52 protein-coding genes (1 of these 52 only partly in view) are annotated in these 55,956 nt (G+C 74.2%); 33 read left to right on the top strand and 19 right to left on the bottom strand.

Features of this window, described 5'->3' with window-relative positions:
* On the top strand, positions 1-1,171 hold the 3' end of the coding sequence (locus DOO78_RS17780; RefSeq protein ID WP_165838961.1) for a beta strand repeat-containing protein. It extends 2,387 nt beyond the left edge of the window; the window shows 1,171 of its 3,558 coding nt (coding positions 2,388-3,558); its start codon lies off the left edge, out of view; the stop codon is at positions 1,169-1,171.
* Between the two features lie 154 nt (positions 1,172-1,325).
* Here the strand turns inward: DOO78_RS17780 and DOO78_RS17775 are convergent, their stop codons facing one another.
* On the bottom strand, positions 1,326-1,859 hold the full coding sequence (locus tag DOO78_RS17775) for a zinc-ribbon domain-containing protein (protein ID WP_165838960.1): 534 nt from the start codon (positions 1,857-1,859) through the stop codon (positions 1,326-1,328).
* 89 nt (positions 1,860-1,948) lie between these two features.
* On the opposite strand from DOO78_RS17775, the gene DOO78_RS17770 reads away from it, so the two are divergent.
* The 4 genes from DOO78_RS17770 to DOO78_RS17755 all read left to right on the top strand — a co-directional run bounded on the left by DOO78_RS17770 (position 1,949) and on the right by DOO78_RS17755 (position 4,985).
* On the top strand, positions 1,949-2,611 hold the full coding sequence (locus DOO78_RS17770) for a cell division ATP-binding protein FtsE (protein ID WP_111471268.1): 663 nt from the start codon (positions 1,949-1,951) through the stop codon (positions 2,609-2,611).
* A gap of 66 nt (positions 2,612-2,677) precedes the next feature.
* On the top strand, positions 2,678-3,553 hold the full coding sequence (locus DOO78_RS17765) for a cell division protein FtsX (RefSeq protein WP_165838959.1): 876 nt from the start codon (positions 2,678-2,680) through the stop codon (positions 3,551-3,553).
* Positions 3,554-3,588: 35 nt separating this feature from the next.
* Positions 3,589-4,230 carry a YdcF family protein gene (locus tag DOO78_RS17760; RefSeq protein WP_111471266.1) on the top strand — a complete coding sequence of 214 codons (642 nt, stop codon included), beginning with the start codon at positions 3,589-3,591 and terminating at the stop codon, positions 4,228-4,230.
* On the top strand, positions 4,227-4,985 hold the full coding sequence (locus DOO78_RS17755) for a lysophospholipid acyltransferase family protein (RefSeq protein WP_111471207.1): 759 nt from the start codon (positions 4,227-4,229) through the stop codon (positions 4,983-4,985). Before DOO78_RS17760 ends, DOO78_RS17755 begins: the two co-directional genes overlap by 4 nt.
* 251 nt (positions 4,986-5,236) lie before the next feature.
* Here DOO78_RS17755 and DOO78_RS17750 read toward each other — a convergent pair whose 3' ends face one another.
* Entirely contained in the window at positions 5,237-5,812 is a 576-nt protein-coding gene (locus tag DOO78_RS17750; RefSeq protein ID WP_111471206.1) for a gamma-glutamylcyclotransferase, read from the bottom strand.
* Positions 5,813-5,897: 85 nt separating this feature from the next.
* Between DOO78_RS17750 and DOO78_RS17745 the strand changes: the two genes are divergently transcribed.
* Positions 5,898-6,992: a DUF2125 domain-containing protein gene (locus DOO78_RS17745; RefSeq protein ID WP_111471205.1), complete on the top strand. Its 1,095-nt coding sequence runs from the start codon at positions 5,898-5,900 to the stop codon at positions 6,990-6,992.
* 18 nt (positions 6,993-7,010) lie between these two features.
* On the opposite strand, the gene DOO78_RS17740 is transcribed toward DOO78_RS17745, so the two are convergent.
* Together DOO78_RS17740 and DOO78_RS17735 are read right to left on the bottom strand one after the other, a co-directional pair.
* Entirely contained in the window at positions 7,011-7,298 is a 288-nt protein-coding gene (locus DOO78_RS17740) for a hypothetical protein (RefSeq protein WP_111471204.1), read from the bottom strand.
* A gap of 213 nt (positions 7,299-7,511) precedes the next feature.
* Entirely contained in the window at positions 7,512-7,994 is a 483-nt protein-coding gene (locus DOO78_RS17735) for a peroxiredoxin (RefSeq protein WP_111471203.1), read from the bottom strand.
* Between the two features lie 142 nt (positions 7,995-8,136).
* Here DOO78_RS17735 and DOO78_RS17730 point away from each other — a divergent pair, with 142 nt between their 5' ends.
* On the top strand, positions 8,137-8,739 hold the full coding sequence (locus tag DOO78_RS17730) for a YqgE/AlgH family protein (RefSeq protein ID WP_111471202.1): 603 nt from the start codon (positions 8,137-8,139) through the stop codon (positions 8,737-8,739).
* A 73-nt stretch (positions 8,740-8,812) separates the two neighbouring features.
* Here DOO78_RS17730 and phaZ read toward each other — a convergent pair whose 3' ends face one another.
* Positions 8,813-10,018, bottom strand: coding sequence for a polyhydroxyalkanoate depolymerase (phaZ, locus tag DOO78_RS17725; protein ID WP_111471201.1), 1,206 nt, complete (start codon positions 10,016-10,018; stop codon positions 8,813-8,815).
* 280 nt (positions 10,019-10,298) lie between these two features.
* On the opposite strand from phaZ, the gene DOO78_RS27605 reads away from it, so the two are divergent.
* Together DOO78_RS27605 and DOO78_RS17715 are read left to right on the top strand one after the other, a co-directional pair.
* On the top strand, positions 10,299-10,799 hold the full coding sequence (locus DOO78_RS27605) for a hypothetical protein (RefSeq protein ID WP_165838954.1): 501 nt from the start codon (positions 10,299-10,301) through the stop codon (positions 10,797-10,799).
* Positions 10,800-10,908: 109 nt separating this feature from the next.
* On the top strand, positions 10,909-11,724 hold the full coding sequence (locus tag DOO78_RS17715; protein WP_111471199.1) for a DUF305 domain-containing protein: 816 nt from the start codon (positions 10,909-10,911) through the stop codon (positions 11,722-11,724).
* A gap of 52 nt (positions 11,725-11,776) precedes the next feature.
* On the opposite strand, the gene DOO78_RS17710 is transcribed toward DOO78_RS17715, so the two are convergent.
* The 6 genes from DOO78_RS17710 to DOO78_RS17685 form a co-directional block, all read right to left on the bottom strand.
* Positions 11,777-12,409, bottom strand: a complete 633-nt coding sequence (locus DOO78_RS17710) for a hypothetical protein (RefSeq protein WP_128080081.1) — start codon at positions 12,407-12,409, stop codon at positions 11,777-11,779.
* Positions 12,410-12,694: 285 nt separating this feature from the next.
* On the bottom strand, positions 12,695-13,672 hold the full coding sequence (hslO, locus tag DOO78_RS17705; RefSeq protein WP_111471197.1) for an Hsp33 family molecular chaperone HslO: 978 nt from the start codon (positions 13,670-13,672) through the stop codon (positions 12,695-12,697).
* Positions 13,673-13,886: 214 nt separating this feature from the next.
* On the bottom strand, positions 13,887-14,822 hold the full coding sequence (gene argF, locus DOO78_RS17700; protein WP_111471265.1) for an ornithine carbamoyltransferase: 936 nt from the start codon (positions 14,820-14,822) through the stop codon (positions 13,887-13,889).
* Positions 14,823-14,839: 17 nt separating this feature from the next.
* On the bottom strand, positions 14,840-16,042 hold the full coding sequence (locus DOO78_RS17695) for an aspartate aminotransferase family protein (protein ID WP_111471196.1): 1,203 nt from the start codon (positions 16,040-16,042) through the stop codon (positions 14,840-14,842).
* Between the two features lie 150 nt (positions 16,043-16,192).
* Complete coding sequence (locus DOO78_RS17690; RefSeq protein WP_111471195.1) at positions 16,193-16,774, bottom strand: PRC-barrel domain-containing protein; 582 nt, start codon at positions 16,772-16,774, stop codon at positions 16,193-16,195.
* 190 nt (positions 16,775-16,964) lie between these two features.
* Positions 16,965-17,417, bottom strand: coding sequence for a GlcG/HbpS family heme-binding protein (locus DOO78_RS17685; protein ID WP_111471264.1), 453 nt, complete (start codon positions 17,415-17,417; stop codon positions 16,965-16,967).
* Positions 17,418-17,528: 111 nt separating this feature from the next.
* Between DOO78_RS17685 and DOO78_RS17680 the strand changes: the two genes are divergently transcribed.
* A complete protein-coding gene (locus tag DOO78_RS17680) occupies positions 17,529-18,167 on the top strand; it encodes a RecX family transcriptional regulator (protein WP_111471194.1) in 639 nt (212 codons plus the stop codon).
* 76 nt (positions 18,168-18,243) lie between these two features.
* On the opposite strand, the gene DOO78_RS17675 is transcribed toward DOO78_RS17680, so the two are convergent.
* The 3 genes from DOO78_RS17675 to rsmI are packed head-to-tail and all read right to left on the bottom strand — an operon-like array spanning position 18,244 to position 20,445.
* Positions 18,244-18,615, bottom strand: a complete 372-nt coding sequence (locus tag DOO78_RS17675; RefSeq protein ID WP_111471193.1) for a hypothetical protein — start codon at positions 18,613-18,615, stop codon at positions 18,244-18,246.
* Positions 18,612-19,481: a hypothetical protein gene (locus tag DOO78_RS27600; protein WP_111471192.1), complete on the bottom strand. Its 870-nt coding sequence runs from the start codon at positions 19,479-19,481 to the stop codon at positions 18,612-18,614. The genes DOO78_RS17675 and DOO78_RS27600 overlap by 4 nt, the downstream gene beginning before the upstream one ends.
* 34 nt (positions 19,482-19,515) lie before the next feature.
* Positions 19,516-20,445 carry a 16S rRNA (cytidine(1402)-2'-O)-methyltransferase gene (gene rsmI / locus DOO78_RS17665; protein WP_111471263.1) on the bottom strand — a complete coding sequence of 310 codons (930 nt, stop codon included), beginning with the start codon at positions 20,443-20,445 and terminating at the stop codon, positions 19,516-19,518.
* Between the two features lie 23 nt (positions 20,446-20,468).
* On the opposite strand from rsmI, the gene DOO78_RS17660 reads away from it, so the two are divergent.
* The 12 genes from DOO78_RS17660 to trmB all read left to right on the top strand — a co-directional run bounded on the left by DOO78_RS17660 (position 20,469) and on the right by trmB (position 36,343).
* On the top strand, positions 20,469-21,665 hold the full coding sequence (locus DOO78_RS17660; protein ID WP_165838958.1) for a penicillin-binding protein activator: 1,197 nt from the start codon (positions 20,469-20,471) through the stop codon (positions 21,663-21,665).
* Between the two features lie 267 nt (positions 21,666-21,932).
* On the top strand, positions 21,933-23,375 hold the full coding sequence (locus DOO78_RS17655) for an ATP-binding protein (protein WP_111471190.1): 1,443 nt from the start codon (positions 21,933-21,935) through the stop codon (positions 23,373-23,375).
* 359 nt (positions 23,376-23,734) lie between these two features.
* Positions 23,735-26,257 carry a PAS domain-containing protein gene (locus DOO78_RS17650; RefSeq protein WP_128080080.1) on the top strand — a complete coding sequence of 841 codons (2,523 nt, stop codon included), beginning with the start codon at positions 23,735-23,737 and terminating at the stop codon, positions 26,255-26,257.
* Between the two features lie 148 nt (positions 26,258-26,405).
* A complete protein-coding gene (locus tag DOO78_RS17645; RefSeq protein ID WP_165838957.1) occupies positions 26,406-27,293 on the top strand; it encodes a S1C family serine protease in 888 nt (295 codons plus the stop codon).
* A gap of 11 nt (positions 27,294-27,304) precedes the next feature.
* Positions 27,305-27,994, top strand: coding sequence for a helix-turn-helix transcriptional regulator (locus DOO78_RS17640; RefSeq protein WP_165838956.1), 690 nt, complete (start codon positions 27,305-27,307; stop codon positions 27,992-27,994).
* A gap of 283 nt (positions 27,995-28,277) precedes the next feature.
* Positions 28,278-28,847, top strand: coding sequence for a nucleotide exchange factor GrpE (locus DOO78_RS17635; RefSeq protein ID WP_111471186.1), 570 nt, complete (start codon positions 28,278-28,280; stop codon positions 28,845-28,847).
* Between the two features lie 214 nt (positions 28,848-29,061).
* The gene (dnaK, locus tag DOO78_RS17630; RefSeq protein ID WP_111471185.1) at positions 29,062-30,987 is read left to right on the top strand and encodes a molecular chaperone DnaK; all 1,926 of its coding nucleotides are present in this window, start codon (positions 29,062-29,064) and stop codon (positions 30,985-30,987) included.
* Positions 30,988-31,286: 299 nt separating this feature from the next.
* Positions 31,287-32,441 carry a molecular chaperone DnaJ gene (gene dnaJ / locus DOO78_RS17620; RefSeq protein WP_111471184.1) on the top strand — a complete coding sequence of 385 codons (1,155 nt, stop codon included), beginning with the start codon at positions 31,287-31,289 and terminating at the stop codon, positions 32,439-32,441.
* Positions 32,442-32,727: 286 nt separating this feature from the next.
* A complete protein-coding gene (locus DOO78_RS17615) occupies positions 32,728-33,147 on the top strand; it encodes a PRC-barrel domain-containing protein (protein ID WP_111471183.1) in 420 nt (139 codons plus the stop codon).
* Positions 33,148-33,261: 114 nt separating this feature from the next.
* Positions 33,262-34,038 carry a 4-hydroxy-tetrahydrodipicolinate reductase gene (dapB, locus tag DOO78_RS17610; RefSeq protein WP_111471182.1) on the top strand — a complete coding sequence of 259 codons (777 nt, stop codon included), beginning with the start codon at positions 33,262-33,264 and terminating at the stop codon, positions 34,036-34,038.
* 213 nt (positions 34,039-34,251) lie between these two features.
* Positions 34,252-35,442: a methionine adenosyltransferase gene (gene metK, locus DOO78_RS17605; protein ID WP_111471181.1), complete on the top strand. Its 1,191-nt coding sequence runs from the start codon at positions 34,252-34,254 to the stop codon at positions 35,440-35,442.
* 181 nt (positions 35,443-35,623) lie between these two features.
* Positions 35,624-36,343: a tRNA (guanine(46)-N(7))-methyltransferase TrmB gene (gene trmB, locus DOO78_RS17600; protein WP_111471180.1), complete on the top strand. Its 720-nt coding sequence runs from the start codon at positions 35,624-35,626 to the stop codon at positions 36,341-36,343.
* 102 nt (positions 36,344-36,445) lie between these two features.
* On the opposite strand, the gene DOO78_RS27110 is transcribed toward trmB, so the two are convergent.
* Complete coding sequence (locus DOO78_RS27110; RefSeq protein ID WP_128080079.1) at positions 36,446-37,225, bottom strand: hypothetical protein; 780 nt, start codon at positions 37,223-37,225, stop codon at positions 36,446-36,448.
* Here DOO78_RS27110 and DOO78_RS17595 point away from each other — a divergent pair.
* A complete protein-coding gene (locus DOO78_RS17595) occupies positions 37,224-37,472 on the top strand; it encodes a hypothetical protein (protein ID WP_111471179.1) in 249 nt (82 codons plus the stop codon). The genes DOO78_RS27110 and DOO78_RS17595 overlap by 2 nt on opposite strands.
* Positions 37,473-37,613: 141 nt before the next feature.
* On the opposite strand, the gene DOO78_RS27105 is transcribed toward DOO78_RS17595, so the two are convergent.
* Complete coding sequence (locus DOO78_RS27105) at positions 37,614-37,916, bottom strand: hypothetical protein (RefSeq protein ID WP_128080078.1); 303 nt, start codon at positions 37,914-37,916, stop codon at positions 37,614-37,616.
* Positions 37,917-38,211: 295 nt separating this feature from the next.
* Between DOO78_RS27105 and DOO78_RS17580 the strand changes: the two genes are divergently transcribed.
* Entirely contained in the window at positions 38,212-39,678 is a 1,467-nt protein-coding gene (locus DOO78_RS17580; protein ID WP_111471177.1) for a metal-dependent hydrolase family protein, read from the top strand.
* A gap of 150 nt (positions 39,679-39,828) precedes the next feature.
* Here DOO78_RS17580 and DOO78_RS27595 read toward each other — a convergent pair whose 3' ends face one another.
* Positions 39,829-40,101, bottom strand: a complete 273-nt coding sequence (locus DOO78_RS27595; protein WP_165838955.1) for a hypothetical protein — start codon at positions 40,099-40,101, stop codon at positions 39,829-39,831.
* Between the two features lie 184 nt (positions 40,102-40,285).
* On the opposite strand from DOO78_RS27595, the gene rimP reads away from it, so the two are divergent.
* The 9 genes from rimP (at position 40,286) to DOO78_RS17535 (ending at position 52,589) form a co-directional block, all read left to right on the top strand.
* Positions 40,286-40,858, top strand: a complete 573-nt coding sequence (gene rimP / locus DOO78_RS17575; protein ID WP_243634585.1) for a ribosome maturation factor RimP — start codon at positions 40,286-40,288, stop codon at positions 40,856-40,858.
* A gap of 12 nt (positions 40,859-40,870) precedes the next feature.
* Positions 40,871-42,499: a transcription termination factor NusA gene (nusA, locus tag DOO78_RS17570; RefSeq protein WP_111471175.1), complete on the top strand. Its 1,629-nt coding sequence runs from the start codon at positions 40,871-40,873 to the stop codon at positions 42,497-42,499.
* Positions 42,483-43,196 (top strand): RNA-binding protein, encoded by a 714-nt coding sequence (locus DOO78_RS17565; protein WP_111471174.1) that lies wholly within the window; start codon positions 42,483-42,485, stop codon positions 43,194-43,196. Before nusA ends, DOO78_RS17565 begins: the two co-directional genes overlap by 17 nt.
* Positions 43,197-43,337: 141 nt before the next feature.
* A complete protein-coding gene (gene infB, locus DOO78_RS17560; RefSeq protein ID WP_111471173.1) occupies positions 43,338-46,166 on the top strand; it encodes a translation initiation factor IF-2 in 2,829 nt (942 codons plus the stop codon).
* An 88-nt stretch (positions 46,167-46,254) separates the two neighbouring features.
* Complete coding sequence (gene rbfA, locus DOO78_RS17555; RefSeq protein WP_111471172.1) at positions 46,255-46,704, top strand: 30S ribosome-binding factor RbfA; 450 nt, start codon at positions 46,255-46,257, stop codon at positions 46,702-46,704.
* A 215-nt stretch (positions 46,705-46,919) separates the two neighbouring features.
* The gene (gene truB / locus DOO78_RS17550; protein ID WP_111471171.1) at positions 46,920-47,882 is read left to right on the top strand and encodes a tRNA pseudouridine(55) synthase TruB; all 963 of its coding nucleotides are present in this window, start codon (positions 46,920-46,922) and stop codon (positions 47,880-47,882) included.
* Between the two features lie 47 nt (positions 47,883-47,929).
* The gene (rpsO, locus tag DOO78_RS17545; RefSeq protein ID WP_111471170.1) at positions 47,930-48,202 is read left to right on the top strand and encodes a 30S ribosomal protein S15; all 273 of its coding nucleotides are present in this window, start codon (positions 47,930-47,932) and stop codon (positions 48,200-48,202) included.
* A gap of 675 nt (positions 48,203-48,877) precedes the next feature.
* Positions 48,878-51,103 (top strand): polyribonucleotide nucleotidyltransferase, encoded by a 2,226-nt coding sequence (gene pnp / locus DOO78_RS17540; protein ID WP_111471169.1) that lies wholly within the window; start codon positions 48,878-48,880, stop codon positions 51,101-51,103.
* An 85-nt stretch (positions 51,104-51,188) separates the two neighbouring features.
* Positions 51,189-52,589 (top strand): NAD(P)H-dependent flavin oxidoreductase, encoded by a 1,401-nt coding sequence (locus tag DOO78_RS17535; RefSeq protein ID WP_111471168.1) that lies wholly within the window; start codon positions 51,189-51,191, stop codon positions 52,587-52,589.
* A 94-nt stretch (positions 52,590-52,683) separates the two neighbouring features.
* Here DOO78_RS17535 and DOO78_RS17530 read toward each other — a convergent pair whose 3' ends face one another.
* Both DOO78_RS17530 and DOO78_RS17525 read right to left on the bottom strand, forming a co-directional pair.
* Positions 52,684-53,625: an NAD(P)-dependent oxidoreductase gene (locus tag DOO78_RS17530; protein ID WP_111471167.1), complete on the bottom strand. Its 942-nt coding sequence runs from the start codon at positions 53,623-53,625 to the stop codon at positions 52,684-52,686.
* 75 nt (positions 53,626-53,700) lie between these two features.
* Positions 53,701-55,860 carry a TonB-dependent siderophore receptor gene (locus tag DOO78_RS17525; RefSeq protein ID WP_111471166.1) on the bottom strand — a complete coding sequence of 720 codons (2,160 nt, stop codon included), beginning with the start codon at positions 55,858-55,860 and terminating at the stop codon, positions 53,701-53,703.
* Between the last annotated feature and the right edge of the window lie 96 nt (positions 55,861-55,956).

Below are 55,956 nucleotides of genomic sequence, written 5' to 3'. Positions count from 1 at the left end.
CGGCGCCGACAGCCTCGATGGCGGCGCCGGCAACGACCGCATCCTCCCCGGCGCGGGCAACGCGACCATCGCGGGCGGCGCCGGGCACGACACCCTGGTCCTCGACATCCGCGCCGCGGAGGCCAGCCTGGCGCGCACCGCGGATGGCGGCTGGACCGTGACCGGCCCGCAGGGCACCGTGCTGCTGCACGATGTCGAGGCGGTGCAGTTCAGCGACGGCCTGGCGCAGCTGCGCAGCGTGGCGCAGGATTTCGATGGCGACGGCAAGAGCGAGATCCTCTTCGAAGCCAACGACCTGCCCGGTTCGGCCGGCTACTACGCCCTGTCGCAATGGCAGGTGAACGGCGCCGCCTTCGCCGCCGGCGCGACCTTCACCTTCGTCGATCCCGCCTGGTCCGTCGCCCGCACCGGCGATTTCAACGGCGACGGCAAGGCCGACCTGCTCTGGCACCAGGCGGACGGCACGGCCGCCATCTGGCTGATGAGCGGCACCGCCTATGTCGACGGCGCCACCGTCTACGCTCCCGCCGCCGGCACCGCCTATGACATCGCCGGGGTCGACGACTTCAACGGCGATGGCCGGTCCGACATCCTGTTCAGCCGGCAGGTGAGCTGGGGCGGGCATGATTACGTCACCCTGTCGCTCTGGGAGATGGATGGCCTCGGCGGCATCGGCGGCGGGGTCGTCGGCACGGTCGATGCGAGCTGGTCGGTGGCCGGCTCGGGCGACTTCGACGGCGACGGCCGCGCCGACATCCTCTGGCAGAACGCCAACAGCGCGGTCTCGGTCTGGCGGATGGACGGGACGCAGTATCTGGGCGGCGACACGATTGCGACCCCGGGGGCCGGCTGGTCGGTGGTCGGCACCGGCGATTTCGACGGCGACGGCCGCTCGGACATCCTGCTGCAGAGCAGCGCCGGCAAGGTCCAGGCCTGGCGCATGGACGGCACCACCATCCTCTCCAAGACGGTCCTCGACAGCCAGAGCGCCGGCTGGACGGTGGCGGCCATCGGCGACTACGACGGCAATGGCCGCGCCGAGGTGCTGTGGCGGCAGGACCCCGTCGCCGGCCAGGGCCATAGCGAGCTGCGGCTCTGGACGACGAACGGCCAGGTCGTCACCAGCGACGACCTGATCTCCTACGTCGACAACGCCTGGATGGTGGTCTGATGCCAACGGCCGTTGCTGGTGACCCAGCGACGGCCCCCATCAGCGGCCCCCTTGGCGCCGGGCGCAACCCTCCGGTTCGCCTGGGGCTTCGCGGCATACGCCGCGGCGCCCATCCGGGCGCTCGGCCCCGCGGGCCGCATCGGGTGAAGGCGCCCTAATCCGGCGTCGCGCCGAACATCAGGTACAGGCGCGCCGCGGGCGGCCAGGCCGCGGCGACCTCGGCGCGGAACAGCCAGAGGGCCAGCCCGAACAGCAGCAGCACCAGCAGCGAGCCGGCCCAGGCCAGTCGCAGCGCCAGATCGGCCCGGGCCGCCGGTGGCGTGGCGAGGGGCGGCTCGATCGGCCGCGCCGGGCGCCGCAGCGCGGCGAGAAAGCGCGGCCGCGCCGCCGGCGGCGCCGCGTCCGATGGGTCCGGCACCGGGTCCGGCGGCGGAGCCTCGCGCGGCGGGTCCGGGGGCAGAGGTGGGGGTGAGGCCAGGGCCGCTGGCGGGGGCGGCGCCGGCAGCGGCCGCGGCCTCGCCGCCACCGGCGCCGCGGGCTCCGGCAGCGCCGGTTCCGGCTCCCACTCCCGCTCTGGCGCCACGCGCCAGGCATGGCCGCAGCTGCGGCACCGCAGGCTGCGGCCGGGGCCGATCAGGTGATCGGGAACCTCATAGGTGGCCTGGCAGGCCGGACAATGGATCCGCATCGCCAGCGCAATGTGCGGTTGCGTGTCGCGCGCCGCAAGCATGGTAACGGTACTTGGCGCTGCGGCCCGCCATCGGCATTGTCCGCCGCATGGTGCGCTTCGCGGAAGTCGGGCTGCGGTATGGCGGGGCGGGGCCGGAGGTGCTGCACGACCTGTCCTTCGCGCTGGAGGGCGGCAGCTTCCACTGGCTGCTCGGCCCCTCGGGGGCGGGCAAGTCCTCCCTGCTGCGGCTGATGCAGCTCGCCGCGCGGCCGAGTCGCGGCGAGGTCGAGATCCTCGGCGTCGCCCTCTCGAGGGCGCGGCGCGGCGCGCTGCCGGCGTTGCGGCGGCGCATCGGCGTGGTCTACCAGGATTTCCGCCTGCTTCCCTACCTGCCGGTCTTCGACAACGTTGCCCTGCCGCTGCGCGTCGCCGGCCGGGCGGAGCCGCAGGTGCAGGCGGATGTGACGGAGATGCTGCGCTGGGTCGGGCTGGCGGCGAAGGCCGGCGCGCATCCGGCCGCGCTCTCGGGCGGCGAGCAGCAGCGGGTGGCGATCGCCCGCGCCGTGGTGATGCGCCCGGCCCTGCTGGTGGCCGACGAGCCGACCGGCAATCTCGACGTGCCGCAGGCGCGCCGCGTGCTCTCGTTGCTGCACGAGATGCACCGGCTCGGCACGACGGTGGTGGTGGCGACGCATGCCGAGGCGCTGGTCGCCGAATATGCGGCGCCGGCGCTGCGCCTGGCGGAGGGACGGCTCGTCACCCATGGCTGACGGATGCGATGACCGGGGGGCGGGCGGGCCAGGCCCGGCCGGGCGGCGCCGGGCCGGGGGCGCGCCATGGTGAGGCTGCGCCGGACCCGGGGGCGCGACCCGCTCGGCCTGCGCCGCGTCCTCTCCGACCGGCTGCTGCCGGCCCTGGTCGCGGCGATGGCGCTGCTCGCCGCCCTCACCCTCGCCGGGGCCCGCGGCGCCGGCGGGCTGGTGGCGCGCTGGGAGGGGGGCGCGGCCACGGCGCTCACCCTGCAGCTGCCGCACGGCGCCGGCACCGACCGGGCGCTGGCCGCCCTCGATGCCCTGCCGGAGGTCGCCGAGGCGCGGCTCGCCGACCCGGCGCGGCTGAAGGCCCTGCTGCGGCCCTGGCTCGGCGAGGTGCCGACCATCCCGCTGCCGCAGATCATCGAGCTCCGCCTCGCCCGGCTGCCGTCCGACGCCGCGGCGCTCACCGCCCGCATCGCCGCCGCGGTGCCCGGCGCGACGGTGGAGGCGCATGGCGTCTGGGTGGCGCGGCTGCTGGCGCTCGCCCGCAGCCTGGAGGCGATCGCGCTCGCCGTCCTGCTGCTCGTCGCCGGCATCGCCACCGCCGTGGTCGCCGTCGCGGTCCGCGCCGGCATCGCGGCGCGGCGGGAGGCGATCGCCATCCTGCACGCCCTCGGCGCGACGGATGGCGACATCGCCGCCCGCTTCGCCCGCCGCGTCGCCCTGCTGGTCGGCATCGGCGCGCTCGGCGGCACCCTGGTCGCGGCGCCGGTGCTGGCCGCCTTCGCCGACCTGGCGGCGCCGCTGCTCGGCGGCCGCGCCGGCGCCGGGCCGCTCGACCTGCCCTGGGCCGTGCTGCCCTGGGCGGATCTTGCCCTGCTGCCGCCGGCGGCGGCGCTGATCGGCTGGGTGACGGCGCAGCTCACCCTGCGCCGCTGGCTGCGGCGCCTGCCATGAGCCTGCCGGCGAGCGGCCCGGCGCGGCCGGCGGCCATGGCCCCCGCCGCGCGGCGGCCCGAGGGGCGGCCCGGGCGGCGCCGCTGGCTGCTGCTGCTCGTCCCGGTCTTGCCGCTGCTGCTGCTCGGCGCTGGCTTCCTCCGTTTCCTCGCCCTCGCCGCCGCCGGGCCGGAGGCGCCGGAGCGGCTGGCCGATGGGATCGCGGTGCTGACCGGCGGGGCGGAGCGGGTGGAGACCGGGTTGCGGCTGCTGCGTGACGGGCGGGGGCGGCTTCTCCTGGTCTCCGGCGTGCATCCGCAGGTGACGCTCGGCGACCTGGCGCGGCTCGCCGCCCTGCCGCCCGAGGCGGTGTCGGGCCGCGTCACCCTCGGGCGCGCGGCGACCACCACGCGGGGCAACGCGACGGAGATCGCCGCCTGGGCGCGGGCCGAGCATCTCGCCTCGCTTCGCATCGTCACCGCCGGCTATCACATGCCGCGCGCGCTGCTCGAGCTGCGCCGCGCCCTCCCCGAGGTGGCGCTCCTGCCCTATCCGCTGCTGCCGGCGCCGCTGCGCGAGGCCGGGGCGGCGGGGCGGCTGCACACCTGGTCGCTGCTCGGGCGCGAATACCTGAAATACCTCGCCGTCCGGGCCGGCCTCACCGGGCCGGCGGCGGGGGCCCTGGATGCACGATCATGATCTGGCTGCGGTCCCTGCTGTTCAACATCGCCTTCTGGAGCGTGACCGTGGCCATGGGGCTGCTCGCCCTCCCGCTGCTGCTGGCGCCGCGGCGCTGGCTGGTGCCGCCGATGCGCTGGCACGCCCTGGCGGTGCTGGCGCTGCTGCGCTGGCTCTGCGGCATCCATCTGCGGGTGGAGGGGCGGGACCACCTGCCGGCCGGCGGCCCGGCCCTCATCGCCGCCAAGCACCAGTCGGCCTTCGACACCTTCGTCTGGTTCGCCCTGCTGCCGGACGCGGTCTATGTGCTGAAGAAGGAGCTGCTCTGGCTGCCGGTCTATGGCTGGTATTCCTGGAAGACGCGGCAGATCGCGGTGGACCGGACGGCCGGGGCGAGCGCGCTGCGCCACCTGGTGAAGGCGGCGCGGGAGGCGGTGGCGGCCGGGCGGCAGGTGGTGATCTTCCCCGAGGGCACCCGCGCCGCGCCGGGCGAGCGGCGCCCGATCCAGCCGGGGATCGCGGCGCTGGCCGCGGCGACGGGGCTGCCCGTGGTGCCGGTGGCGACCGATAGCGGCCGGCACTGGGGCCGGCGCGCCTTCCGCAAGATGCCGGGGACCATCACCGTCGCGGTGCGGCCGCCGATCCCGGCCGGGCGGGCGCGCGCCGCGCTGACGCGCGAGCTGGCGGCCGCGATCGAGTTGGAGCCGAATCAACCCCAGGCGGCGGTTCCTGTGGATAAACCAGTGGAAAGTGCCGCGGCGACGCTTCGCCCTTGATTCCAGCCAATAAGCGCAAGTGGCTGCAAAAGGCTGGTTTTTTGCAACCCGTCCTGGCGCGGGCCACATTTGTCCACAGCGCGCTTGTGCTATAAGTGATTGAGTATCAAGGATAATTATGGGGAATCCCGGCCGGGCGCCGGCATCCGTCATCGACTCTCACAACCTGCCGGCGAGGCCCCCCTGGGTCACGCTGGGGCTTGTGGACAACCCGTGCGGCAGGCGGGATGGTTCGCCGCCGTGACGCGCCCTCAGCCGGCCTCCGCCGGCGGCAGCAGCGCCGCGATGCGGTCCAGCCCGGCATCCTGCACCCCCAGCGCCCGCAGGTGCGAGAGCGTGTTCAGCAGGTAGTCGCGGTTGGCCCCGGCCTGGCCCATGCCCCGGGCGATCGCCCGCGCCGCCTCCTCGGCCGCGGGGCGGCAATAATGCGCCGTGCCGCGATCCACCACATAGGCCACGGCCCGCACCAGGCGGTCCTCGTCCAGCAGCCGCACCGGCAGAAGGCGGCGGGCATAGACGATCTCGTCGCCGATATTCTCCCGCGCATCGAGGTAGTCGAGCACCGCCGGCGCCGCCGCCGCCGGCACGCGGAAGGCGACGCCGCGGCAGGCGCCGCCCCGGTCGAGGCCGAGGACCAGCCCCGGCGCCTCGGGCGAGCCGCGGTAATACCGGCTCCAGATGCAGAAGCGGCGATGGAAGCCCCGCAGCAGCGCCGGGTGCATGGCGGCATGGGCGAAGCCGGGGCGCCAGATCAGCGAGCCATAGGCGAAGACGTAGAGATGGCCGTCGGGATCGAGCGGGTGGTTCGCAGCGGGCGGGCTGGACATGCGGGTCCCAGGATGGAGCGGCGCCCGGCCGGGGGCGCCGTGACGCTCGCCCGGAGCAAGGCAGGGGCGTATATCGCCCCGCGAAATGTCCCTCAAGCCGTTCCCCGCCATCCGGCCCCCGTCGCGCTCCGGCCGCCTGCTGGCGCGCCTCCTGCGCGGCGTCCTGGTCCTCGCCCTGGGGCTCGCCATGCTGCACGCGCTGCTCTGGCGCTGGGCGGTCGGCGAGCTGGAGGCGGGGTTCGAGAGATGGGCGGCGGCGCGACGCGGCGAGGGCTGGCAGGTGGCGCATGACGCGCCGGAGCGCGGCGGCTGGCCCTTCGCGGCCACCCTGTTCGTGCCCTGGCCCCGCCTCGGCGGCGGCGCGGCGCTGCTGCCCGGCGGCGTGGAGTGGCAGGCCGAGGGGCTGCTGCTGCGCCTCTCGCCGGTGCAGCCGCGCCGCCTGACGCTGGCCTTCCTCGGCTGGCAGCGGATCTTCGGCGAGGGGTTCGACCTGCGCTTCGCCGCCGACCGGCTGGAATCGCATCTGCCGCTCGGGGGCGGCTCCGGCGCGCCGGCGCTGCCGGTCGAGGCGCGGCGCCTGCGGCTGCGCAGCCCGGCGGGGCAGGCCGAGGTGGAGCAGCTCGCGCTGCAGGTCGAGGCGCCCGGGGGCGCCGGGCCGGCGGCGCGGCTCGACCTCGCCGCCAGCGGCCTGCTGCTGCCGGAGGATACGGGGCCGGCGACGGCGGTGCTGGGCCGGGCGGTGCAGGCGTTGCAGGCCCAGCTCACCCTGACCGGCCCGCTGCCGGGGACCGGCAGCCTCGCCGCGCGGGCGGCGGCTTGGCGCGATGGCGGCGGCCGGCTGGAGGCGCAGGCGCTGCTGCTGCGCTGGGGGCCGCTGGCGGCGGAGGGCACGGCGCGGCTTGGGCTGGATCGGGCGTTGCAGCCCGCGGGCGAGGCGGCGTTGCAGCTCGCCGGTGCCGACGCGCTGCTGCAGGTCGGCGTGCAGGCCGGGCTGTTGACGCGGCAGGCGGCGCTGGGCGGTCAGACGTTGCTCGGGCTGCTCAGCCGCCGGCCCGCCACGGGCGGGGCGCCGGTGCTCGACCTGCCGCTGACGCTGGAGAACCGGGTGCTGAGCGCGGCGCGGCTGCGACTGGCGCTGCTGCCGGACTGGCGCTGGCCGGGCGCGCCGCCCCGGCCGTGAGGCCGGCGGGCGGCCGGTTCAGCCCTGCATGAGCTTGCGCGCATTGGCCCGGACGCGGCGATGCGCCGGGGCGAGGGCGGCCTCGAACACCGCCGGCGCCGCGGCGCCGGCCAGCGCCGCCTGGCCGGCCGCCATGGCGCCCGCCGCGAAGGCCTTCTGCTTCTCGAGCGCATAGGCGGCGAGCCGCGCCTGCGCCGCGGCCGGCTCGGCCCAGAGCCGCAGGCTGCGGAGGGTGAAGACGAAGGCGGTCTGCCAAGCGAGGGTGGCGGTGGAAAACGGGTTGGTGGCGGCGGCGAAGGGATTCAAGGCCGGCGGTCTCCGACTGGGCCAGCGGCGGCCGGGCCGGGCCGGTCGCCGCGGAGCGGGGCCGGGTCGGCATGGGACGTCGCGCACAGCCCCTATATAGGCATCGCCGCGCGGAGCGCGAGCGGCCTTTGTCGGCCGGCCGCCGCCGGGCGGCGGCCGTTGCGGCGCCGGACCCGCCATCGGCGCCCCCGGCCGGAGGCGCCGGGGCGGCGGCTACAACGCCTCGAGGACCGCCTCGGCCTTGCTGACCTCGAAGGCGCCCGGGGCCTCGACGCCGATATGGGTCACCTTGCCGTTCCTGGCGATCAGCGCGAAGCGCTGGCTGCGGATGCCGAGGCCGCGCGCCGTCAGGTCGAGCTCGAGGCCGAGCGTCTTGGTGAAGTCGCCGCTGCCATCGGCGATCATGACCACCTTCTCGGCGACGCCCTGGTCCTTGCCCCAGGCGCGCATGACGAAGGCATCGTTCACCGCCATGCAGGCGACGACGTCGACGCCCTTGGCCTTGAGCGCGTCGTACTGCTCGACGAAGCCCGGCAGGTGCTTGGCCGAGCATGTCGGGGTGAAGGCGCCGGGCACGCCGAACAGCACGACGGTCTTGCCGCCGAACAGCTCCTCGGTGCTGACCTCCTTCGGACCGTCGGCCGTCGCCTCGGTGAGCCGGGCGGCGGGGATGCTGTCTCCGACCTTGATCGTCACGGGTTGGTCCCTCCCTCGATGCTGGACCCGTCCCGGGTGTAGAGGCTCCTGGCGAGGCTGTCACCGCGCCGTGTCGCGCAATCCCGGCCCCGGCCCGCCATCGCGCTTGCGCCCGGGACCGGGCGCGGCCATCTTTTCCCACATGGCCAGACGCGCTCGTTCCGGATCGGGATCCGGTGCTGCTCCCCAGGACGGATATCTCGGGGGCCAGGTGCTGATCGCCATGCCCGGCATGGAGGATCCGCGCTTCGCCCGGTCCGTCATCTGCCTCTGCGCCCATTCGCCCGACGGCGCGATGGGCATCGTCCTGAACAAGCCGCTGGAGGGCCTGTCCTTCGACGAGTTGCTGAAGCAGCTCGGGCTGGAGCCGGTGCCGCCGCAGCGGCGCATCCGGCTGTTCCAGGGCGGGCCGGTGGAGGGCGGCCGCGGCTTCGTGCTGCACACCCTCGACTGGGCCAGCGACCAGTCGCTGCACGTGACGGAGGACCTGGCGCTCACCGCGAGCGTCGACATCCTCACCGCCATCGCCGGCGGCGGCGGGCCGCGCCAGGGGCTGCTCGCCCTCGGCTATGCCGGCTGGGGCCCGGGCCAGCTCGAGGAGGAGATCCAGGCCAATGCCTGGCTCTCCGTGCCGCCGGACGAGGAGCTGCTCTTCGGCGCCGAGGGCGACCGGAAGTGGTTCCAGGCCATGGCGAAGCTGAAGGTGGACCCGCTGCTCCTCTCCGGCGCCGCCGGCCACGCCTGACCGGCCCCGCGGGGCGCCCGGCTGCGTCCCCGCCAGGCCGGAAGAGCGGGGCGAGGGCGGCTGACCGGCCGGCTCAGCCGCGTCGCCGGATCATCGCCGCGACCAGCGGGCAGATCTCGCGCCGCCAGGCGGCGCCTTCGAACAGCGTGTCGTGCCCGGCCCCGGGCTGCAGGTGGTGATGCCGCAGCGTGGCGGGCAGGCCGCGGCAAAGGGCGAGGGCGACGCTGCCCTGGCCGGGCGGGCAGCTCGCATCCCGCTCGCCCTCGATGACCAGCAGCGCGGTGTCGCGGATCGCCTCCGGCCGCACCGGCCGGCCATCCCAGCGCATCCGGCCCTCGGCCAGCTCGGCGGTCTGGAAGACGCGGCGGATGGTGTCGAGGTAGAGCTCGGCCGGCACGTCCATCACCGACAGCAACTCGTCGTAGCGCCGGCGATGCGCCGCCGCCGCCCCGGCCTGGCCGAGGGCGAGGTTCTGCCACTGGGCGAGCTGTGCCGCCAAGTGCAGCGGCAGGTCGGCCAGCACCGAGGCCGCCATCTGCTGCGCGCCGGGCCGCACCCGCCGGCCCATCCCGGCATGCGGCGCCGGCACGGTGGCGACCTCGGCCGCCTCGAACCAGGAGATCGGCAGGGCCCGCGCCAGCGCCGCCTCCGGCGTCGGGTCGATGCGCGGATCGATGGGGCCGCCGATCAGCGTCAGGCTGCGCGGCCGCGCCGGATGCCGCGCCTCGGCCATCAGCGCCGTCGCCGCCAGCACCGCCACGGCGGGCTGGGAGACGGCGAGCAGATGCGTGCCGGGCCCGAGCGCCCCGAGCCAGTCGATGAGCTGCGCCACCAGCGCGTCGAGGCCGAAGGGGCCGGCGGCCAGCGGCACGCAGCGGGCATCGGTCCAGTCCGTCACGTGCACGTCATGCGCCGGCAGCAGCGCCGCCACGGTGTCCCGCAGCCGGGTGGCGAAATGCCCGGAGAGCGGCGCGACGACCAGCAGCCGCGGGCCCGGCGCCACGCCCTCCTTGGCGAAGCGGAGCAGCCGGCCGAAGGGCGCGGCGCGGACCACCTCCTGCCGCACCGCCACCGCGGCGCCCCCGACGCGGACCCGGTCGAGGCCGAATTCCGGCTTGCGATGGGTGGTGCCGAGGCTCTCGGCGAGTTCCAGCAGCGCCGCGGCATGCCGCAGCGGCGGCCGGCTCGGCGAGCCGCGCAGCAGCCCCGCGGCCTGCCGGGCCGCCGGCCGCAGCCGGGCCAGCCATGCCTCCTGGGCCTCGAAGAGATGATAGAGCACGGTGGGAATCCTGCGGCCGTGGTCGGATGCGGTCCGGGTGGAACGCGCCGCCATGGCCTGTCGTGTCCGGTGCCGATTCGGGCGGCCGGCTGGTCACGCCCTCTCGCCATCCGCTCCGGCCCCGAGTGTAGCCCACGCGGCGGGCGATTGCAGCGCGTCGCCGGGCCTTGACCTTGCCATGATGGGAAGCCGCATCCTGCCCGGGGCGATGAGGCCCGCTGGGGATGGAGGAGGGCGGCGCATGCGCGGCGGGGGAGGGCGCGGCCGGATGCGGCGGGCCGTGACGGTCCTGCTCGCGCTCGCGCTGCTGCTCCTGCCGGGGGGCGTGGTGCCGCAGGCCGGCGCGACTGCGCCAGGGATGATGGATGCGACTGCGCCAGGGATGATGGATGCGGCTGCGCCTGGGGTGCAGGCCGGCGCGGCTGCGCCAGGGATGGCGCATACGGCCGCGCCGGGGGTGACCCAGGCGGCCGTACCGCCGCTGGCCGATACGGCGCCGGCCGCCCTGCCGCCCTGCCCGGATCACGCCCTGGCGCCGGCCGGGCCCGCCGCGCCGCCGCAGGCCGACCCGGCGGCCGCCCCGCCCGGCGGCGCCGGGACCAAGGGCTGCGCCACGGCCGCCTGCTGCCTCGCCGCGGGCTGCGCCGGCCTGCCGGCCATGCCGGCGGCGGGCCTCGCCCTGCCCTGGCCGCGCCGGTCCGCGGCGCGGCCCGTCACCGCCCTGCCCGTGCCGCCCGGCCGGGCCGTGCCACCGGCCTGGAAGCCGCCGCGCGCCGCCTGATCCCGCGCCCCCAGCATCGCACCCACCCAGCATCCCCGCCCAAGCGGGGTGCCGCCGGCCCGTCGCGGAGCGTCCTCCCGGCGCCGGCGGCCCGATGAGGATCAGGACCATGACCCGCCTGCCGCCCGCCCTGCGCGCCGCCGCGCTGCTGCTCGCCCTCGCCCCGGCCGCCGCCGGCCCGGCCCGCGCCGCCATCGAGGATGGCTACGACCCTGCCGCCGCGCCGGTGCCGAGCACCTGGTACGTGCCGGCCGATCCGGCCGCCCAGCAGGCCGACCGCGCCTATGTCGCCGGCATGCGCCCGCACCATGCGGGCGCGCTTTCGATGAGCCGCGACTACCTCGCCGATCCCGGCGCCGGCAGCCCCCTGCTGCAGGCCCTGGCGCGCGGGATCATCCGCAACCAGCAATTCGAGATCGGGCTGCTCGACGAGGTGGCGCGCAACCTCGACAGGCCGCCGCTGCGGCTCGATCTCGGCCTTCTCGCGCTGCGCCTGCAGCCCGCCGCCACCGAGGGGATGGCGCAGCTGCAACGCTTCCTCCGCTCGCCCATGCCGGGGCCGCTGACCGCCGCGACCGGCCCGGTCACGGCGCGGGACGTGCAGTTCGCCAAGGCGATGATCCTGCACCATCAGGCGGCGGTGACGATGGCGCGCGGCTATCTCGGCGACCCGGCGGCGCGCAACGGCTTCCTCGCCCTGCTGAACACCGACATCGTCACCGACCAGACGCAGGAGATCACGCTGATGCGCCGCGTCGTCGCCGCCTATCCAGGCGATGCGGCGGCGGTCGCGGTGCCGCCCGGCATGGTGCATGGCATGGAAGGGATGCAACGTGGCGGCGACCCGCGCGCCGGCCAGGCGGGGCCGGGGCGGGACGGGGCGCCGGACCCGCAGGCCGGCCACCGGCACGGCCACCCGCATTGAGGGAGGGGGCGGGGTGGCCGGCCCGGCCGCCCCCGCACCGTCCCGCGATGCCCTATTTCGGCAATTCCTCGATGGTGACGCCCTCCGGCGCGGGGGCGGGGATGGTGCCCTCCTCGCCCGGCGTCACCCGCACCAGCCAGTCCTTCAGCGCCCGCCGGAGCTGGAACTCGAACTCCACGTTCAGGTCGTCCATCGTGCTGCGCAGCAGGGCGTCCTCGGCTCGCGGCCGGCCGGCATCGGCGCCGCTCACCGCGCGGCGCGACTGCGCCTCGACGAAGCCGAGCCGCTCGCCGGTCGCCGAGAGGATGTCGAGCCGGCAGCCGACCAGGCAGGCTAGGCCGTCGCCGGTGCGGAGCATCGCCGCCTGGGTGACCACGAACTGCGCCGTGCCGGTGGTGCCGAGGGCGACCAGCCGGTCCTGGCCCATGATGCGCACCGCCTCCACCGGAGAGGGCAGCAGGCGCGGGCCGATATCGCCGGGCTGCGGCGGCGGGCTGCCCTCCGCCACCTCGATCGAGGCGACGTTCAGCGCCAGCGGCGTCAGGTAGTTGAAGCGCATCGGCCCGGGCGGCACCGCGGCCGGCTCGGGCGTGGCACAGGCGGCGAGGGCGAGCGGCAGCAGCAGGGCCTGCCGCCGCGCCAGGCCGGGGCGCGGGTGGGGTCGGGATGCGCGGGAAGCAACCACCGGGGAGGTCATCCGTCTGCCTGTGCGAACCGCCCCTCCTGTAGAACCGATCGCGGCGGGGCGTAAACGCCTGCGGCGTCCATGCCGGCGCAGGACGGTCCGGCCTGCGGCCCGCAGGGCCGGGCGCCCGAACGGGCGCCGCGGGTCGCGCCGCAAACGGCGCGACGCGGCGAAGGACCGGGCAAGCCGGAGGGGTGCGCCCGGCGCCAAGGGGACCGCCGATGGGTCGCCAGCAACGGCGGTTCGTATGAGGCGCAGGATGGTGGAACCGTCCCGCGCCCGGCATCAGGCCCGCCCGGCGGCGCCCCGCACCTCGCCCCGGTCGAAGCGGAAATCGAGGTTGCAGAACTCGCAGGTCATGATGATGGCGCCGTCCTCGGCCATGTGGTCGAGATCGTCCTCGGGGAAGCCCTGCAGCACCCCGGCGAGCCGCGCCCGCGAGCAGCGGCAGCCATAGGAGAGGCTGCGCGGCCGGTCGAGCGCCAGCCCCTCGGCATGGAACAGCCGGTGCAGGAGCTGCGGCGAGGCGAGGGCATCGTCCAGCAGCTCGGCATCGGTCAGGGTGCCGGCCAGCGCCAGGGCGGTGCGCCAGGATTCCTCCTGCGCCTCGGCATCGAGCCCGGGGTCGATGCCGCCCTCGCCGGCCACCTTCTCCATGATGAAGGCGCTGGCCCGCCAGCCGGCCGGCGTCCGGTCGCAGGCCAGGCGGACGAAGGTGCGGAGCTGCTCGGAGGTGCGGAAATAATGGTCCGTCATCTCGGCCAGCGTCTCGCCTTCGATCGCCACGATCCCCTGGTAGCGGTCCATGTCGAGGCCCTGGTCGCAGGTGAAGGCGAGGTAGCCGCTGCCGAGCAGGGCGGCGGCCCCCGGGGCGGGCACCTCGGCGAGCAGGCTGGCGAGCGTCTCCGGCACCGGCTTGGCATAGCCGCGCAGCGCCCCCGCCTCGGTGCAGTCGGCGAGCAGTATCGGCACCGGGCCGTTGCCCTTGGCCTGGACCGAGAAGCTGCCGCGGAATTTCAGCGCCCCGGCGAGGCCGGCGGCCAGCGCCAGGCTCTGGCCGGCGAGGCGGGTGACGGCGGGGTGGTTGTCGTGCCGGGTGAGCAGCGCATCGGCGAGCGGGCCGAGGCGGATCAGCCTTCCGCGCACCGGCTGGGCCTCGAGGTGGAAGGGCTGGATGCCGCGCGGCACGGTGATGTCGGGCACCGGCGGGCGGTCATGCTGCAGGAAGGCAGGGGTGGCGGAGGGCTGGGTGGGGTCGGGCAAGGCGGGGCACCCTGGGCTGCGCGGGCCTGCCTCCAGCCGGGCGCGAAGGGCCCGGCGGCCGGAGACCGCCCGAGGAATGGGATCAAGGCAAGGCGTGGCTCCCTGGCAAAGGAAGCCCGCCGCTCTCGCCCATAGATAGGGTCGGCCGTGGTGGACGACCAGCCGCGCCCGTCTTGATCCCGCTTGGCCCGGTGCCGCCGCGCCCGCCGGCGCCTCAGCCGCCGCCGAGGGCCCAGAGCAGCACGCCCTTCTGCGCGTGCAGCCGGTTCTCCGCCTCGTCGAAGACCACGCTCTGCGGCCCGTCGATCACCTCCGCCGCCACCTCCTCGCCGCGATGCGCCGGCAGGCAGTGCTGGAAGATCGCGTCCGGCGCCGCCTGGCGCATCAGCGCCTCGGTCACCTGATAGGGGGCGAGCAGGTTGTGCCGGCTCGGCGCGCCGCTGTCCGGGCTCTCGTCGCTCATGCTCACCCAGGTGTCGGTGACGACGCAGCGGGCGCCGCGCACCGCCTCCACCGGGTCCTCGGTCAGCTCGATCCGCGCCCCCTCGCCGCGCGCCCAGTCGAGCAGCGGCTGCGGCGGCCGCAGCGCCGCCGGGGTCGCCAGGCGCAGCGTGAAGCCGAAGCGCGCCGCGGCCTGGATGAAGCTCTGCGCGACGTTGTTGCCGTCGCCGATCCAGGCGATGGTCTGGCCGGCGATCGGGCCGCGATGCTCCTCGAAGGTGAGCACATCGGCCATGAGCTGGCAGGGATGCGAGATGTCGGTGAGGCCGTTGATCACCGGCACGGTCGCGTAGTGGGCCAGCTCGCGGATGCGGTTCACGTCATGCGTGCGCATCATGATGGCATCGACGTAGCGGGACAGCACCTTGGCCGTGTCGCTCATCGACTCGCCGCGCGAGGACTGCATGTCCTTCGAGGAGAGCACGATCGGATGGCCGCCGAGCTGGTGGATGCCGACCTCGAAGCTGACCCGGGTGCGGGTGCTCGGCTTCTCGAAGATCAGCGCCACCGCCTTGCCGGCGAGCGGCTTGCCGGGCAGGGCGCCGCGCTTGGCCTGGGCGGCGAGATCGAGCATGCGGCGCAGCACCGCCGGCTCGAAATCCATCAGCTCGAGGAAATGCCGGGGGGGAGGCTCCCCCCCGGCGGTCATCGGCTTCAAGGCGGCGCTCACTTGGCGGCATCCTTGGCGCGGGAGGGCGTGATGCGGCGCATGGCGCGGTCGAGCAGCGCGACCGCCTCCTCCGCCTCGGCCTCGGTGATGATCAGCGGCGGGGCGAGACGGAGCACGTTCATCCCCGCCGCGACGGTCAGCAGCCCCTCGGCCACCGCCGCGTTCTGCGCCTCGCCGTTGCTGACCTCGGGCCGCAGCTTGATGCCGAGCAGCAGCCCGGCGCCCTGGATGCCCTCGATCACCGTCGGGTGGCGCTGCGCCAGGCCCTGCAGCCCGCGCCAGAGATGCCGCGCCACCCGGTCCACGCCGTCCAGGAAGCCGGGGGCGAGGAGGATGTCGAGCACGGCATTGCCGGCGGCGCAGGCGAGCGGGTTGCCGCCATAGGTGCTGCCATGCGTGCCCGGCTTCAGGTATTGCGCCACCTTCTCCTTGGCCAGGATGGCGCCGAGCGGGAAGCCGCCGCCGATGCCCTTGGCCGAGGACATCACGTCCGGCTCGATCCCGGCCCATTGATGCGCCCAGAGCTTGCCGGAGCGGCCCATGCCGGTCTGCACCTCGTCGAGGGCCAGCAGCACCCCGAACTCGTCGCAGGCGGCGCGGACCTGGCGCAGGTAGTCGAGCGAGGCGGGGCGGACGCCGCCCTCGCCCTGGATCGGCTCCAGCATGACCGCGGCCACCGTGCCGTCGATCGCGTCGCGCAGCGCGTTCATGTTGCCGAAGGGCACATGCCGGAAGCCCTCGACCGGCGGGCCGAAGCCGGCGAGGTACTTCTCGTTGCCGGTCGCGGCCAGGGTGGCGAGCGTCCGGCCGTGGAAGGCGCCCTCGAAGCAGACGGTCACGAAGCGCTCGGGATGGCCGTTCTCCGCATGGTACTTGCGGACCGCCTTGATCATGCCCTCGTTCGCCTCGGCGCCCGAGTTGCAGAAGAAGACGCTGTCGGCGAAGGAGGTCTCGACCAGCCGCGCCGCCAGCCGCTCGGCCTGCGGGATGCGGTAGAGGTTCGAGGTGTGCATCACCCGCGCCGCCTGCTCGGCGATGGCCTGCACCAGGTGCGGGTTGCCGTGGCCGACGGAGGCGGTGGCGATGCCGGCGCCGAAATCGAGGAATCGTCGCCCGTCCGCCGTCCACAGCCAGGCGCCCTCGCCCCGCTCGAAGGCGAGGTCGGCGCGGTTGTAGGTCGGCATCAGGGCGGGGATCACCAGCGTGGTCTCCAGACTTCCCCCGTGCCGCGAGGCGCGCGGCACTTCCTGGGGAAGCCTGGGATTTGGCCGGAAAGCAGGGGGCGCGTCAAACCGGGCCGGGTGGAATTCTGATGACGATGCGATGGACCGCCGCCGGGCCGGCGCCGTTCAGCCCTTCTTCTCGGCGATGCTGTCATAGGTGAAGGTCGGCAGGCTGCCGAGGCTGTCCTTGGTCGCGCCCGTCAGCAGCCAGCGGCCGCTGCCGCTGGCGACCTGCAGCCGCTCATAGGGCACCGCCACCAGCTTGGCGCCGATGCCGAGGAAGCCGCCGACCGAGATCACCGCCACCGGGCCGCCGCCCGCGGCCGGCAGGATGAGGTCGTCCACCTCGCCGACGCTCTCGTTGTTCTCGTTGTAGACGGCCGAGCCGACCACCTTGCTGGCGCGGCGGCCGCCGCGCAGCCCGGCGGTGTCGACCGTGAAGGCGCTGCCGGGCGTGGCGGCGCCGCTGCCACGGGCGAGGTTGGGCGCGGCGGACGGCCCGCCCGGCAGGGCGGGGGAGGCGGCCTCGCCCGGCAGGGCGGGCGAGGTGGTACCGCCCGGCAGGGCGGGCGAGGTGCTATCGCCGGCGCCGGTGGCTCCCCCTCCCTGGCCGGCCCCCTGGCTTGTCCCTTGGGCGAACACGGGCGGCGCGGCCAGCAGCCCGGCAAGGGCGGCGAGGATCGCCAGGCGCGGTCGGGTCGTGGTCATGGGCGCGGCCTCCGTCGCTGGTCGGGCCCGCGGCAGGCCCCGCGGCGGGGCCGGAAAGGGGATGCCGGGACCGGCAAAGCCGCTGCAACGCCGTGCGCCGGGGCGGGTTTGCCGGCGCCTCCGGGCCGGCCCGCGCCAAGGGCTGACGAAGGGGCGCGCATCGACGGCCCCGTGGCCAATGCCCCCGGCGTCAGGCGTCGCCGGTATCGGGCCGCAGCCCGGCCGCCTCGATGCCGGCGACGGCGCAGACCTCGTCCTGCGCCGAGGCATCGCCGCTGATGCCGACGGCGCCGAGGATCGTCCCCGCGGCGTCGCAGACGAGCACGCCGCCCGGCACCGGCACCGCGCGGCCGCCGGCGATGTCGGAGAGGGCGTTCATGAAGCCCTGCATCGCCTGCGCCCGCCGCGCCAGCTCGCGCCCGCCGAGGCCGAGCGCCAGCGCCCCATAGGCCTTGCCGAGGGCGATCTCCGGCCGCAGCAGCGAGGCGCCGTCCTCGCGCTGGCTCGCCTTCACCTGGCCGCCGGCATCGAGCACGACGACGGTCAGCGGCAGCAGGTTCAGCTCCCGCCCCTTGGCGCGGGCGGCGGCGATGATGGTGCTGGCCTGCTCGAGGCTGAGGCCGTTGGTCGGGTAGCGGGCCATGGCGATCTCCTTGCGGCTGCCCTGTCTCCGGCGCCTTGTGCCCCGCCGCCGCGGCATCGGCCAGCCCCCCGGGCCATGGGCCGCGCCCGCCGCGCATGGCAGGATGCCGGCATGACCGAGGATCCGGACCGCCGCGGCCGGCCGTCCCGCGCGCCGCCCCGCCCCGCCGGCCCGGCCCCGGGCGAGGCCGGGCTGCGCGAGGCGGCGCTCGCGCATCTCGCCCGCTTCGCCGCCACCGAGGCCGGGCTGCGGCGGGTGCTGCAGCGGCGGGTCGATCGCTGGGCGCGCCGCGCCGAGGCGGAGGGCCGCCCGGCCGAGGAGATCGCGCCGCAGGCGGCGGCGGCGCGGGCGGCGGCGGCCGAGGTCGCGCGGGCGATGGTCGCGGCCGGGGCGGTGGACGATGCCGGCTTCGCCGCCGCCCGCGCCCGCCGCCTCGCCCGGGCCGGGCGCTCGCGCCGCGCCATCGCCGCGCATCTCGGCGCCAAGGGCGTGGCGGCCGAGGCCGCGGCGGCGGCGCTGCCGGACGCGGCGGCCGAGCTGGATGCGGCGCTGGCGCAGTGCCGGCGGCGGCGCATCGGCCCCTTCGCCGCCGCGCCGGCGCCGGCGGACCCGCAGGCCGCCCGGGCGGCGCGGCGGAAGGCGCTGGCGGCGCTGGCCCGGGCCGGCTTCGGGCGGGAGGTGGCCGAGGCGGCGCTGGCGATGGACCCCGACGAGGCCGAGGCGCGGCTGCTTGCGCTGCGCCAGGGCTAGGGCCGTGTCCGCCCACCCGCGTTCGCGGCCCATGCCCCGGCCTGTTGTTCTCGGAGCAAGATGGGCGGGGAGCGGATCACACAAATCGCCCGGGATCGGTGATCCACTCGCCGCGCTCCCAGGCCAGCCAGGCCCGCGTCAGCCGCGCCGCGCACCAGAGCCAGACGATGGCGAGGAAGCCGAGCCCCACCCCCGGCGCCAGCAGCGGCGCCAGCATGCCGATCACCCCGAACCAGAAGGTCCGCACCGCATAGGCGTGGTGGCTCGACCAGGCGGTGCCCCGCGCCGCGCCCCAGCGATGCGCGATCACCCCGGCGGCGAACCAGGGCAGGGCGAGGGCCAGCCCGGCGGAGAAGAGCAGGTTCATCCACAGCACCCGCCGCCGGGCCCGCGCCGCGCGGGCCAGGCCGGCCGCGCCGTCGGCCTCCGGGCTGGCCGCCCCGCTCACGCCTCCTCGCCGGCGGCGCGGGGCCGGCGCCCGCGCTTCGGGGCGGGGGCCGCCCCCAGCCCGGCCGCCAGCCAGTCGAGCGCCCCCGCCGTGCCGCGCCAGGCGGGCAGGGCATCCGGCACCACCTCGGCCGCCTCCTCGGGCGAGCCCGGCGTGTAGCCAATGGCGCCGGGCCGGGGCGTGCTGCGGCCGAGCAGCGCCGCGGCGACATGCGGGTTGTTGGCGACCGCCGCCGCCCGCGCCGCATCCGCCGCCTCGCCCGGGCCCTGCCGGCGATAGGCGAGCAGCGCCGCGCCATAGGCCCAGAAGGCGGAGCCGTCCTCCTCGTAGCGCTCGAACAGCGCCGCGGCGGCCGGATCGGCGCCATCCTCCAGCAGCCAGGCCAACAGGATGTAGCGCATGCCCTGGTTGTCGTTCGGGTTGAGCGCCAGCATGCCCTCGACCTCGGCGATCGCCGCCGCCGCCTCGCCCTGCCGCCGCAGCTCCAGCGCCAGGCCGCAGCGCGCCCGCATGTAGGGGCGCGATTCCATCACCCCCCAGGCCTCCCCGGGCGCGAGGGGGAAGGGGCCGAGGGCGACCAGCCCCGCCGCCGCGGCCACCCGCCAGAGATGCAGGGTGAGCGGCGAGCCCGGCGGCGAGGCCTGGGCCAGCAGGCCCCAGCCATCGGCGGCGGCGGGGTTGAGCCGCAGCGCCTCGGCGGCGATGCGGAGCCGGCCCGCCTGGTCCGGCGCCTCCATGGCATCGAAGCAGCGGAGCTGGGCGTCGTTGACCGAGGCGTCGAGCTCCGGCGCCAGCCGCTCCAGCAGCCGCAGCAAGGCCTGCGATGGCTGGCGCGGCCCCGCCGCCCGTCCTGCCGCCTTCGCCATTCCCGTCCCTCCTGTCCCGTCGCGGCCCCGCCGGCTACGATCCCTCGGCATCCCCCCGCCCGAGCGCCAGCGCCCGGGCATAGACCTGCCGCCGCGGCAGGCCGGTCGCCTCGGCGACCAGCGCCGCGGCGTCGCGCAGGCTCAGCCCGCCGGCCAGCGCCGCGCGCAGCCGCTCCTCCAGCTCCGCCTCGCTGCCGCGCTCCTCCGGCGCCGGGCCGATGACCAGCGCCACCTCCCCGCGGGGCGGCGCGTCGGCGTAATGCGCGGCCAGCGCCGCCAGGCTGTCGCGCCGCACCTCCTCGAAGCGCTTGGTCAGCTCCCGCGCGACGGCGGCCGGGCGCTCGCCGCCCAGCCCCGCGGCGAGGGCGGCGAGCGTCTCGGCGAGGCGGTGCGGCGCCTCGTAGAGGATCAGCGTCGCCGTCAGCCCGGCCCGCTCCGCCGCCCGCTGCCGGGCGATCGCCGCCGCCCGCGGCCCGGCCCGCGGCGGCAGGAAGCCGAGGAAGAGGAAGGGGTGCGGCGGCAGGCCGGAGAGGGTGAGCGCCATCACCGCCGCATTCGGCCCGGGAACGGCATGCACCGCCAGCCCCTCGGCGATCGCCGCCCGCACCAGCCGGTAGCCGGGGTCGGAGACCAGCGGCGTGCCGGCATCCGAGACCAGCGCGAGGCGTTCGCCGCCACGAAGCCGTGCGAGCACGCGCGGGGTCTGGTCATCCTCGTTGTGCTCGTGCAGAGGGATCATGGTTGCCGCCACGCCATGCCGCGACAGCATGGCGCCGGTGACCCTGGTATCCTCGCAGAGCACGGCATCGGCGCCGCGCAGCGTGGCGAGGGCGCGGGGAGAGAGGTCGCCGAGATTGCCGATGGGCGTCGCCACCAGCGTCAACCCGAGCGGGACCGGCGCCGCCGGCGTCGCCGCCAGGGGGTCGGTCACAGGGTGAGGAGTTGCGTTTGCCAGTTCCGTCATGCTCCGCCCACCGGCCTGCGCCGGTGTCCCGCCAGGACCGGCCCGGCGGCAGCGCCGGGATCCCGGCCGGGCGCCGCGCCACCTGGCGCCGGCTGCTCGGCGCCGCCCTGCTGCTCTTGCCCGCAGCCGCCTGTGCGCCGCAAGCCCCCTCGCGCCCGGTGGCCGTCGCCCCCGGCCAGGCGCCGCTCGCCGCCCTGCCGGTGGAGCCGCCGCGCAACCGCGTCGGCCTGCTGCTGCCGCTCTCGGGCGGCAACCGCGCCCTCGGCCAGGCCATGCTGAACGCCTCGCAGCTCGCCCTGTTCGATCAGGGCGATCCGGGGATCGAGCTGCTGCCGCGCGACACCGGCAGCACCGCCGCCGGCGCCGGGGAGGCGGCGCGCGTCGCCCTCGCCGAGGGCGCTAAGGCCTTCGCCGGGCCGCTGACGCTCGGCGAGACCGCCGCCGCGGCCGGCGCCGCCCGCGCCTCCGGCGCCCCGGTGCTCGCCTATACCAGCGACGCCTCGCAGGCCGGGCGCGGGGTCTGGGTGATGGGGCTGACGCCGGGCGAGCAGGCGGAGCGCATGCTGGAGGCGGCGGCGGCGGCCGGCGCCCGCCGCGTCGGGCTGCTCGCCGCGGATGACGAGTTCGGGCGCCGGCTCGGCGCCGGGCTGCGCGCCCGGGCGACCGCGCTCGGCCTGCCGGCGCCGCTGCTGCAGCTGCATGCGCGGCTCGGCGACGTGGCCGCCGCGGCGCGCGAGCTGGCGGAGAAGGCGCAGCCGGACGGGCTGGACGCGGTGCTGCTCGGCCATGGCGGGGAACGGGCGCGGCAGGCGGCGGCGGCGCTGGTCGCTGCCCTGCCGATGGCGCCCCGCTTCCTCGGCACCGCGCTCTGGGCCGGGGATGCCTCGCTGGCGCAGGAGCCGGCCCTGGCCGGGGCCTGGTTCCCCGGCCCCGACCCGCAGGCCCGCGCCGGCTTCGACAGCCGCTACCAGGCCGCCTTCGGCGAGAAGCCGCCGCGCCTCGCCGGCGTCGCCTACGACGCCGCGGCGCTGGCGGCGCGGGCGGTGCGGGAGCCGGGCGGCAACCCGCCGCTCGGCCAGCCCATGCTCGGCGCCGACGGGCCGATCCTGCTGGCGCCGAACGGGCTGGCGCAGCGCGGCCTGGCCATCTTCGCCGTCGATCCGGCCGGCGAGCCGACGCTGGTCGAGCCGGCGCCGATCCCGGGCAGCCCGGCGAGCTAGGGCATGTCCCGTTCCCCCCTGCGCGGCAAATGCCCCAGCGTGTTGTTTTCAAGGAATTGTCACCCGATCGGGCGATGCCGCGTGAGCGGAATCTGCTCCAGAGCGTGATGTCCGCGACTCATCGGGCCACCGGGGCGGGCCCGGATCGGCTGGGCGCGGCCGACCGGGCGACGAGGCCCTGAACGCCGATGCCCCGGAGCGCGCCGCGGGAATGCGGGATGCGCCGGGGAGGGCGAGGCGGCGGGGGAAGGAGGCGGGCCCCAGCGCATGCGGCGAGTGCCATTCCTGCGGCTGCTCGGGGCGACCGGCCTGATCGGCGCGGTGCCGGGGGCGGTGCTGCTGTGCCTGCTGCTGCTCGGCGCGCTGGCGGCCGGCCCGGGCCTGCTGGCGCTGCTCGCCTGCGCCCTGGGGGCGCTGCTGGTGGCGGCGCTCTGGCTCGGCAACCTGGCGCGGCTGGGCGAGGCGCTCGATCGCGCCGCCGCCGAGGATGGCCGCCTCGTCCCGCCCGTCACGACGCCGCTGCTGCCGGCGGTGGAGGAGATCGCCGAGGGCGTCGACCGGCTGGCCCGCAGCCTCGCCGAGCGCGACCTGCTGGTCGGGCGGCTGCGCCAGGCGGATGCGGCGATCGTCGAATGCCTGCCCGATCCCCTGCTCGTGCTCTCGCCCGAGCGGCGGCCGCTGCGCGCCAATGCGGCGGCGCGGGCGCTGTTCGGCGAGGCGGCGCTCGGCCTGGCGGCGGCCGGCGCGGCGGCGGGCCCGCGCGACGGCGACATCGCCGCCCTGCTCCGCCACCCGGTGATGGCCGAGGCGGTCGACCGGGCGCTGGCGGAGCACCGGGCGCAGACCGCCGACCTGACGCTGCCGGTGCCGGTCTCGCGCGAGATCGCGGCGCAGGTGATCCCGATGGAGCCGCCGCTCGCCGATGGCGGCCGGCTGGTCATCGTGCTCTCCGACCGCACGCGGGAGCGGGCGCTGGAGCGGATGCGGGCGGATTTCGTCGCCAATGCCAGCCACGAGCTGCGCACCCCGCTCGCCAGCCTGATCGGCTTCATCGAGACGCTGCGCGGCCCGGCCGAGGACGATGCGGCGGCGCGCACCCGCTTCCTCGGCATCATGGCCGAGCAGTCCGAGCGGATGCGGCGGCTGATCGACGACCTGCTCGGCCTGTCGCGCATCGAGATGACGGAGCACCAGCCGCCGACCGGCACGGCGCCGCTCGCCGGCATCCTCCGCGCCGAGCTCGAGGCGCTCGAGCCGCTGCTCCGCAGCCGCCGCATCCGGCTCGCGGCGCGGCTCGACGCGGCGGCGGTGGCGAGCCCGGCGGACCCCGAGCAGCTCGCCCAGGTGGCGCGCAACCTGGTGGAGAACGCCATCCGGCATGGCCGGGAGGGCGGCGAGGTCACCGTCACGGTGCGCGCCGGCGAGGGGGGCGGCCGGCGGGCCGGGGTGGTGCTGGAGGTGGCCGATGACGGGCCGGGCATCCCGCGCGAGCACATCCCGCGGCTGACCGAGCGCTTCTACCGGGTGGACAAGGGCCGCTCGCGCAGCGCCGGCGGCACCGGGCTCGGCCTCGCCATCGTCAAGCACGTGGTCAACCGCCATCGCGGCCAGATGGCGATCGAGAGCGACGAGGGGATGGGGGCGCTGTTCCGGGTCTGGCTGCCCGGCGGCCAGCAGGAGCGGGGGCCGGCGGGGCGGGGCGGAGCCTGACCGGGCATTGATACTTTTAGTTGAATATTTCTACTTTAAGCCAATTTATTTGGCGATTCTCGGCCGGGCCGGGGTGAATGCCGAGTGAAACCTGTGCACAGGTTCCCAGATTTAATCTCACAACTTGTTTGATCACGCATTTTCGAATGTATACCATGCGGCAGCATCGCCCTCCGGAACGGAAGGCGTCACCGCAGCACGAGACGTCTCGCGCAATGACCCACCGGCAGGATGCCACATCTCTGGGGGACGTCCTTCCCGCCGCCCTGCCGCATGGCCGCCCCTCCCTCGCCTCCCTCCCCGGCGGCCGCTGGCGCCGGGCGTTGCGGCGGCTGGCCGGGGTTGCCCTGCCGCGCGCGATGCGCGGCATGCTCCGGCGGCGCTGGCGGCTCACCCGCGCCGGGCTAAGGGCGCATCTGCTGGCGCTGGTGCTGGCGGCGCTGGTGCCGGCGCTGGCGGTCGGGACCATGGCCGCCTGGATCGCCGTCGAGGGCGAGGAGGCGGCCGAGGTGATGCGGCTGCACGATGCCGCCTGGGCCTTCTCGCTGGCCATCGACCGCGAGCTCGGCACGCAGATCGCGGCGCTCGAGGCCTTCGCCGCGGCGCCGGCGCTGCGGGCCGGGCCGCCGCCCGGGACCTTGCCAGCGGGGGCCTTGCCAGCGGGGGGCCTGGCCGAGCTCGATGCCTATGCCCGGCGCCTCGCCCGCCAGATCGGCATCCCGGTCAGCCTCGTCCGGCCCGACGGCCAGGCGCTGATCAACACCGCCCTGGCGCCGGAGGAGACGCCGTCGCGGGTGTCGCGCCCGGCCTTCGTCGCCGAGGTGCTCGCCGCCGGCCGGCCGCTGGTCAGCGACCTCATCACCAACCCGGCCACCGGGCGGCAGGTCTTCTCGGTCGGGGTCCCGGTCCGCAACGCCGCCGGCGAGGCGGTGATGGTGCTCTGCGCCGCCTCGCCGCTCGCGCGGATGCAGCGCCTCCTGGCGTCGCAATATCTGGGCGAGGCGGCCTATGCCGCCATCAGCGATGCCGGCGGCCGCATCATCGCCCGCTCCGACGCGCGGCACGGGCAGATGGTCGGCCGGACGCTGCCGCCGGCCAACCAGGCGCAGTTCGTCAACCACCGGGAGGGCCGCTTCCGCGGCATCTCCCTGATGGGCATCGACACCGTCTACGCCTTCCACGGCCTGGCCGCCGCGCCCGGCTGGACGGTCTTCGTCGGCGAGCCCGCCGCGGCGATCGAGGCGGCGCGGCGCGGGCCGCTGCTGGCGCTGGCCGCCGGCGGCCTGCTGGCGCTCGCCCTCGGCGGCAGCCTTGCCCTCCTCCAGGCGCGGCGCATCCTGCGCCCGCTCGCCCGGCTGCACGACCACGCCCTCGCCCTCTCCGCCGACCGGGCGCATCCCGACCCGGCGCGGCTGCCGCCGCTGCCGGTCGCCGAGCTCGAGGCGCTGCGCCGCGGCTTCGCGGCGGCGGAGGGGGCGCTGCACCAGCGCGCCGCCGCCGAGCGGCGGGCGCTGGCCGGGCTGAACGCCATCTATGCCGCCGTCCCGGTCGGCCTCGCCCTGCTCGACCGCGAGTGCCGCTACCGCAGCCTCAACAACGCCCTCGCCGAGATGCACGAGCTGCCGGTGGCGCTGCATCTGGGCCGCCACGTCGCCGAGGTGGCGCCGGCGCTCTGGCCGCAGGTCGAGCCCTATTACCGCACAGTCCTCGAGACCGGCGAGCCGGTGCTCGACCGTCTGGTGCGCGGTGCGCCGCGGCCGCTGGCCGAGCCGCGCGAGCGCCTCGTCTCCTATGCCCCGGTGCGCGACGAGGCGGGGGAGATCTGGGGCGTCAGCATCGTCGCCTACGACGTGACCGAGCAGCGCCGCGCCGCCGCCGACCTCGCCGCGAGCGAGGAGCGGTTCCGGCTGCTCGTCGAGGGCGTCACCGACCATGCCCTGCTGATGCTCGATGCCGAGGGGCGGGTGGCGAGCTGGAACACCGGCGCCGAGCGGGTGAAGGGCTGGCCGATGCAGGAGGCGATCGGCCAGCCCTACGCGCTGTTCTTCACCGCCGAGGACCGCGCCGCCGGGCTGCCGGCGTCGATCCTGGCGGATGCCCGGCGCCACGGCGTCTATCGCGGCGAGGGCTGGCGGCTGCGGCGGGACGGCTCCCGCTTCCGGGCCGCGGTGACCATCACCGCGCTGTGCGACGAGGCCGGGCGGCTGCGCGGCTTCGCCAAGGTGTCGCGCGACGTCACCGAGCGGCGGCGGGAGGAGGAAATGCGGTCGCTGCTCGCCCGCGAGGTCGACCACCGCGCCAAGAACGTGCTGGCCGTCGCCCTCTCGCTGCTGCGGCTGACGCCGCGCGCGGATGCGGCGCAGTTCGCCGCTTCGGTCGAGGGCCGCATCGCCGCCATGGCGCGGGCGCATTCCGTCCTCGCCACCGGCGGCTGGCGGGGCGCCGAGCTGCGCGGCCTGGCCGAGGGCGAGCTGGCCGCGCATGCCGGGCAGGTCAGCCTGGCCGGGCCGCGCCTCGGCCTCTCGCCGGATGCGGTGCAGCCGGTGGCGATGCTGCTGCACGAGCTGGCGACCAATGCCGCGAAATACGGCGCGCTGAGCCGCGCCGGCGGCCAGGTGGCGCTGCGCTGGGAGCACGATGCCGAGGGCGGGCTCCGGCTCGACTGGCAGGAGCGGGGCGGCCCGGCGGTGGCGGCGCCGGGCGGGCGGCGCGGCTTCGGCTCGCGGCTCGTCGCCACCCTGGTCGGGCAGCAGCTCGGCGGCCAGATCACCTTCGACTGGCAGCCCGAGGGGATGTGCTGCCGCATCACCCTGCCGCCCTGGCGGCTGCAGGCCGAGCCGCCGGCGCCGCAGCCGGCCGGCCCCGTGCCCATCCCCGCCTGAGCCGCCCCGGCCCCGTATCCCAGGCCCATACCCCAGGCCCATCCGGGCCCTTCACCCCATGCCCATCCGGCCCTTCATCCCATGCCCATCCGGGCAATGGTCTGGCCCTGCCGCCATCCCCACCTTCTGCGGGACAGAGGAGCCTGCCATGACCGATGCCTTCGCCGCCGACCCGCTCGCCGCCCTGTCCGATCGCCTCGCCCAGCTCGTTGCCGAGGGGGCGGCGCGGGTGGTCGCGGTGCATGGCCGCGACGGCCGCGCCCGCTCCGGCCTGCTCTGGTCCGACGGGCTGGTGGTGACCGCCGAGGAGGCGCTGGAGCGCGACGACGAGCTCGCCGTCACCCTGGCGAACGGCCGGGTGATCCCGGCCAGCCTCGCCGGCCGCGACCCCGGCACCGATGTCGCGCTGCTGCGGGCCGAGACCGGCGCCGTCGCGCCGCTGGTCCCGGCGCCGCCGGCCGCGCTCGCCGCCGGGCACCTGCTGCTCGCCCTCGGCCGCGGCGAGCACGGCCCGACCGCCGCCTACGGGCTGGCCTCGGTCGTCGCCGGCCCCTGGCGCTCGATGCGCGGCGGCCGGCTCGACCGGCGGATCGAGCTCGGCCTGAAGCTCGACCCCGTCGCCGAGGGCGGGGCGGTGCTCGACCATGCCGGGCGGCTGGTCGGCATGGCGGTGCCGGGGCCGCGGCGGCGGGCCCTCGCCATCCCGGCCGAGACCATCGCCCGCGCCGTCGAGCAGCTCCGCACCCGCGGCCGGGTGGCGCGCGGCTATCTCGGCCTCGCCATGCAGCCGGTCCAGCTCGACGAGCGGCGCGGCCTCATCGTCGTCGGCGTCGACCCGCGCAGCCCGGCGGGGGAGGCCGGCATCCTCATCGGCGACGTGCTCGCCGCCTGGGACGGCGATCCGCTCGGCTCGGTGCGGGAGATGCTGGTGCGGCTCGACCCGGACAGCGTCGGCCGCCAGGTGACGCTCGACCTGGTGCGGGCCGGGCAGCCGCACCGGCTGCAGGTGCGGATCGGCGAGCGGGCGGCGGCCTGACCATGGCACGGTTGGCGGAAGACACCCTGCTGCCCGAGGCGCCGCGGCCGGCGCCGCAGCGCCCGCCGCACCGGGCCCCGGTCGCGGTGGCGCTGCGGTCCCTGGACCCGGAGCGGGCGTCCCGGCTCGCCGGCCTCGCCGGGCTGCGCCTGGTGAGCGACCCGACGGCGGCCGATGTGCTGGTCGCCGAGGCGATGCCGCCGGATCCCGGGGGCGGGCCGGAGGATATCCCCGGCGAGATCCCGGAGGAGGTCCGGGCGGAGGTCCCGGGGGCGGCGACGGGGGTGGCCGCGGGAGAGGTTCCAGGGGCGGTTCCGGTGCTGGTGCTGGCCGAGGGCGCGGCGGCGCTGCAGGCGCTCCGCGCCGGGGCGCGCGGCGTCCTCGCCCCGGAGGCGCCGCCGGCGCAGCTCGAGGCGGCGCTGCTGGCGCTGGCCCGCGGCCTCGTCGTGCTGCCGCCGGCGCTGCTGCCGGCGCTGGCCGGGCGCGGACCGGCCCCGGCCGGCAGCGGCCTGACGCGGCGGGAGCGGGAGGTGCTCGACCTGCTCGCGGCCGGCGCCTCGAACAAGGTGATCGCGCGGCGGCTGAACCTGTCCTTCCACACCGCCAAGGCGCATGTCGCCTCGGTGCTGCAGAAGCTCGGCGCCGGCAGCCGGGCGGATGCGGTGGCGCGCGGGGCGCGGGCGGGGCTGGTGCTGTTGTAGAGCGTGATCGCCCGAGGCGGACTCATCGAAGGCGTGAATCACGCGACCGAACAATGGCCTGGACCCTGGTCCGCGAACCGGGGTGAGCGGATCATGGTCCAGAGCGTGATCGCCCGAGGTGGACGCACCGAAGGCGTGACTCACGCGGCCGAGCGATGGCCTGGACCCTGGTCCGGCGCCCGGTTGCGGCCCCATTGCGGCATATGGTTGCTCTGGGGCCCCGCAGCGATTACCTGAGGTGCCGACCGGTCCCCCCGTGGGGCCCCCATTCCTTAGACAAGTCATGGATATGAGCAACCCAGCCGAGATCCCGCCGGTGACCCCGCCCGCGGAGGAGACTGCCGCGCCAGGGGAGTCGGTGACAGCCGAGGCGCGCATCGCTGCGCTCGAGGCCGAGGTGACGGATTTCCGCGACCGCTGGCTGCGGGCCGAGGCGGAGATGCAGAACCTGCGCAGCCGCACCCAGCGCGAGGTGCAGGATGCGCGGCAATACGCCATCCAGAAATTCGCCGGCGACGTGGTGGAGGCGGCGCAGAACCTGCGCCGCGGCCTCGAGGCCCTGCCGCCGCCGCGGGAGGACGAGCCCGAGCTGCTGACCAAGCTGCGCGAGGGCTTCGAGGGGGTGGAGCGCAGCTTCATCGGCATCCTCGAGCGCAACGGCGTCGCCCGCCGCGAGGCGCAGGGCGAGCCCTTCGACCCCGAGCTGCACCAGGCGATGGCCGAGCAGCCGGCGCCGCCCGGCACGGCCCCGGGGACGGTGCTGCAGGCCTGGACCCCGGCCTGGACGCTGAACGGCCGGCTGCTGAAGCCGGCGATGGTGGTGGTCGCCGCCGGCGGCGGCGCGGCGCGCTGAGGCGCCGCCCGAATATTTGTCGGCCCGTCCGGCCGCGGGACTTGTTCCACTGATACCCCGCGAATACATCCACGGGCGAGGCCGCCAGCCGGCGGCCAGGACCCCATCCGACACCGTCGAAACCGTGGGGGATCTCGCCCCCCGGAGCATCAAGGGGGCCAGGCGCGGTGCCTTCCCGGGGCCGCCCTCGCCCGCCGCAAAGGAGAACTAACGGATGAGCAAGGTAATCGGCATCGATCTCGGCACGACCAATTCCTGCGTTGCCATCATGGAAGGCAAGGAAACGCGGGTCATCGAGAATGCCGAGGGCGCCCGCACCACGCCCTCCATGGTGGCCTTCGCCAAGAACGGCGAGCGCCTCGTCGGCCAGAGCGCCAAGCGCCAGGCCGTGACCAACCCGACCAACACCCTCTACGCCGTCAAGCGCCTGATCGGCCGCCGCTTCGACGACGCGATGGTGAAGAAGGACATGGGCCTCGTCCCCTACCACATCGTGCGCGCCGACAACGGCGATGCCTGGGTGGAGGTCGAGGGCCAGAAATACGCGCCGCAGCAGATCAGCGCCTACATCCTCACCAAGATGAAGGAGACGGCCGAGAACTACCTCGGCGAGAAGGTGACGCAGGCCGTCATCACCGTCCCCGCCTATTTCAACGACGCCCAGCGCCAGGCGACGAAGGAGGCCGGCGCGATCGCGGGCCTCGAGGTGTTGCGCATCATCAACGAGCCGACCGCGGCCGCGCTCGCCTACGGCATGGACCAGAAGAAGGGCGGCACCATCGCGGTCTACGACCTCGGCGGCGGCACCTTCGACATCTCCATCCTCGAGATCGGCGACGGCGTCTTCGAGGTGAAGTCGACCAACGGCGACACCTTCCTTGGCGGCGAGGATTTCGACCAGCGGATCATCGATTACCTGGCCGATGAGTTCAAGCGCGAGCAGGGCATCGACCTGCGCGGCGACAAGCTCGCCCTGCAGCGGCTGAAGGAGGCCGCCGAGAAGGCGAAGATCGAGCTGTCCAGCTCGAAGCAGACCGAGATCAACCTGCCCTTCATCACCGCCGACGCCTCCGGGCCGAAGCACCTGGTGATGCAGCTCACCCGCGCCAAGCTGGAAGCCCTGGTCGACGACCTGATCCAGCGCACGCTCGAGCCCTCCAAGCAGGCGCTGAAGGATGCCGGCGTCTCGGCCGGCGAGATCGACGAGGTGATCCTGGTCGGCGGCATGACCCGCATGCCCAAGGTCATCGAGGCGGTGAAGGCCTTCTTCGGCAAGGAGCCGGCCCGCAACGTCAACCCGGACGAGGTCGTCGCCATCGGCGCCGCCATCCAGGGCGGCGTGCTGAAGGGCGAGGTGAAGGACGTCCTGCTGCTCGACGTGACCCCGCTCTCGCTGGGCATCGAGACGCTGGGCGGCGTCTTCACCCGCCTGATCGACCGCAACACGACGATCCCGACCAAGAAGTCGCAGGTCTTCAGCACGGCGGACGACAACCAGACCGCGGTCACCATCAAGGTCTTCCAGGGTGAGCGCGAGATGGCGGCCGACAACAAGCTGCTGGGCAATTTCGACCTGCAGGGCATCCCGCCGGCGCCGCGCGGCGTGCCGCAGATCGAGGTGACCTTCGACATCGACGCCAACGGCATCGTCTCGGTCCAGGCCAAGGACAAGGCGACGGGCAAGGAGCAGCAGATCAAGATCCAGGCCCGCTCCGGCCTGTCGGACGCCGATATCGAGCGCATGGTGAAGGAGGCCGAGGCCAATGCCGAGGCCGACAAGAAGCGCCGCGACGCGGTCGAGGCGCGCAACCAGCTCGAGGCGCTGATCCACAGCACCGACCGGACGCTGCAGGAGAACGGCGAGAAGGTCGGCTCGGCGGAGAAGGCCGAGGTCGAGGCGGCGCTGGCCGAGGCCCGCACCGCCCTCGAGAGCGGCGAGCCCGAGACGCTGCGCGGCGCCGGGGAGAAGCTCTCCCAGGCGGCGATGAAGATGGGCGAGGCGCTCTACAAGCAGCAGCAGGCGGCCGAGCAGGCGCCGCCGGGTGCCGGTGGCGCGGCCGGCGGCCCGCCCCCGGGCGGCGACAAGGTCGTGGATGCCGACTTCGAGGAAGTCGACCCCAACAAGAAGAAGCCGGGCTGAGTCCGGCGGCCGGCGGGATGGCCTTCGGGCCGGCCCGCCGGCCGGAGGGATACGGCGCGGCGCGGTGCGGTGGCACCCGCCGCGCCCGGACGCGAAGGGCGGGCGCCCGGTGACCGTCCCCCGGCCTGGGTCGGGTGGCGGGCCGGGCGCCGCGCCGTTCCGGGCATCCATGGATGGGTCATCGCTTGAGGGGGATACTGCGCGAGGCAGGGTATCCCGGGGCGGGGCAGGACGGTCGGCGGAACCCGGGGGGCGGAGCCCGGGGTTCGGCAGGCGGGTCCCTGAGACAGGGCGCGGTTATGGCGAAGCGGGATTACTACGAGATACTGGGCGTCTCGCGCGAGGCGACCGAGGACGACCTGAAGAAGGCGTATCGCAAGCTTGCGATGAAGTATCACCCGGATCGCAACCAGGGTGACAAGGACGCCGAGGCCCGGTTCAAGGAAGCCAACGAGGCCTATGACTGCCTGAAGGATGGCGAGAAGCGCGCGGCCTATGACCGCTTCGGCCATGCCGCCTTCGAGCAGGGCGGCGGCGGCGCGGGCGGCGGCTTCGGCGGCAACCCCTTCGGCGCCGGCTTCGAGGACATCTTCGAGGAGATGTTCGGCCGCTTCGGCGGCGGTGGCGGCGGCCGCGGCGGACGCCGCCAGGCCTCGGGCCGCGGCGCCGACCTCCGCACCATGGTCGAGGTCGGGCTGGAGGAGGCCTTCAACGGCGTCAAGAAGACGGTGCGCGTCCCCTCCTCGGTGAGCTGCGAGGCCTGTTCCGGCACCGGCGCCGAGGGCGGCAGCGGCGCCGCCCAGACCTGCCCGACCTGCCAGGGCGCCGGCAAGGTGCGGGCGCAGCAGGGCTTCTTCCTGATCGAGCGGACCTGCCCCACCTGCGGCGGCCAGGGCCGGGTGATCAAGAACCCCTGCAAGGTCTGCCAGGGCGCCGGGCGGGTGCAGCGCGACCGCACCCTCAGCGTCTCCATCCCGGCCGGCGTCGAGGACGGCACCCGCATCCGCCTGGCCGGCGAGGGCGAGGCCGGGCTGCGCGGCGCGCCGGCGGGCGACCTCTATGTGGACGTCTCCATCCGGGCGCATCCGATCTTCCAGCGCGACGGCGCCAACATCTTCGTCCGGGTGCCGCTGCGCATGACCCAGGCGGCGCTCGGCGGCAGCGTCGAGGTGCCGAGCATCGATGGCGGGCGCGCCCGCGTCACCATCCCCGCCGGCACCCAGGCCGGCGACCAGTTCCGGCTGCGCGGCAAGGGCTTCTCGGTGCTGCGCAGCGCCGCGCGCGGCGACATGTTCGTGCAGGTCTCGGTGGAGACGCCGCAGAACCTCTCGCCGCGGCAGCGCGAGCTGCTGGAGCAGTTCGAGGCCGAGGCGTCGCAGGCCGGCCGGACCAGCCCGGAGGCGGAGGGTTTCTTCGCCCGGGTGAAGGAGTTCTGGGACGGGCTGGGGCGCTGATCGCTGCCCCACGACGTCGCTGCGCGACGCCGTGGGGGTAGGATTCGTGCCTGACCCTTGATGCGGCATGGCCTGCCGGGCCGGTGCGGCGGCCCGCGGGCGCGCCGAGTCGGTCGACCGACGGGAACCGGCCGCGCGGAGCGGCGTTCTATGGTCCGACCGTCGCACTTCCCCCCAGCGGCGGCTCTGGCAGGCGGCGGTGCGGACGCGGTCCCACCCGCATCGCCGCCCGCCCCCCCCTCCCGCATCCCCGCCTCCACCGTCCCGCCGCATCGAGGAGGCCCGCATGCCCGATCGTGAGCCCAGCGCCGAGCCGGCCGTGACCCCCGGCATGGAGCGCGAGGAGACCCCCAGCCTCATCGCCGCCGGCAAGGTGCACGGCACCCCGGTCTACAGCCGCGCCGGCGAGGCGCTCGGCACCGTCGAGGACCTGATGCTGGACAAGCGCTCCGGCCGGGTCGCCTATGCGGTGATGAGCTTCGGCGGCTTCCTCGGGATCGGCGAGCGCTACCATCCGCTGCCCTGGTCGGTGCTGGACTACGACCCGGCCCGTGGCGGCTATGTGGTCGATCTCGACCGCGACCGCCTGCACGGGGCGCCGGCCTATGACGCCGGCAGCGCGCCCGACTGGGGCGGCGGCGACTGGGGCCGGCAGGTCGATGACTATTGGGGCGCCCGCTCGATCTGGGGTGCCGGCCTGCCCTGAGGGCGGCCCGGCCGCCTCGCCAGCGGGGCAGCCCCGGCCGTTCGCCGCGGGGGCGGGGCTTGCCGCCGCCGGCGCGCCCGGCCATGACGGGCCGGACCCGCTGGGGAGGAGTTCATGCCCGTTCGCATCGGCATCGCCGGCCTGGCCGGCCGCATGGGGCGGCTGCTGGCCGAGGAGGCGCTGGCCGCCGGCGCCAGCCTCGCCGGCGGCACCCGGGCCCGTCCGGGCGAGGCGGGCGACCTGCCGGCGCCGCTGCTGCCCGACATCGCCGCGCTCTTCGCCGCGAGCGAGGTGGTGATCGACTTCACCCATGCCTCGGCCGCCGCCGGCCATGCCGCCGCCGCCGCGGCGGCGGGCAAGCCGCTGGTGCTCGGCACCTCCGGCCTGGATGCCGCGGCGGAGGCGGCGGTGGCCACGGCGGCGGGGCGCGTGCCGATCGTCTACGCCGCCAATTTCGCCCCGGGGGTCAACCTCGTCCTGGCCCTGGCCGAGCGCATGGCAGCGGCGCTGCCGGCGGCGCAGTACGATGCCGAGATCCTCGAGATGCACCACCGCCAGAAGGTGGATGCGCCCTCCGGCACCGCGGTCGCGCTCGGCCGGGCCGTCGCGCGCGGCCGGGGCACGACGCTGGAGGCGGCCGGAACGGAGAGCGGGCGGGACGGCCATACCGGCGCCCGCGGCACCGGCCGCATCGGCTTCGCGGCGCTGCGCGGCGGGCAGGTGGTGGGGGAGCACATGCTGCTCTTCGCCGGCGCCTCGGAGCACATCGCGCTCACCCATCGCAGCTTCGACCGGCGGGTCTACGCGACCGGCGCGGTGCGCGCCGCGCTCTGGCTGCAGGGCCGGCCGCCCGGCCTCTACGACATGAAGCACGTCCTCGGCATGGCATGACGCCGCCGCGCTGCAGCATCGTCCTGGGACCGACACTTCCGCGACATAAGCATACCTTTATGTCAGCGGCCTTGACCCTGCGCCCCGCTTGCTGCGAAACAGCGGGCGACCGGTTGGGTGCGTGCCTTGGTCGCTCGCCGCGCCCGAACCCGCCGGTGTGGCCAGGCCGGGACCCCATCGGTTTCCCCGCGCGACAAGAGGACGAATCACGCCATGCGCGATAAGGGCGAGTATCTCTTCACTTCCGAATCCGTGTCCGAAGGCCACCCCGACAAGGTCGCCGACCGCATCTCCGACACGGTGCTGGACGCCTTCCTCGCCGCCGATCCCTATGCGCGCGTGGCCTGCGAGACGCTGGTGACCACCAACCGCATCGTCCTCGCCGGCGAGACCCGCGGGCCGGAGAGCGTCAACGCCGCGCATCTGGAAGGGCTGGTGCGCGAGGCGGTGAAGGAGATCGGCTACGACCAGGCCGGCTTCTCCTGGCGCAACGCCGCCTTCGAGTGCCACCTGCACGCCCAGTCGGCCGACATCGCCGTCGGCGTCGATGCCGCCGGCAACAAGGACGAGGGCGCCGGCGACCAGGGCATCATGTTCGGCTACGCGACGAACGAGACGCCCGAGCTGATGCCCGCGCCGCTCACCTACGCCCACAATATCCTGCGCATCATGGCCGAGCTGCGCCATGCCGGCGACAAGCGCGCCCGCGGCCTGCTGCCGGACGCCAAGAGCCAGGTCACGCTGCGTTACGTGGACGGCAAGCCGGTCGGCGTCACCTGCGTCGTCATCTCGACGCAGCACGAGGAGGGGCTGGAGCAGGCCGAGATCAAGGAGCTGCTCCGCCCCATCGTGCGCCAGGTCCTGCCCGCGGGCTGGGAGGTGCCGGAGGCCGAGTTCTACGTGAACCCGACCGGCAATTTCGTCATCGGCGGCCCCGACGGCGATGCCGGCCTCACCGGCCGCAAGATCATCGTCGACACCTATGGCGGCGCCGCGCCGCATGGCGGCGGCGCCTTCAGCGGCAAGGACCCGACCAAGGTCGACCGCTCCGCCGCCTATGCCGCGCGCTACGTGGCGAAGAACGTGGTCGCGGCCGGCCTCGCCGATCGCTGCACCATCCAGGTCTCCTATGCCATCGGCGTCTCCAAGCCGCTCTCGGTCTATTTCGACCTGCACGGCACCGGCCGCGACATCGACGAGGCGAAGCTGGCGGCGGTGGTGCAGGATGCGGTGAACCTCTCGCCGCGCGGCATCCGCGAGATGCTGCGCCTGAACCGGCCGATCTACGTGCCGACCAGCGCCTATGGCCATTTCGGCCGCAAGCCCGACCTGGCGCAGGACAGCTTCACCTGGGAGCGGACCGACCTGCTCGCGCCGGAGCTGAAGCGCGCCTTCAACCGCTGAGGGTGCCGCGGGCGATGCACCCTTCCGCCGGCGCACGGGGCTCGCGTGGCGGCCGCGCGGCGGCGGGCGACCATCATCCCGCCGGCGCGCAGGGTTGGCGTGGCGGCTGCGCGGCGGCGGGCAACCACCATTCCGCCGGCGCGCAGGGTTGGCGTGGCGGCTGCGCGCCGGCGGGCAACAGATGACCACGGCCGACCGGCCGCCCCTCGCCGAGGGCATCCCCGACCGCCTCTATGGCCGCCGCCGCAGCCACCCGCTGCGGCCCCGCCAGCAGCGGCTGCTGGACGAGACCCTGCCGCGGCTCCGCCTCGCCCCCGCGGCGGCGGGGGAGCCGCGCGCCGCCTTCGCCATCCCGGTCGAGGCGCTGTGGCTCGAGGTCGGCTTCGGCGGCGGCGAGCATGCGCTGGCGCATGTCGGGGCCAATCCCGGCATCGGCTACATCGCCGCCGAGGTCTTCGAGAACGGGCTCTGCTCCCTGCTCTCGCGCCTCGTCGTCGAGGGCGAGGAGGCAAGCGGCCCGCTGCCGCCCAACCTGCGCCTCTGGCCGCAGGATGCGCGGCACCTGCTCGGCCTGCTGCCGGCGGCCTCGCTCGACCGGCTCTTCCTGCTCTTCCCCGATCCCTGGCCGAAGGCCCGGCACGCCAAGCGGCGCTTCGTCAATCCGGGCCTGCTGCCGCTGGTGGCGCGGGCGATCCGCCCGGGCGGCGAGTGGCGCATCGCCTCCGACGACCCGACCTACCAGGCCTGGACCGCCGAGGTGCTGGCGGCGCAGGACCTCTTCGAGGCGCCGCCCCCGGCCAGGACGCGGCCGGAGGGCTGGCCGCCGACCCGCTACGAGGCGAAGGCGCTGCGCGAGGGGCGGCAGCCGCTCTACTGGTCGCTCCGCCGCAGGGACGGGTAGGGGCGCCCCGCCGGGCCAGGGGAGGGGCCCCAGGGGCGGTACAAGGCGGCGACGGTTCCGGCCGGCATCCACCGGGCCTGCGGGTGGTGCCTCAGTTTGAAATTAGCGACGCGTCCTGGCCAGATTCAGGTCAAAATTCGCTGGTGGCTGGATGCCTTCCCAACTTCGGGCGATGTTCCGACAGGCGGCCTCAACGTTGCGTAACATTCTCCGATATCCGCTTGGCGCGCACACCCGTTCCTGACGATGGCTGTGAAAGATGATTGAGTGGTCCGGCGATGGCTTGGCGCCGTCGGGGCCAAGCGCACCGGCCACGTACTCGTGGACCAGCACCGCGGCGTGTCGCATGCCGTCAGATCGGCGCGCGACTGCCTCGTCGGACTTGAGGGCAATTCCTTTGGCCACATCCACCACGATTGCTCCGGCAAGGTCGGTCCCGCGTGGACGCCGCACCCGAATGTGGGCGGTCGGCTGCACGCTGACCGTGACGCCTTCAATCCGCAGCGGCGGGGCCGCTTGAGCAGGTTCGAAGTTCAAGCCGGCCATTTCCAGGGCATTCAGGCTCCCCTCGAAAGCTTGCAGTGCCCGTAGTTCGTACGTGAGATTTTCCCGCTGCTGCGGATTGGAGGCAGCCGCGATTTCGTGCTCCAAGGTGGCCCGGCACCGATGTAGGATTCCGCGGTCGCGCGTCGGGCTGGTGAGGAACCGTGTAACGGCCGGGCGGAGAAACCTATAGATGAGAGTGCGAGACAAGCGTTCGAACCTCATGTCTCGGAGCATCGTCTCACGAGGGCCGTCGTCTGCCGCCATGTATTCGCCCATTTCCAACACCGTGAAGCGTGGCCGACTATTGATCCGCCACCGGTAATCGGAACTCGCCATGCACCACCTCCTATTCGCTGCGCCCATCGGTGATGGGAGAGAACTACGTGTTTCCCCAATCTCGCTCGATGCCTTTGAGGCAAACAAAGCTCAGACATTGGGAGATGACACCGGATACTTCATTTACGAGTTCGACCCGGAAGCGGTGGATCGCGGGATCGAAGTGCTGGCGAAGGCCGCATCGTATGATGCGGCCATGCGGCTGATCGACGTGATTGCGCCCGCGCTGATCCGGTCCCACCATTAGGCCGCAATCTTCCTCTGGCGCGGCTTGTAGGGGCCACACTTCTTCGGCGGCACGTCCTCCGCCTCCTCCCCCGTCGCGATCCGCATCACTCGCACCGCGTTTCCGATTACGTGGGCCGGGCACTTCTCGCCTTTTGGCCCCTTAGGCATGGCTGGCAAAACCCTTCAGATTGCCCATGCCCTTGTAAATACGAAGGATTTCCTCAGGCCCCATGATCCGGTCTCCGACCTTAACCCAAGGCACCTTGTCATGCGCCTTCTCCACCGCGAGGTGATGGGTCTCCACGGCATGGGTTATGGCTTCGTGTAACACCCAGAATGCCTCCGGGTTAGGGTGAGGAGGCGGCTGTAGCTTCGAAGGGTCGAAGCTTCGGATGTCTGGCCGCTGGCAGTCTGGAAGCCAAACGAGAATGGCCGATGCCAGCAAGGGCAAATTATCGCTCATCCGATCTCCTCTCGGCTCGATTCCGAGCATACAGGAGTGCGGGGCGGCACCGCGATGATCAAGCCGCTACGGACGCGGGCGGACCCACATCTCAAACTGAGACACTACCGGCCTGCGCCAGGGGTTGCCTTCGGCGGGGCGGGCGTGGTCATCCTCACCCGCATCGCCCGCGGCGCCGCGCATCGGGGCCGCGGCCATGCCCCGTTGGCCATGCCCCGTCGGCCACGCCCTATCGGCCAGGCTCTCGCGCTCGGGCCCCGCCGCGCCGGGCAGCGCCCTCACGAAAGGCAACCGCATGCTCGTCTGCGCGCCGACCGATCCCAACCCCAGCCCGGCCCCCGCCGTGCCCTGCGCCTGCCAGAGCCCCGCCTTCGCCCGGCTGAACGGCTTGATGACGGCGCGGCTCGGCCGGCGGTCGCTGCTCGCCGGCGGCGCCGGCCTCGCCGCCGCGGCGGCCCTGCCGCGCGGCGCGGCGGCCGCCCTGCCGGCGCCGCCGAAGGGCCCGATCCTCTTCCGCAACCTCCGGGTCTTCGATGGCGAGGGCAAGGCGCTGCGCGACGGGCTCGCCGTCCTCGTCGAGGGCAACCGCATCAAGGCGGTCGATGCCGCGCGCAACCCGCCCGGCGAGGGAATGCAGGTGATCGAGGGCGGCGGCCGCACCCTGATGCCCGGCCTGATCGACGCGCATTGGCACGCCATGATGGCCTCGCTCGACATCCGCACGCTGATGACGGCCGATATCGGCTTCATCACCCTCGCCGCCGCCGACCAGGCGCAGCGGACGCTGATGCGCGGCTTCACCAGCGTGCGCGACATGGCCGGGCCCAGCTTCGCCCTGAAGCGGGCGATCGATGCCGGGCTGGTGGCGGGGCCGCGCATCTGGCCCTCGGGCGCGATGATCTCGCAGACCTCCGGGCATGGCGATTGCCGCCCGCTCACCGATCTGCCGGCGCCCTGGAACCCGCCGCTCAGCCATGGCGAGGCGCTCGGGGCCGGCATGGTCGCCGATGGCGTGCCGCAGGTGCTGAAGCGGGTGCGCGAGCAGCTCATGCTCGGCGCCAGCCAGGTCAAGCTCGCCGCCGGCGGCGGCGTCTCCTCGGACCACGATCCGCTCGACGTGACGCAGTACACCGAGGCGGAGATGCATGCGGCGGTGGAGGCGGCGGCGGATTGGGGCACCTATGTCGCGGTGCATGCCTATACGCCGCGGGCGATCCGGATGGCGGTGAAGGCCGGGGTGCGCTGCATCGAGCATGGCCAGCTCATCGACGAGGCGACGATGCGGCTGCTGGTCGACCAGGGCATCTGGTTCAGCTCGCAGCCCTTCCTCGACGACGAGGATGCGACGCCCTTCCCCGAGGGCTCGCCGAGCCGCGCCAAGCAGCGCGAGATGACGGCCGGGACGGACGCCGCCTATGCGCTGGCGGTGCAGCACCGGCCGCTGACCGCCTGGGGCACGGACACGCTGTTCAGCGCCCGGCTGGCCGAGCGGCAGGGGGCGCAGCTCGCCAAGATGAAGCGCTGGTACGGCGCGGCCGAGATCCTGGCCATGGCGACCGGGCAGAACGGCGCGCTGCTGGCGATGTCCGGCCCGCGCACGCCCTATGCCGGGAAGGTCGGCGTCATCGCGCCGGGGGCGCTGGCCGACCTGCTGGTGCTGGAGGGGGACCCGATCGCCGAGCTCGACCGCATCGCCGATCCGGAGCGGACCCTGGCGCTGATCATGAAGGACGGGCGGATCTACCGGAACCGGCTGGGCTGATAGCGGACGCACGACGTTCTGGCCTGCGGCCCGCAGGGCCGAGCGCCCGAACGGGCGCCGCGCCCAGTGGCGCGTCGCCAAGGTTTGCGGAGCGAACCGCCCGGCGACGGAGGGGCCGTTGATGGGCCATCCATCAACGGCCGTTGGTATCTAAAGCGCCAGCAGGGCGCTCACCGCCTGCTCCAGCTCGAAATCCGGCAGCCCGCCGCCGCCGAGGGCGCGCTGCATCAGGTAGAGCAGCAGGGCGAGGCCGAGCAGCAGCGTCCCGCCGGCGCCGTGGAACACGAATTCCCGGAGCAGCCGGCGCGGCGGGCGCCGCGCCGCGGGCCGGGCGAGGCGGTGGAAGGCGGCGAGGTCGTAGGTCCTGGGCGCCTGGGCAGGCGCCTCCTGGAAGAAGCCATGGGCGGGAGGCAAGGTCGGCATGCCGCCATTCCACCACGCGGCGGAAAAACCGGGGTTAAACTCGGCGGCAGGCGGCCTCACCTCCCGCGGCGCTGCCGCTTGCTCGCAAATGCTTGCCCTCCGCGGAGGGCGGGCCTATATCCTCACGGATCAATCACCATCCGGGCTCTTCGGGGGGTGGCCTGAAAGGGCCGCCTTTTTTGCATTGGCCACTGACATCGAACGTCCGCAGCATGAGGGCCTGGAGGCGCGCATCGCCGATGCCGTCGCCCCGACCATCGAACACATGGGCTATGAGCTCGTCCGCGTGCAGGTCTCCGGCAAGGAGCGCCCGGTCGTGCAAATCATGGCCGACCGCGCCGACGAGGCGCCCTTCCGCGTCGAGGATTGCGAGGCGATCAGCCATGCCGTCGGCGCCGTGCTGGATGTCGAGGACCCGATCCGCGGCGAGTGGACGCTCGAGGTCTCCTCGGCCGGCATCGACCGGCCGCTGACCCGCACCAAGGACTGGAACCGCTTCGCCGGCCATCTGGCGCAGGTCGAGCTGCAGGTGCCGCAGGAGGGCCGCAAGCGCCTCCGGGGCATCGCCCTCGGCGCCGATGCCGAGACCGCCCGGCTGCGGCTCGAGGATGGCAGCGAGGCGAGCATCGCCCGCAGCAACATCCGCCGCGCCAAGCTGGTGCTGACCGACGATCTCATCGCCGCCACCGCGGCGCCCGCCAGCCAGGACCCGGAGGACGCGGATGCGCCGCCGGGCCCCGACGGCAAACCACACTGAAGGGAACTGACCATGGCCGTGGATGTCGCGATCGCGCGCCCTGAGCTGCTGCAGGTCGCCGATGCCGTCGCGCGCGAGAAGATGATCGAGCGCGACGAGGTGCTGGAGGCGATGGAGCAGGCCATCCAGAAGGCCGGCCGCGCCAAGTACGGCCATGAGAAGGACATCCGCGCCGTCATCGACCGCCGCAGCGGCGAGGTCCGCCTCTCCCGCTGGACCGAGGTGGTCGAGGAGGAGCCGGTGGAGAACGAGGCGACGCAGATCCCGCTGCGCATCGCCCGCAAGTTCAAGCCCGAGATCAATGCCGGCGAGTTCATCGTCGACCCGCTGCCGCCGATCGATTTCGGCCGCATCGCGGCGCAGACCGCCAAGCAGGTGATCGTGCAGCGGGTGCGCGAGGTCGAGCGCAAGAAGCAGTTCGACGAGTACAAGGACCGCGTCGGCGAGATCGTCAACGGCATCGTCAAGCGCACCGAGTACGGCAACCTGATGGTCGATCTCGGCCGCGCGGAAGCCCTCCTCCGGCGGGACGAGACCATCCCGCGCGAGGCCTTCCGCAACGGCGACCGGGTGCGCGCCTATATCTACGACGTGCGCGAGGAGCCGCGCGGGCCGCAGATCTTCCTCTCCCGCACCCATCCGGGCTTCCTGGCCAAGCTCTTCGCCCAGGAGGTGCCGGAGATCTACGACGGCATCATCGAGATCAAGGCGGTGGCGCGCGACCCCGGCAGCCGCGCCAAGATGGCGGTGATCAGCCGCGATTCCAGCATCGACCCGGTCGGCGCCTGCGTCGGCATGCGCGGCAGCCGCGTGCAGGCGGTGGTGCAGGAGCTGCAGGGCGAGAAGATCGACATCATCCCCTGGTCGCCCGACAACGCCACCTTCGTGGTGAACGCCCTCGCCCCGGCCGAGGTGACGAAAGTGGTGCTGGACGACGAGGCGCGGCGGGTTGAAGTGGTGGTGCCCGACGACCAATTGTCGCTGGCGATCGGCCGGCGCGGCCAGAATGTGCGCCTCGCCTCCCAGCTCACCCGCTGGGACATCGACATCCTGACCGAGGCCGAGGAGAGCGAGCGCCGGCAGGAGGAGTTCCGCAAGCGCACCGGCCTGTTCGTCGAGGCGCTCGACGTGGACGACGTGATCGCCGGCCTGCTGGTCACCGAGGGCTTCACCTCGATCGAGGACATCGTCGCCGTCGAGGACGAGGAGCTGGCCGGCATCGAGGGCTTCGACGAGAGCGTCGCGGCCGAGTTGAAGCGCCGCGCCGAGGCCTTCCTCGAGCGGCGCGACCAGGAATATGACGAGCAGCGCCGCGGCCTCGGCGTCGAGGACGCGGTGGCCGAGGCGGGCGGCTTCACGCCGCAGCAGCTCGTGGCGCTCGGCGAGAAGGGGGTGAAGCTGCTCGACGACCTCGCCGACCTCGCCTCCGACGAGCTGATCGAGATCCTCGGCCCGGATTCGATGGACGAGGAGACGGCGAACGCCATCATCATGGCGGCGCGGCAGCACTGGTTCGAGGGCGAGGAGGGCGCCGAGGCGGAGGCCGAGGTGGAGACCGAGGCCGAGGCTGGCGCGGCGGAGGCCGAGCCCGAGGTCGAGGCAGGGACGGAGACGCGCGCGGCGGATGAGCACGAAGCCTGAGCCGCCGCCCGGGGCGCCGGACGAGGCCGCCGCGGCGGCGGAGGCCGAGCGCGGGCCGCTGCGTCGCTGCATCGTGACCCGCGAGAGCGGGCCGAAGGAGGCGATGATCCGCTTCGTGCTGGGGCCGGACCAGATGCTGGTGCCGGACCTGGCCGGGAAGCTGCCGGGCCGGGGAATGTGGTTGTCGGCAAGGGCCGATGTGTTAGAACGCGCGGTGAAGCGCGGCGCCTTTGCCAAGGCGGCCCGTGCGACCGTGCAACTGCCCCCCGACCTTGCTGCGCGGATCATGGAAGGCCTCCAGGGCCGCATCCGCGATCTCATCGGCCTCGCGCGTCGGAGCGGCCAGGCGGTCTGCGGGCGGGACACCGTGCGGGAATGGTTGCGGGCCGGCCGTGCCGGCCTGTTGGTGGAGGCATCCGACGGCAGCCCTTCCGAGAGGGCGCGCCTGGTCGGTGGGCGCGAGGTGCCGGTGGTCGCCCCGCTCCCGGCAGAGAGGCTCGGCGGCGTCTTCGGGCGCGACCATGCCGTGCATGTGGCGATTGCGCCCGGGCGCCTGGCCGCGGCGATCGCCGTGGAGGCGGGGCGGCTGGCCGGGCTGGCCGGGCTTGCCGGCACGGCGGCGCCGGCCCCGTCCCGGCCGGGCCCGTCCCGCGCCGCGGGGCGAGACGACAGGAGAGATGGCCCGATGGGCCGATGAGCGGGTAACGGTTGGGCGCGCCATCTCGCGCCCGGTGGATTCACCGGACATGCCCGGGGCTGGCGCCATGCAGGCCCGTCCCCCGGCATGTCCCTTGGCACGAGTGGCATGACGGCAGACGGATCGGGTTCGGACCAGAGAATGAGCGACCAGAACGACCAGGACGCGGGCAAGAGCAGGCTGAGCCTTCGGCCAGCTGGCGGCCGCCTGGAGCTGGGCAAGACGGTGGATGCGGGCAGCGTCCGCCAGAGCTTCAGCCACGGGCGCAGCAAGACCGTGCAGGTCGAGGTGGTGAAGAAGCGGACCATGGCGCCGGCGCCGCGGCAGGCGGCCGGCCCGGCCGCCCCGGTCCCGGCCGGCGGCGGGCCGCGCCCGGCCAACCCGGCGCGGCCGGGCGGCGCCCAGGCGCGCGGCCCCGCGCCCGCCGGCAACCGGCCGCTGACCGCCGCCGAGCAGGCGGTGCGCCAGCGCGTGCTGGAGGAGCAGCGCCGGCTCGAGGCGCAGCGCCAGCGCGAGGAGCGGGAGCGCCAGGCGCTCATGGTCCGCTCCGCCGCCGAGGAGGCGCGGCGCCGCGAGGAGGAGGAGAAGCGCCAGGCCGAGGAGGCGGCGCGCCAGGCCGAGGAGGACGAGGCGCGCGCCCGGGCCGAGGCCGAGGAGGCCGCGCGCCGTGCCGCCGAGGAGGCGGCGCAGCCGCCGGCCGCCGCCCCCGCCGCCCCTGGGCCGGCCGCGGCGCCCGTCGCCGCCACGCCCGCCCCGACCCCGGGCCCGGCCCAGGCGCCGGCCCGCCCGGTGCGGCCGGTGGCGCCGCCCCTGCGCACGCCCGGCCGTCCCGGCCCGGTGCCGGTCGGCCCCGCCGCGCAGCGGCCGCGCCCCGGCGCCCCGGCGCAGCCCGCCGCGGCCGCCCCGGCCGCCGCGCCCGGCGCCGCGGCCAACAAGCTCTCGCTCCGGCCGCGCACCGAGGAGGAGGACGACCGCAGCCGTCCCGCCGCGAGGCGTCCCGGCCTGCCGGCCGCGGCGCCGAAGAAGCCCGCCCTCGCCCCGGCGAAGAAGGGCCTGCCCGGCGCCGACCGGCGCGGCGGCCGCATCGACGTGCAGGCGGCGATCGAGGGCGAGGACGAGCGCAGCCGCTCCATCGCCTCGCTGCGCCGCGCCCGTGAGCGCGAGCGGCGGCAGCAGGAGCTGGCCCGCCTCCGCTCGGGCGCCGAGCGGGTGGTGCGCGACGTCATCGTCCCCGAGGCGATCACGGTGCAGGAGCTCGCCAACCGCATGGCCGCCCGCGGCGGCGAGGTGGTGAAGGCGCTGTTCCGCATGGGCGTGATGGCGACGCTGACCCAGACCATCGACGCCGACACCGCCGAGCTGGTGGTGCAGGAGTTCGGCCACCGCGTCCGCCGCGTCTCGGAATCCGATGTCGAGCTCGGCCTCGAGGGCGCGGTCGATGTGGAGACCGACCTGCAGTCGCGGCCGCCGGTGGTCACCATCATGGGCCATGTCGACCACGGCAAGACCTCGCTGCTGGACGCGCTGCGCCAGGCCGATGTCGCGGGGCACGAGGCCGGCGGCATCACCCAGCACATCGGCGCCTACCAGGTGACGGTGCCGGATGGCGGCAAGGTGACCTTCATCGACACGCCGGGCCACGCCGCCTTCACGGCGATGCGGGCCCGCGGCGCGAGCGTGACCGACATGGTCGTGCTGGTGGTGGCGGCGGATGACGGCGTGATGCCGCAGACCATCGAGGCCATCAACCACGCCCGCGCGGCCAATGTCCCGCTGATCGTCGCGGTCAACAAGATCGACAAGCCGGGCGTCAACCCGGACCGCGTGCGGCAGGAGCTGCTGCAGCACGAGGTGGTGGTCGAGAGCCTGGGCGGCGAGACGCAGGAGATCGAGGTCTCCGCGACCAAGAAGATCAACCTCGACAAGCTGCTCGAGGCGATCGCGCTGCAGGCCGAGATCCTCGACCTGCGGGCCAATCCGGACCGCGCTGCCGAGGGCACCGTGATCGAGAGCAAGCTCGATCGCGGCCGTGGCCCGGTGGCGACGGTGCTGGTGCAGAAGGGCACGCTGCGCCAGGGCGACATCGTGGTGGCCGGCGCCGAATGGGGCCGGGTGCGGGCGATGCTCGACGACCGCGGCCGCCAGCTCAAGGAGGCGCCGCCCTCGCTCCCGGTCGAGATCCTCGGCCTCTCCGGCGTGCCGGGGGCGGGCGAGAATTTCGTCGCCGTCGAGGACGAGACCCGGGCGCGCGAGATCTCCGAGTACCGGCAGCGCCGGGCGCGCGAGAAGAGCTCGGCGGCCGCCGTCGCCGGCCGCGGCACGCTCACCGACATGCTGGCCCGCATCCAGGCGGGCGAGCAGAAGGAGGTGGCCGTGGTGGTGAAGGCCGATGTCCAGGGCTCCGCCGAGGCGATCGGCGTGACGCTGGGCAAGATTGGCAACGAGGAGGTGCGCGTGCGCGTGCTGCACTCGGCGGTCGGCCAGATCACCGAGAGCGATATCCAGCTCGCCAAGGCCTCCAACGCCGTGGTCGTCGCCTTCAACGTCCGCGCCACCTCCCAGGCGCGGGAGCTGGCGCAGCGCGAGGGCGTCGACATCCGCTACTACTCGATCATCTACGAGGTGGCGGACGACATCGAGAAGATGTTCAAGAGCCGGCTGGCCCCGGTGCAGCGCGAGAACTTCCTCGGCTACGCCACCATCCTGCAGGTCTTCGAGGTCAAGCGCGTCGGCAACGTGGCGGGCTGCCGCGTGACCGAGGGCGTGGTGCGGCGTGGCGCCGGCGTGCGCCTGCTGCGCGACGGCGTCGTCATCCACCAGGGCGAGCTCAGCACGCTCCGGCGGTTCAAGGACGATGTCCGCGAGGTCACCAACGGCTACGAATGCGGCATGTCCTTCGCCAACTACAACGACATCCGCGTCGGCGACCAGATCGAGTGCTACGAGACGGAGACGGTGGCCGCGGCGTAACCCGCGCCACCCTCCGGCGACACCACCGGGGCGCGGCGCCAGTCAGGCGCCGCGCCCTTTGCTTTCCGACAAGAAGGGTTCCAACCCCATGACCAAGCGGCACGCCAGCCATGGCGAAGGCCCGTCCCAGCGCCAGCTCCGCGTCGCGGAGGAGGTGCGCCACGCCCTCGCCGCGCTGTTCGAGCGGCGCGACTTCCGCGATCCGGACCTCGCCAACATCCATGTCACCGTCACCGAGGTCCGCGCCTCGCCCGACCTCAAGCACATGACCGCCTTCGTCAGCGGCCTCGGCAAGGACCTGCCCGAGGCGCAGTTCCGCGCCCTGAAGCGCGCTGCGCCCTTCCTGCGCGGCCAGGTGGCGAAATCGGTGCGGCTGAAATACGCGCCCGACCTGCATTTCCAGCCCGACACCGCGCTCGACTACGCGATGCAGATCGACCGCGCCCTGCGCCAGCCCGAGGTCGCGCGCGATCTCGGCCCGCGCGCGGAGGGCGACCCCGACCCGCAGGCCGGGCGCGGCCCCGGAGAAGTGCCCTAGACTATTGTTTTCGGAGCATCTTCTCCCGATCAGGTGGAGACACTCGGACGGGTGGAGATGCTTCGAAAACGGAAGGCTGGAGCATTGGCCGTGAACGCAGGTGAACGGACACTGCTCCAACGCCCCGGCCCATCCGCGCCCGCCCCGCCACCCCGCCACCCGGCGCGGGCGGTCGTGGCGCGCCCCGCAGCCCGCATCCCAGAAGACCGCCCCGCATGTCCCGCTTCCAGCGCCGCAAGCCGAAGGGCCAGCCGATCGATGGCTGGCTGATCGTCGACAAGCCCACCGGCATGGGCTCCACCGATGTCGTCAACCGCCTCAAGCGGCTGTTCCAGGCGCAGAAATGCGGCCATGGCGGCACACTCGACCCGCTGGCGACCGGCGTTCTGCCGATCGCCTTCGGCGCCGCCACCAAGACCGTCCCCTATGTCATGGACGGCACCAAGACCTACCGCTTCACGCTCCGCTTCGGCGAGGCGCGCGACACCGACGACGCCGATGGCCAGGTGATCGAGACCAGCGCGGCGCGGCCGGAGGATGCCGCGATCGAGGCGGCGCTGCCCGCCTTCCGCGGCGACATCATGCAGGTCCCGCCGATCTATTCCGCCATCAAGGTGGCGGGCGAGCGGGCCTACGACCTGGCGCGGGAGGGCCAGGCGGTGGACCTGCCGCCGCGGCCGGCGCGCGTCGACCGCTTCGAGCTGGAGAGCCGGCCGGATGCCGACACCGCCATCTTCCTCGTCCAGAGCGGGAAGGGGGTCTATATGCGCTCCCTGGCGCGCGACCTGGCGCGGGCCTGCGGCACGGTCGGGCATATCGCCGCGCTCCGCCGCATGCGGGTCGGCCCCTTCCACGAGGCGACGGCGATCCCCCTGGACAAGCTCGGCCAGCCGGGCGATACCCCGCCCCCTTCTCCGGACCTCCTGCTGCCCGTGACGACCGCGCTGGCCGACATCCCGGCGCTGGCCCTCACGCAGGCGGAGGCCATGCGGCTGCTGCAAGGCCAGGCCATCGGCCTGGTCGAGCTGATGGGCCGCATTCCGGGCGAGGCCAATCCCGATGGGGGGCTGGTCCGCGCCATGGCGGGGGGACGGTTCGTGGGGCTCTGCCGCCTGGAGTCCGGCCTCGTGGTGCCGGAACGCCTGGTGGCGCAGGAGAGCCTCGCGGCCGGCGGTTGAGGCATGCCGAAGGCCCCGCAGGGCCCGGCCAACAGGAGAACAACCCGATGTCGGCAGTTTCGGCCGAGCGCCGCAAGGCGCTGATCGAGCAGTACCAGACCAAGCCCGGCGACACCGGCTCGCCGGAGGTGCAGGTGGCCCTGCTCTCCGAGCGCATCTCGGGCCTGACCGAGCACCTCAAGACCCATGCCAAGGACTTCCACAGCCGGCGCGGCCTGCTGGTGCTGGTCGGCCAGCGGCGCGGGCTGCTGGACTACCTGAAGCGCAAGGACCAGGGCCGCTACGAGCGGCTGATCGCCAGCCTCGGCCTGCGGCGCTAGGGATTTCCCCACGGCGGCGCGCAGCGACGTCGTGGGGGCCCCATGGTCCGCCGGCCCGGATGCGCCACGGCCCGCCGCGGCGACGCCGCGGCAGGGCGAGGGGCGGCTCGGGCGGTCAGGGCCTGACCACACCCGAACGTGATCCTTGCGCCGGGCAGGGGTGATCCGCCCGGGCTTCGGCCTGGGCCAAAAAACCGTGGCAATCCCGGCAGGGATTGTCCATATGACGCCGGCGATCCTGGGACAGGCCCATCCGGCCGAGGCATCCGGGATCACCGCCGCGAGCGCGGCGGGCTGACAGGACAAGCCGCGACCCCCTGCCCGGGACGGTGCGGCGTTTCCGGCCACATGGATCCCCGGCGACGGGGGCGGGCGTCCCGGATCGGGGCGGTTCGCATTCCATGCAGCCCGAAGCGCCGGGCCCGATCCCCCGGGATACCCGGAGGGTCCCCTGGGGGCCGGCCTTGCAGAGGCCCCGGGGAGCGGGCTCCGCGAGGGGCTTCCGGCCGAGGACTGCCATCCCACCGCGTCGCACCCTCCGGACCGCCGGCCGCATGCGCGGCCGGCCATCCGGGTTTGCAGCCATGCCGCGCCGCCGCCCATGCGGGGAGGGGGCCGGCCGGACCGGAGGCGGGGCAAGGGTCCCCGGCCGCTGGTCCCGCGAAGGAACGACGCATGTTCGAGACCTATTTCCGCAAGGACATTGCCTGGGGCGGCCAGCTCCTCACCCTCGAGACGGGCAAGGTCGCCCGCCAGGCCGACGGCGCCGTGATGGCCCGCCTCGGCGACACCATCGTGCTCTGCACCGCGGTCGGCGCCCGCTCGGTGAAGCCGGGCCAGGACTTCTTCCCGCTCACCGTGAACTACCAGGAGAAGGCCTTCGCCGCGGGCAAGATCCCGGGCGGCTTCTTCAAGCGCGAGGGCCGGCCCTCCGAGGCCGAGACGCTGATCTCCCGCCTGATCGACCGGCCGATCCGCCCGCTCTTCCCCGAGGGCTTCCGCAACGAGGTGCAGGTCGTCGCCACCGTGCTGTCGCACGACCTGGAGAACGACCCCGACATCGTGGCGCTGGTCGGCTGCTCGGCGGCGCTGACCCTCTCGGGCATCCCCTTCTTCGGCCCGATCGCCGCCGCCCGCGTCGGCTATGTCGATGGCCAGTACGTGCTGAACCCGACCATCGCGCAGCGCCAGCAGAGCGCGCTCGAGCTCGTCGTCGCCGGCACGACCGAGGGCGTGCTGATGGTCGAGTCCGAGGCGCAGGAGCTCTCCGAGGAGGTCATGCTCGGCGCCGTGGAGTTCGGCCACAAGGGCTTCCAGCCGGTGATCGAGGGCATCATCGAGCTCGCCGAGCGCGCCGCCAAGGAGCCCTGGGCGCTGCCCGAGCCCTCCGCCGCCGAGCTCGCGCTGAAGGCCCGCATCGCCGAGCTGGGCACCGCCCGGATGGCCGAGGCCTATCGGGAGACCCAGAAGCTGCTGCGCCAGGGCAAGGTGTCCGAGGTGAAGAAGGCGGTGCTCGCCGAGCTCGAGGCGGAGGGCGCCGATGTCGTCGCCGCCAAGGGGCTGCTGAAGGAGCTCGAGGCCGACGTCGTCCGCAACGCCATCCTCGACACGGGGCTGCGCATCGACGGCCGCGACACGCGGACGGTGCGCCCGATCGTCGCCGAGGTCGGCGTGCTGCCGCGCGCCCATGGCTCGGCGCTGTTCACCCGCGGCGAGACCCAGGCGCTCTGCGTGGCGACGCTCGGCACCGGCCAGGACGAGCAGATCATCGACGCGCTGCCGGGCGAGTACCGGGAGCACTTCATGCTCCACTACAACTTCCCGCCCTACAGCGTGAACGAGACCGGCCGCATGGGCAGCCCGGGCCGGCGCGAGGTGGGCCATGGCAAGCTGGCCTGGCGCGCGGTGCATCCGGTGCTGCCGGAGAAGGAGAAGTTCCCCTACACGCTGCGCGTGGTCTCCGAGATCACCGAGAGCAACGGCTCCTCCTCCATGGCCACCGTCTGCGGCACCTCGCTGGCGCTGATGGATGCCGGCGTGCCGCTGAAGCGCCCGGTGGCCGGCATCGCCATGGGGCTGATCAAGGAGGATCGCGGCTTCGCGGTGCTCTCCGACATCCTCGGCGACGAGGACCATCTCGGTGACATGGACTTCAAGGTGGCCGGCACGGAGCAGGGCGTGACCTCGCTCCAGATGGACATCAAGATCACCTCCATCACCTTCGAGATCATGCGCCAGGCCCTCGGCCAGGCGCGCGACGGCCGCATCCACATCCTCGGCGAGATGGCCAAGGGCCTGACCGGCGCCCGCGGCGACGTCGCGGTGAATGCGCCGCGCATCACCGTGATCAGCGTGCCGAAGGAGAAGATCCGCGACGTCATCGGCTCCGGCGGCAAGGTGATCCGCGAGATCACCGAGAGCACCGGCACCAAGGTCGACATCGAGGATGACGGCACCATCAAGGTGGCGGCGACCTCGCCGGAAGCGGCGCAGAAGGCGATCGACTGGATCCGCGGCATCGTGGCCGAGCCGGAGATCGGCGCGATCTACACCGGCAAGGTGGTGAAGACCGCCGATTTCGGCGCCTTCGTGAACTTCCTCGGCGCCCGCGACGGGCTCGTGCACATCAGCGAGCTGACCAACGAGCGGGTGAACCGCACCACCGACGTGGTCAATGTCGGCGATGCGGTGAAGGTGAAGGTGCTGGGCTTCGACGACCGCGGCAAGGTGAAGCTCTCCATGCGCGTGGTCGACCAGGCGACGGGGGCCGACATCACCGAGCAGGTCGGCGCCCGGCGGCCGCGCAACGAGGGCGAGGGCGGCGACGACCGGCCGCGCCGCGACCGCAACGACCGCGGCGGCGACCGGCCGCGCCGCGACCGGCACGAGGCGGCGGAATAAGGCAGTCGATGCGGCGGGCCGGGGGGCTGCAACCTGCCCCGGCCCACCCAATCTCAGGCGGCGTCCAGGTATCGAGGACAATGGCGTGAAGGCGATCAACGCGATCCGCATGGGTGGGGTCGAGGTGCTCCCCCTGGTCGAGGGCGGCAAGGGCGTCGCCGTCTCCAACGGCGCGACCTGCGGCGGCTGGGCCTCGGGCGGCGGCGTCGGCACCTTCTCGGCCGTCAACGCCGACAGCTACACCCCCGAGGGCGAGGTCATCCGGCAGGTCTATCACGGCAAGACCCGCCGCGACCGGCACGAGGAGCTGGTGGCCTACGGCATCGCCGGCGGCATCGCCCAGGCGCGCGAGGCGCATGAGCGCTCCGGCGGCCAGGGGCGCATCCACGCCAACATCCTCTGGGAGATGGGCGGCGCCGAGCGGGTGATCCGCGGCGTGCTGGACGGCGCCAAGGGGCTGATCCACGGCATCACCTGCGGCGCCGGCATGCCCTACCGGCTGTCGGAGATCGCCCGCGAATACGCGGTGCACTACTACCCGATCGTCTCCTCCGCCCGCGCCTTCGGGGCGCTGTGGAAGCGCAGCTACCACAAGGCGCGCGATTGGCTGGGCGGCGTGGTCTACGAGGACCCCTGGCTGGCCGGCGGCCATAACGGCCTCTCCAACTCCGAGGACCCGACCCGGCCGGAGGACCCCTATCCGCGCGTCCTCAAGCTGCGCCAGCAGATGCGCGAGCTCGGCCTCGGCGACGTCCCGATCATCATGGCGGGCGGCGTCTGGTGGCTCGAGGAGTGGGAGGACTGGATCGACAACCCCGAGCTCGGGCCGGTCGCCTTCCAGTTCGGCACCCGCCCGCTGCTGACGCGGGAGAGCCCGATCCCCGAGGCCTGGAAGCAGCGGCTGCTGACGCTGAAGCCGGGCGACGTGCTGCTGCAGCGCTTCTCGCCGACCGGCTTCTACTCCTCGGCGGTGCGCAACGACTTCATCCGGGAGCTGGAGGCGCGCAACGAGCGGCAGGTGGCCTATACCGCCGAGCCGATCGGCGACCACACCGCCGAGTTCGGCGTCGGCCCGCGCAAGCGCAAGGTCTGGCTGACCCCGCACGACCTGGAGCGGGTGCGCGGCTTCGAGGCCGAAGGCTATGGCGAGGCGATGCGCACGCCGGACAACACGCTGATCTTCGTCACGCCGGCGAAGCAGGCGGAGATCGTCAAGGACCAGGTGGACTGCATGGGCTGCCTGTCCGCCTGCAGGTTCTCCAACTGGTCGCAGCACGGGCCGGACTACGACACCGGCAAGAAGGCGGACCCGCGCAGCTTCTGCATCCAGAAGACGCTGCAGGACATCGCGCATGACGGCACGACCGAGCACAACCTGATGTTCGCCGGCCACAACGCCTATCGCTTCGCGGCCGACCCCTTCTACTCGAACGGCTTCATCCCGACGGCGAAGCAGCTGGTCGAGCGCATCCTGACGGGGCGCTGACCCGTTCCCCGCGATGCCGCCGCGCGGCACCGCGGGGACGCTGGATTCGCGCCGGGCCTGCAGCCCGCCGCGGCAGGGCAACGGGCCGCGGCGGTCAGTCCGTCGCGCCCCGCGCCCGGAGCGGCGCGCCGGTCCAGCCCTCGTAGAGCTTCGCCACCGTCGTCATGTCGGCCTGCGCGCCCTGCGCCGCCTCGGTCATCGCCCAGATCTCCCGCGCCAGGCCGGTGAGCGGCGCCGGCACGCCGAGGGCGGCGCATTCCGCCATGGCCAGCGCCATGTCCTTGTGGGCGATGCGGTTGGTCGAGCCGACATCGAAGCGCCCGGTCAGCACCGCCCGCGGATATTTGGAGTCGGTCGAGCTGTTGCGCCCGGTGCCGGCATTGATCACCTCGCACATCAGCGCCGGGTCGAGCCCCGCCTTGGCGCCGAGCGAGAGCGCCTCGGCGGTCAGCACCATGCCGGCGAGGGAGAGCAGGTTGTTGGCCAGCTTCATCGCCTGGCCGAGCCCGGGCGTCTCGCCCACCGTGAAGACGCGCCTGCCCACCACCTCGAGCACCGGCCGGGCGGCGGCGACCGCCTCCGGCGCCCCGGCGGCCATCACCGCGAGGGCCCCGGTCTCGGCGCCGATCGCGCCGCCGCTGATCGGGCTGTCGACCAGCGCGACGCCGCGCGCCGCCAGCCCGGCGGCGATGCGGCGGATCGCCTCGCCGCCGATGGTCGACATCTCGACATAGGTGCGAAGCGCATGGCCGGGGGCGGAGGCGACGCCGTCCTCGCCGAGCGCGACCGCCTCCGAGATCGCCGTGCCGGGCAGGCAGGCGAGGACCAGCGGGCAGCGGGCGCCGAGCTCCCGCGCGCCGCCCGCGACCGGCTCGGCGCCGGCGGCGGCGGCGCGCGCCATCGCCTCCGGCCGCACGTCATGCACCAGGATGCGGCAGCCATGGTCGCCCCCGCCCTCCCGCGCCCAGGCGGCGAGCCGCGCCACGATCGGCCCGCCCATGGAGCCGAGGCCGAGGAAGCCGATGCTGTCGGTCATGGATGCGTCCCTCCCTGGATCACCACCGGGCCGACTGTGCCGCGCCGGGTCGCGGCGGGACAGGCCCGCGGCGGCTCACCAGCGATAGGCGAGGCTGCCGATCACCGTGCGGCCGGTGCCGTAGTAGCAATAGAAGCCGCCCTGGCAGGAGGCGACGTAGCTCTTGTCGAAGAGGTTCGAGGCGTTCACCGTCGCCCGCCAGCCGCCGATCACGTAGCTGATCGAGGCATCGGCGAGCCAAACCGAGGGAGAGCGGTAGAGATTGGCGTTGTCGCCGTAGAGCGCGCTCATGAAGCGCGTGCCGGCGCCGAAGCCGAGTCCCTGGAAGCGCCCCTCCTGGATGCGGTAGTCGAGCCAGAGATTGGCCATGTGCTCCGGCACCAGCGCCGGGCGGTTGCCGACCGTCGCGTCATTGGCCTTGGCGATCTTGCCGTCGAGCCAGGTGTAGCTGCCGATGAGGTTGAGGCCGGAGCCGAGGCTCGCCAGCGCCTCGAGCTCGAGGCCATGCACGGCGATCTCGCCGGTCTGCACCTGGAAGGTGGTGTAGACCGGGTCGCGGGTCGCGACATTGGTCTGGGTCAGGTCGAAATAGGCGGCCGAGATCATGCTGTTGCTGCCCGGCGGCTGGTATTTGAAGCCGATCTCCCACTGCTCGCCCTCGGTCGGGCGGAAGCTCGTGCTGCCGCGCTGCGGCGCCGCCGCGCCCACCACCGGGTCGAAGGAGGTGGAGTAGGAGGCGTAGGGCGCGAGGCCGAGGTCGAAGAGGTACATCAGCGCGACCCGGCCGGTGAAGGCATTGTCGTTGCTGCTGTTGCGGGAGGCCACGACGTTGCTCGTCTGGGTGCTCTGCGCCCAGTCCTGCCGGCCGCCGATGGTGAGCAGCCAGTTGCGGAAGCGGAGCTGGTCCTGCGCGTAGAGGCCGAGTTGCAGTAGCCGGTCGTCGCGGTTGGTCCGCGAGGTGAAGGCGCCGCGCGGATCGGCGACGAAGGCGCCGTAATCCGGGTTGTAGAGGTTGAGCGAGGGCGCCCGGCCGAAATAGGACTGGTAGTTGCCCCAGTACTGCCGGTAGTCCATGCCGGCGAGGATGGTGTGCGAGACCGGCCCGGTCGCCAGGCGCGCCGTGCCGGTGGTGTCGATGTTCACCGTGTCCGAGCCTTCCCGCTGCAGCAGCGCGCCGCGCGAGAGCGTCGCCTGGTCGGCCGTGAGCGCGGTGCCGTACATGGTCTGGTAGTCGACGCGGTTGTTCAGCCAGCGGCCGTTCTGGCGGAGGCTGAAGGTGTCGTTGAACTCGTGCCGGAAGTCCCAGCCGAGGCCGTAGACCGAGACGTCGGAATCGCGGAATCCGGGCTCGCCGGCGTAGCGGCTGCGCGGGATCGTGCCGTTGCGGCTGGGTTGCAGCGTGCCGACCGCCGGCAGGCCGATCGGCGAGGGCGCCTGGTCGTACTGGAAGTGGCCGAGCAGGGTGAGGGAGGTGTCGCCGGTCGGCCGCCAGGTGACGGCGGGGGCGAGGAAGTAGCGGTTGTCGTCGACATAGTCGATCTGCGTGCCGCTGCCCCGCACCAGGCCGGTCATGCGGTAGAGCACGCTGCCATCCTGGCTGGCCGGGCCGCCGAGGTCGAAGGCGCCCTGGACGCGGCCATGGCTGCCGGCGGAGAAGACGACCTCGCCGAAGGGTGTGTCGGTCGGGCGCTTGCTGACCATGTTGATCAGCCCGCCCGGCACGGTCTGGCCGTAGAGCACCGAGGCCGGGCCGCGCACCACCTCGATCCGCTCGAGGCCGTAGGGCTCGATCGAGGTCGGGCCGAACTGGCGCAGCAGGCGCAGCCCGTCGAGATACTGGCTCGCCCGCGCGTCGAAGCCGCGGATGCGGGCGCCGTCGAAGCGCGGATCGAAGCCCGAGCTGCCGATGGTCACGCCCGGCACGTAGCGCAGCGCCTCCTCGACGCTGCGCACCGCCTGGGTGTCCAGCCGGTCGCGGGTGATGGCGGTGATCGATTGCGGCGTCTCGAGCAGCGGCGTGTCGGTCTTGGTGGCGCTGGCGGTGACGGGGGCGACATAGCCCCGCACCGGCGAGGTGCCGGTCGGGCGGCTCTCCTGCACGTCGATCTGTGGCAGGGCGATGGGGCCGCCCTCCGTGGCGGCGGCCGGCTGGCCGCGGGCCGGCGACAGGGCGAGCAGCAGGCCGGCGGCGAGTAGGAGCGCGCCGCCAGGGCGGACGGGGAGAGAGAAGGTCATGCGGTGGCTTTGCTACTGAATGTTGGCCCAGGCGTGCTGGCGAATTTTGGCCCACCTGCCGTCCCTCAACCTACGGTCTCCCGGGTGACCCGGGGG

Source organism: Roseicella frigidaeris (genome assembly GCF_003258945.1).
Classification (GTDB): Bacteria; Pseudomonadota; Alphaproteobacteria; order Acetobacterales; family Acetobacteraceae; genus Paracraurococcus; species Paracraurococcus frigidaeris.
Note: the sequence above shows the minus strand (reverse complement) of the source record. Positions and strands in the feature narration are given on the sequence as shown.

Coding starts and splice junctions, on each gene's coding strand:
- DOO78_RS17775 (WP_165838960.1), bottom strand. CDS start 1,859: ATGCGGATCCATTGTCCGGCCTGCCAGGCCACCTATGAGGTTCCCGAT.
- DOO78_RS17770 (WP_111471268.1), top strand. CDS start 1,949: ATGGTGCGCTTCGCGGAAGTCGGGCTGCGGTATGGCGGGGCGGGGCCG.
- DOO78_RS17765 (WP_165838959.1), top strand. CDS start 2,678: ATGGTGAGGCTGCGCCGGACCCGGGGGCGCGACCCGCTCGGCCTGCGC.
- DOO78_RS17760 (WP_111471266.1), top strand. CDS start 3,589: ATGGCCCCCGCCGCGCGGCGGCCCGAGGGGCGGCCCGGGCGGCGCCGC.
- DOO78_RS17755 (WP_111471207.1), top strand. CDS start 4,227: ATGATCTGGCTGCGGTCCCTGCTGTTCAACATCGCCTTCTGGAGCGTG.
- DOO78_RS17750 (WP_111471206.1), bottom strand. CDS start 5,812: ATGTCCAGCCCGCCCGCTGCGAACCACCCGCTCGATCCCGACGGCCAT.
- DOO78_RS17745 (WP_111471205.1), top strand. CDS start 5,898: ATGTCCCTCAAGCCGTTCCCCGCCATCCGGCCCCCGTCGCGCTCCGGC.
- DOO78_RS17730 (WP_111471202.1), top strand. CDS start 8,137: ATGGCCAGACGCGCTCGTTCCGGATCGGGATCCGGTGCTGCTCCCCAG.
- DOO78_RS17715 (WP_111471199.1), top strand. CDS start 10,909: ATGACCCGCCTGCCGCCCGCCCTGCGCGCCGCCGCGCTGCTGCTCGCC.
- argF (WP_111471265.1), bottom strand. CDS start 14,822: ATGACCGCCGGGGGGGAGCCTCCCCCCCGGCATTTCCTCGAGCTGATG.
- DOO78_RS17690 (WP_111471195.1), bottom strand. CDS start 16,774: ATGACCACGACCCGACCGCGCCTGGCGATCCTCGCCGCCCTTGCCGGG.
- DOO78_RS17685 (WP_111471264.1), bottom strand. CDS start 17,417: ATGGCCCGCTACCCGACCAACGGCCTCAGCCTCGAGCAGGCCAGCACC.
- DOO78_RS17680 (WP_111471194.1), top strand. CDS start 17,529: ATGACCGAGGATCCGGACCGCCGCGGCCGGCCGTCCCGCGCGCCGCCC.
- DOO78_RS27600 (WP_111471192.1), bottom strand. CDS start 19,481: ATGGCGAAGGCGGCAGGACGGGCGGCGGGGCCGCGCCAGCCATCGCAG.
- rsmI (WP_111471263.1), bottom strand. CDS start 20,445: ATGACGGAACTGGCAAACGCAACTCCTCACCCTGTGACCGACCCCCTG.
- DOO78_RS17655 (WP_111471190.1), top strand. CDS start 21,933: ATGCGGCGAGTGCCATTCCTGCGGCTGCTCGGGGCGACCGGCCTGATC.
- DOO78_RS17650 (WP_128080080.1), top strand. CDS start 23,735: ATGCGCGGCATGCTCCGGCGGCGCTGGCGGCTCACCCGCGCCGGGCTA.
- DOO78_RS17645 (WP_165838957.1), top strand. CDS start 26,406: ATGACCGATGCCTTCGCCGCCGACCCGCTCGCCGCCCTGTCCGATCGC.
- DOO78_RS17635 (WP_111471186.1), top strand. CDS start 28,278: ATGGATATGAGCAACCCAGCCGAGATCCCGCCGGTGACCCCGCCCGCG.
- dnaK (WP_111471185.1), top strand. CDS start 29,062: ATGAGCAAGGTAATCGGCATCGATCTCGGCACGACCAATTCCTGCGTT.
- dnaJ (WP_111471184.1), top strand. CDS start 31,287: ATGGCGAAGCGGGATTACTACGAGATACTGGGCGTCTCGCGCGAGGCG.
- DOO78_RS17615 (WP_111471183.1), top strand. CDS start 32,728: ATGCCCGATCGTGAGCCCAGCGCCGAGCCGGCCGTGACCCCCGGCATG.
- dapB (WP_111471182.1), top strand. CDS start 33,262: ATGCCCGTTCGCATCGGCATCGCCGGCCTGGCCGGCCGCATGGGGCGG.
- metK (WP_111471181.1), top strand. CDS start 34,252: ATGCGCGATAAGGGCGAGTATCTCTTCACTTCCGAATCCGTGTCCGAA.
- trmB (WP_111471180.1), top strand. CDS start 35,624: ATGACCACGGCCGACCGGCCGCCCCTCGCCGAGGGCATCCCCGACCGC.
- DOO78_RS17595 (WP_111471179.1), top strand. CDS start 37,224: ATGCACCACCTCCTATTCGCTGCGCCCATCGGTGATGGGAGAGAACTA.
- DOO78_RS27110 (WP_128080079.1), bottom strand. CDS start 37,225: ATGGCGAGTTCCGATTACCGGTGGCGGATCAATAGTCGGCCACGCTTC.
- DOO78_RS27105 (WP_128080078.1), bottom strand. CDS start 37,916: ATGAGCGATAATTTGCCCTTGCTGGCATCGGCCATTCTCGTTTGGCTT.
- DOO78_RS17580 (WP_111471177.1), top strand. CDS start 38,212: ATGCTCGTCTGCGCGCCGACCGATCCCAACCCCAGCCCGGCCCCCGCC.
- DOO78_RS27595 (WP_165838955.1), bottom strand. CDS start 40,101: ATGCCGACCTTGCCTCCCGCCCATGGCTTCTTCCAGGAGGCGCCTGCC.
- nusA (WP_111471175.1), top strand. CDS start 40,871: ATGGCCGTGGATGTCGCGATCGCGCGCCCTGAGCTGCTGCAGGTCGCC.
- DOO78_RS17565 (WP_111471174.1), top strand. CDS start 42,483: ATGAGCACGAAGCCTGAGCCGCCGCCCGGGGCGCCGGACGAGGCCGCC.
- infB (WP_111471173.1), top strand. CDS start 43,338: ATGAGCGACCAGAACGACCAGGACGCGGGCAAGAGCAGGCTGAGCCTT.
- rbfA (WP_111471172.1), top strand. CDS start 46,255: ATGACCAAGCGGCACGCCAGCCATGGCGAAGGCCCGTCCCAGCGCCAG.
- truB (WP_111471171.1), top strand. CDS start 46,920: ATGTCCCGCTTCCAGCGCCGCAAGCCGAAGGGCCAGCCGATCGATGGC.
- rpsO (WP_111471170.1), top strand. CDS start 47,930: ATGTCGGCAGTTTCGGCCGAGCGCCGCAAGGCGCTGATCGAGCAGTAC.
- pnp (WP_111471169.1), top strand. CDS start 48,878: ATGTTCGAGACCTATTTCCGCAAGGACATTGCCTGGGGCGGCCAGCTC.
- DOO78_RS17530 (WP_111471167.1), bottom strand. CDS start 53,625: ATGACCGACAGCATCGGCTTCCTCGGCCTCGGCTCCATGGGCGGGCCG.
- DOO78_RS17525 (WP_111471166.1), bottom strand. CDS start 55,860: ATGACCTTCTCTCTCCCCGTCCGCCCTGGCGGCGCGCTCCTACTCGCC.